We start from the raw sequence: 57,671 nt of genomic DNA, 5'->3' as shown, positions 1-57,671 counted from the left end.
TCTTGATCAACATCATTCAAAATTTCACGCGTTGTATTGAGCAATTTACCCAACATCTCTTCTCGTTCTTGAAGCTTCAAATTCATCATTAAACCTTCAATACGAGCATCCGCCGCTTCAGCCAATAGACCAATGTTATCTTTCATGCGGCCATATTTATCCGCATCTTCTACAGGCATATTTTTTATTAACAATGATATATATTTGTAATGAACAACCGTTCGTTTACCGAAGTCTACAAAGCGCCCTTGATCATGTTGATTTAATACTTTTTGCTCTAATGAACTGACTTCAGGTTCACCTGAAAAAAATAGTTCTTCATTCCCCGATCTCATACGCAGACTCGCCTTCAAACCATACTGGTCACACGTTTCAAGGAGTTGCTTTGCCAGGCTGCTATAGTTATCACACTGAAAGCTCTTTCGAGTAAACTGTAAAACCGCACCCACCTCACCCGCTGTGGACATTGCGGTCATCGCCATACTCATCGCATCATTTGAACTTTTTTCCAGCTCATCTTTAGTCGTTTTACTACTCAAGGCGAGCTCAATTTTCACCAATAACTCTTGCTCATCAAAAGGCTTGGAAATGTAATCATCTGCTCCCGCAGCATAACCTGCCATACGCTCTTCTACACGCGACAGGGCGGAAAGAAAAACAACAGGAATATGAGAGGTTTCTGCGTCCGCCTTGAGTCGCCTGCATGTTTCAAGACCATCCATAACCGGCATATTGACATCAAGCAGAATCAGGTCAGGTTTAAAGTGCCCTGCAGTCATAATTCCTTCTGCACCATCGTTGGCTTGCGCGATTTCAAAACGCTCTTCAAGAATTTCTTCTATAATGTCCAGATTTAATGGTTCGTCATCAATCGCGAGTACTTTGAGCTTATTCCCAGATTCCATTACCGTGCTTTCCTTGTATTAATTAAACTGTTACATGCCCGTATTGTTATGTGTCATAAGTACGACCTAAAGAAGAGCAAGCTTTAATTTATCTGTCCTGAGTTCAGGTGTAACTATTATTAATACAATTATTTAATCATGCTGAATATTTATCACAGTAATCGCCTTGAGCCACTTCTGGATCATCTTGCAACAACATTTGATACGCCACTGAATCATCCGTTATCCCCAGAGATTATTGTCATACAAAATCAGGGTATGGCACGATGGCTTATCATTGAACTGGCTAAAAAGCGCTCTTTAGCAGCTCACTTTGAATTTCCCTTTCCGGCATCATTTATCTGGAAAATTTTTCAAAGCCAACTGAAAGAGACCCCAGACACCTCCTCTTTTGATAAAGAAGTTCTGGTATGGAAAATTCAAGGGTTGCTACCACTGCTGATTCAAAAGCCAGGTTTTGAACCACTGAATCACTATTTATCGACTCGAAGCGCTTCGCTCAAACTCTACCAACTGGCTCGCAATATTGCTGATATATTTGATCAATACATGGTCTATAGACCTGACTGGATCATGGCATGGGAAACTGGAAAAGAGAGACACTGGCAAGCACAACTCTGGCGTGCATTGATAAAAGAGCAAGCCACACCACATCGCTGCAAACTCATCCAGAAATTTATTAGCCTCCATGAAAAAGGGCAATTAAATCCCTCGGCACTGCCAGAGCGAATCACTGTTTTTGGTGCATCGGCCATGCCGCCCGCTTATCTTGATGTCATTGCGCGGCTTGCTGATATCACCGAAGTGAATTGTTACTTGCTCAACCCCTGCTTATCTTATTGGGGAGACATTATTCCGCAGCGTGACCTCAGCCGTTTACGTGCGCTTTGGCAAAAACACGGAAAAACTGATGCCACAGAGTATTACACCGTGGGTAACAGTTTATTAGCATCACTGGGAAAATCAGGGCGAGATTTTCAAGAGCTATTGCATCAATACCCAAGCATCGACCACGATCTATTTATCGCCCCCAAAGGCAATACGCTGCTTGCAAATATTCAAACTGATATTTTACTGCTGAATGAAGCAGTAAAAGAGCACGCCACTGAACTCTCTGACCATGATAACTCATTCCAGCTTCACATATGCCACAGCCCCATGAGAGAAATTGAGGTGCTGCACGATCAACTCCTTCACTGTTTCGAGCAAGACTCCACACTCATGCCACACGACATTATTGTGATGGCACCAGACATTGATATTTACGCCCCTTATATTGAAGCTGTATTCAAGACGGCCAAAAAACAGCTTTTTATTCCATGGTCAATCGCTGATCGCTCAGTCACAAAAGAGCAGCCGCTCATTCAAACTTTTCTACAGCTTATCCAACTGCCTGACAATCGTTTTACTGCCACAGAAATACTCTCTTTACTGGAGACACCTGAAATATCAAAACATTTTGATATTGATGAAAATAACCTTGAAAATATCCGGCAGTGGATTCAAGAAAGCGGGATACGCTGGGGAGAGAGTGACAACCCCAACTCATGGCATTTCGGTATGCAAAGAATGCTACTGGGCTACGCCATGTCTCCCGAAAAAACAGTTTTCAACGATATTTTTCCATACAGCGGTATTGAGGGGAAAAATTCGATACTGCTGGGCCAGCTACAGTTTTTCATCTCTCAACTATCAATATTTAAAAGCAAATTAAATAAGCCGTATAAACCCAAAGAGTGGGTTCAGCTACTTCATCAAATTCTCGACACTTTTTTTGAAGCGGACGAAGAGTCAAATGCTGTATTACAAATTATTCGCGATGCACTCAGCCAGTTCATAGAGCATACAGAGATGGCTCAATTTGAAGAGCCTTTAGCGCGCTCCGTTCTGCAAGACTATCTCAAAGCTCATCTTGACAATGAAAGCCAGAGCCAACGCTTTATTACAGGGCAGACTACTTTTTGCACGATGCAACCCATGCGCAGCATTCCTTTTAAAATAGTCTGCCTGCTTGGTATGAATGATTCAGACTATCCACGGCATCAGCGCCCCCTCGGTTTTGACCTAATGGATCAATCACCCCGCAAAGGTGACCGATCCCGCCGACAAGATGATCGTTATCTATTTTTAGAGGCGCTGCTCTCTGCACGTCACACTTTTTATATCAGTTACATCGGCCGCAGCATGCATGATAACTCTGTAAAAATTCCATCCGTATTGGTGAGTGAGCTGATTGAGTATATTGAAGAGGGCTATACTGAAACAGAGCCATTTATCACAGAGCATCCACTGCAAGCTTTTAGCAAGCGCTATTATAAAAATGATTCAAAGTTATTCAGTTATAACGATGTTTGGATTGGAACCAAGCAAAATGAAGACAGTAAACCCACCCCTTTTATTTCGGCCCCTCTTTCAGAGCCTGAGGTCAGTTACAAAACAGTTCAACTCACACAGCTCATCAATTTTTTCAAAAATCCCAGCCGCTTTTTTCTTAAAGAACGACTAGGTGTGCATCTTGAAGAGTACGATGAAGCCTTAGAAGAGTCCGAACCTTTTGAGTTAGACCCATTGCAACGCTACCAGTTAAAACAAACCATGCTGAACAGCGAACTGGATGAGAACGACCCTTACCATGACTACTCACTCTATAACGCAAGCGGGATACTGCCCTATGGTGGATTTGGGGAGATCATCTATAAAGAACAACAAGAGGCCGTTGAAAATTTCAAGGATAAATTATCACCTCATATTAAGGCCTCAAAGCTTGAGGATTTAGAGGTTGATTTAAAAATAGGTGACTTCACATTGCAAGGCTGGTTAAGTAATATCACCTCGGAAGGTCGTATACGTTATCGCCTTGCAAAATACAAAGCAAATAGTGATCACATTCCATTATCAATCGAACACCTTATTTTTAATGCACTCTCCCCAGCTCACTGTAAGCATAGTAGTACCCATATTGCTGAAAATAAAACGGTCACACTGCCGCCTATTAATTTAGCTAAAGCGAAACTGGAAAAGCTTTTGAATTATTACTGGCAAGGGCTCTCCATGCCCCTTAAATTCTTCCCAAACAGTGGATATGAATATATAGAAGCCCTGAATAAAAATAAGTCTCCCGAAGAAGCTTTAAAAAAGGCTCAAGGAATATGGGAAGGCAATAGCAGAGTAGCAGGTGAATCAAACGACGCTTACCACCAAATACTCTATCCCACTTCATCCACCACTTTAGATGATAATTTTGTTGAAATATCAGAAGCTGTTTATCACCTGTTAAGCTCTAGGAACACGAATTAAGGTATATAGGGAGTTTATGAAGGCCGTAACTCAAGGGTTGATGGATATTACGAATTAGAGATGAACGAAGAAGCAGGTGTTCCTCATGTAGGCAAGCAGTTTGTGTCATCTATTATCGACCATATTCAAACATTGCGTGAAAATCCTGACATTGGAAAAATGGTTCCAGAGTTTGATGAGCCTAAAATAAGAAAGCTTATTCATTCACCATTTCGTATTATTTATTTGAGAGAGAAAAGCTCAATTCATGTGGTTAGGTTAGGGTATGGCGCAGTGAAAGAAAACTTGTTTTGGAAAAGACCGAAACATAACGAATGAAATTAGATCCAGTGTAAAGCTCAGCCGAATCACGACCTGAATCGTAAAGAAATTAGCCACTGACCCATTATTTAAGCTGCTCACTAAAATGGTAGCTGGCGATAATAAACCCCTGTTTAAAATAAAATTTATGCGCTTGATCTCTATGAGTTCCTGAATCAAGATGATAAAAATTACAACTGTTATTTTTTGCGATATCTCGCAGCCATTTAACAAGCGTCTCCCCAAAGCCCTTTGACCGTGCACTCCTGGATGTCACAAGGTCATCAACATAAAGATGTTTTCCCATAAATAAATTCGTGGAGATACGATATCCAGCAACAGCAGCAATCGCGCCCTGATTTTTGATAAAAGCGAGCCGATAGCCTTCTATTTCCATAGAACGGATTGTGCTCAAAAAATGATCTTTTACCAGATGTGTACGTAGCTCTGACATCACATCAAAACAATCAATAATTTCTTGATCTGTTACAGCTTGTTTTGGCATCTTAACTTCCCACTATGTAAGAACTAAAAATATATTAGCGAATTGCTTTTTTACTCAAGGCATAAAATATACTACCAGCATCTTCCATCAACTTTTAAAATTTCTTCCATGGCAATTTATGATGAACTCAGCCCTACTGTGTATTAACGCTTAAGTCGGCTTCCTGATTTGGGAAAAGACGAATAGCATAGTGCTCAAGATTTATGATTTTCACTCTGACTTTTTGATGGCGAAAACCACATTCAACCCGTCAAACGCGCATAAAGCCCTAACAGTTTTTGCGGAAGCTCTTTCGGATCACGCACCACCACATAGCCATTTTTGCCAAAAATATGTGGTAAATAATCATCCGCTTTGTGGTCAATCGTAATACAAAAAGGAATCAATCCTTGTTGTTTGACCTCTATAATCGCCTTGCGAGTATCTTCCACACCATAGCGACCTTCATATTTATCCAGATCATTCGGTTTACCATCGGTCAGAATCAGCATCAATTGTTTGGTTGCCGCTTGCTTGCTTAGAATATTTCCAGAGTGACGGATAGCAGCCCCCATTCGAGTGTAATAACCAGGACGAATCGCTTGAATATGTCCTCGTACTTGATCGTTATATTTGTCTTCAAATTGTTTGAGATGAAAAAAGCGCACTTGCTCCCGTTTGCGAGATGAAAAACCATATAAGGCATAACGATCTCCACACGCGGAGAGGGCTTCTGAAAACAGTAACAAAGTATCACGGATCACATCAATCACACGCTGCTCATTATTCACTGCGGCATCAGTAGAGAGTGACAGATCAGCCAACATCAAGGTGGCAATATCGCGCTGATTTTGGCGTAGATCACGATAGAGCCCTAACTCTTCTGTCACCGCCGCTGTTTTACGAGAAATATAGTGATCCAGATAGGCATCCATATCCAGCTCACTACCATCCTTTTGGTTACGCAACCAAATTCGATTTTGCACCAGCGCTGAGAACTGTCCGCGCAATCGACGTGCCACACGCTTCAGTTCATCTGGCAACGGTTTTGGCTTGGCATCTCGCGGTAACATCGGACGAATAATGCACTGCTCCGGGATCATTTTTTCTTTACGCCAATCCCACTCAGGCAGAGTCACTTCACCCACCAAGGGAATATCATCGTACTCAGCAGAGGGCAGATCCAGATCAAGCCGTAAGCGTGATGCACTTGATTTTTGCTCTCGTGCAACGGATAAAACATCCATATCCGCAGCTTTTTGGGCCGCATCTTCATCTTCGTCATCATCGGTGGCACGATTGACTTTGATATATTCAGCCCAGCTGAAAATATTCTCCCAGCGAATAGTAATCAGACCATCATCACCATTAGGCATCTCCACCTGTTCAGCCTGGTATCGATGCTTTTGCTTGCTCTCTTTCGCTTCGCCTTCAGGGCTGGATTCATCTTCATCACTTTCAGCCGGATCGTGTCGCCGTTGGATCACTTCACTTAAATCGGGATATAACCAGAGATAAACAGGTTGGGGGGGATGCTTCGATTCAGGCAAGTATTCTCGACTGCCTGGCTCGACTAATGCGGCCCAAATCGCACGCTCTTGTTCTAAATTTTCTTTTGATTGATACTCGGGGGAAACTCTTCGCTTTAACTCGGCTTCGGCCAAGCGAAGGTAGCGCTGGCGCATACCGGGGTATTGCTGCAATACTTTCAGGCTGCGTTGTTGATTATCAATAAACCAATCTTTTTTTTCGACAATATCGACGGCTGCCAGCACTACCAGCCAGAAATAGAGGTCACGATTCAGCTCTGAAGAAGGGTATAAACTCAGCTTCTCTGACAGACGCAAAGTTTCTTGATCTCGCCACGCCAGTGCCGCTTTTTTATGACTGCCAGCGATACGTTGCAACCAATGACGCTGAGCGCCATGCTCTCTTGGCGTTGCGGCTTCGATTTTAAGCCCGCCATCACCACCCAGTGCCCGAAACATAATAGAGATTGGTTTCGTGACACTCGACAGACAAACAACAGCTTCAGGGTAACTATTCTCGGCATGGCGAGTAATAAGGCGATGCCAATATTTCCCAACGGCTTCTTCCATACAATACTCCCGTTTTAACCTGTTATTTAAAGCGAGCCGGTGACTGCTTACTGCTTTCATCACCTGGCCGCCAATGCAATAAACTTTCACTTGGCGCTTGTACTTTCTCACAAGCATCAATACAGCGAGTGCATTGTGTGCAAGTAAACATATGGCGTTTATTCTTGCGGGGTTGCAGCCGCATGGGGCAGGTGTTGTCACACGCTTGAGTGCACGTTTTACACGCTTCCCCCCGATCTCGATCAAAAGTCACCACCAAGGCACGATCATTAATCATCCACGCCAAGCTCTGAAACAGTCCCACGGCACAGCCATAACTACAAAACAAGTGCCTGGCCAATAGAAACTCCAGACAGAACAACAGTGTTGCCACACCAATAAAAAGCCCTTGGTTACGTGTAAGTTCACCCGTAAAAAGGTTTGAATAGATCATTGCTGGGGGCAATAAATAGGTCAATAAAACCACCGCCCAGAGAAACGAAAAACCAATAATGGCCAAACCCGTCCAGCCCCAATAAAGTTTTTTTTGTGGATAAATGGTTCCATCTGACTCGGTTTCTGGCAGTGTTTTTTCTTCCCACAAACTGGGACGACCGCTGGCTCGGCGCATTAGTGAGTTGATCATCTCCACCACAGAAAAATGAGGGCATAACCATCCGCAATAGAGCCGCCCATATTTCCATGATATCCAAATTCCTCCACCGACAAAAAGTACCAGAGGTAAAAACCCTAGCGTAATAATTTTTAATACGGTGGCAGTTGCAGTCAGCTCACCTTGCGTCAACACGGCTAATCCAAACTCCCAGTTCATGCCAAAAAAAATAAAGTGCCCCTTGAGCAAATCCAGTCGAAAAAGATCCAGTGGTGGTGCTAATAAAAAAAGTAAAAAGAAACCACTCCGAGTCCATAACCTAATGCGCTGAAGTTCCATCAATAATGAGCCTTATTCGCCCAAACAAGCATCCACCACTTCCATCAAACCCGAAATAGTCTCCAGGTCATCGGTCAATGGCTCAACAATTGCAGCCCTGCAAGCCTCTTTTAAATCCATACCGGATTGAATCAAACTGCCACAATAAACCAGCAATCGGGTCGAGACACCCTCTTCCAGATCATAACCATCCAGGGCACGCAATGCTTTTGCCAGCCTCACTAACTGCCCTACTTTCTCTTCTGGAAGCCCCGATTCCTGGTGAACAATTCGTACTTCCAATTCGGCTTCAGGGTAATCAAAACTGACAGCCAAAAAACGTTGTCGAGTGCTGGGTTTTAAACCCTTCAATAGATGTTGATAACCTGGATTATACGAAACCACCAACATGAATTCGTCGGGCGCATGAAGCAGTTCACCAGTACGTTCAAGTGGTAAAATCCGGCGATCATCGGTTAACGGGTGAAGTATGACCGTGGTATCTTTTCGTGCTTCAACCACCTCGTCGAGATAACAGATCGCCCCTTCTCTGACCGCCCGCGTTAAGGGGCCATCACACCAGATGGTTTCACCATCACCGATCAAATGCCGCCCCACTAGATCAGCCGCCGTTAAATCATCATGGCAAGCCACGGTATAAAGCCGCCGTCCTAGTTTTGCCGCCATATGCTCGATAAAACGAGTTTTACCACATCCCGTGGGGCCTTTGATCAAAAGTGGCAACTTGTTTTTATAGGCATGCTCAAACAGGGTCACTTCGTTCGCTTGAGCTTGATAAAATGGAATATCTTTAACATCAACACTATTTAATGTGCTCACTTCACTCAACATTTCATACCCTCCATGTATGAAAGAAAAAAGGGGCGTAAGGTACGCCCCTCTTTCTTCCATACTAAACTTTGCTACTTGGTTGCCATCGATGTTTTATCGTCCTTGGCAAAAAAACTGGCAATATAAACAAACAAGCCGACTAGAAAAACAACACCCGCCACTGCACGCAGCCAATAAAAGGACGTCAAGCTGTCTTGCACTGCCATAAAGCTCATGGGATCTTCGGCCATTCGCTGAGTCATGATCTGCATGATGCCCGCACCGGTTAATAGCAGAGTAATAGCAAACATTGAGATCGTCATCAGCCAGAACGAAAGTTTCTCCAGTTTCTGTGCTTTCGCTGGAGCAGCTTCACCCTGATTACGAATCAGCGGCATCGCATAGGAGATGATCGTCAAAACAATCAGCACGTAAGCCCCATAGAAAGCCAAATGTCCATGAGCGGCAGTCAACTGCGTACCATGAGTGTAATAGTTGACCGGAGCCAAGGTATGCATAAAACCCCAGACACCGGCACCTAAAAAGGCGGTCACAGCCGTACCAAGCGCCCACAGCACTGCGGCCTGGTTCGGATGATCTTTGCGGCGACGGTTCACCATGGTGAATGCGAACAGCATCATCATAAAGAATGGAATCGGCTCCAGTGCGGAGAAGATTGAACCAATCCATAACCAGTACCCAGGTGTACCGATGTAATAATAGTGGTGACCTGTACCGATCACACCTGTAATCAGCACCATCGCGATAATCACATAGAGCCATTTTTCAATAATCTCTCGATCCACACCCGTCACTTTGATTAATACAAAGGCCAGAATCGCACCGAGAATTAACTCCCAAACACCCTCAACCCAGAGATGAATCACCCACCACCAGAAATATTTATCCAGCACCAGATTGCTAGGGTTATAAAAAGCGAACAGAAAGAATACAGCCAAGCCGACTAAGCCCGTCAACAATACAACGCTCACGACAGTTTTGCGACCGCTCAGTATCGTCATACCGATATTATAAATAAAACCTAAAATGACTATAACGATACCAATCTTGGTAATCGTGGGTTGTTCTAAAAATTCCCGCCCCATCGTAGGCAACAGATCATTTCCAGTGATTTCAGCGAGTGTTGCATAAGGCACTGCCAAGTAACCAACAATCGTCAAAGCACTGGCAATCAAGAAGACCCAAAAAAGTATGAGCGCCAACTTTGTACTATGCAGTTCTCGCTCTGACTCTTCAGGCACCAGAAAATAGGATGCGCCCATAAAACCGAACAGCAGCCAGATAATCAGCAAATTCGTATGCACCATACGTGCAATGTTAAAAGGTATTTCTGGAAACAAAAAATCGCCTATGACATATTGAAGCCCCATCACCAGGCCAAATAAAATTTGTGCCACGAACAGCCCGATAGCAGCTATAAAATAGGGCTTGGCAACAGCTTGTGATTGATACTTAAGCATTGATATCTCTCCTTAACCCTGAATATTGGGTGGCCAGTTATTGGTATTAATCTCAGAAGTCCACTTAAGGAATTGTGCGATTCCCTCTAATTCTTCTTCAGTCAGATTAAATTGTGGCATACTGCGACGACCCGGCACGCCTTCCACGGGGCGACTCTTGATCACCATTTTAATGGCCTCGGTGCTATGCCCCAGACGTTGATAAACATTCCCCAGTTCGGGAGCAAAATAAGCACCTTCACCCAATATGGTATGGCAACCCACACAGTTATTGTCCTCCCATACTTTTTTGCCAAGAACGACTTCGGGGGTAATATTGTGGCGATTATCACGTTCTGGTAAGCGCTCCATGGTGTCAACAGTCAAACCGATGAACAGCAAGAATGAAAACACTCCGCCGCCAATGAAGATGTTGCGAGCCATGGATTTGGTGAAACTCTCACTCATATCCTTCTCCTTTTGTGTATTATTGTGTTGTGCAGATATTTAACTGCATCACTAGGCATTTCACCTTGACCTAGATCAAGTGCCTCACAAAAAGCACATTCATTCTGGAACTCAGAGGTATGGATAAAGATGACCTGGAACACAACTCACATCGACCAGCTTCGCAATGCATCTCTATTCACTGGGTTAGACGAACAGCAGCTAAAACAAGCACTGAAAAATACCCTGATCAAAACGATGAAAAGCGGCGAGCAACTCTTTTCCCAAGGTGAAGATGCCAACCATTTTTTTTGGCTACGAACCGGGTTGTTAAAAATCTACCGCCTCTCGCCCGCAGGAGAAGAGAAAGTGATCAAAGTAGTCAAGCCCGGGCAAACATTCGCAGAAGCCATTATGTTTGCGGGCAAACCTAATCACTATCATGTCAGTGCAGAATTTATAGAGAACGGTGAAATCTGGTGTTTTTCTAATCAGGACTTCAAAGAAATTTTGAGCCATTCAGTTGAAACCTGCTTTCGTTTGATGACAAATATGAGCCAGCGGCTACACAAGCATATTAATGAGATCGACCGATTAACGCTGCAAACAGCCACTGATAGAGTGATCAATTACCTATTGCTGAATACCCCTGACAACGATAATGAAATTCATCTTATAACATCCAAACAGATACTTGCCGCGCAGCTCTCAATAAAACCGGAAACGCTCTCTCGAACACTCCGAAAGCTTAATAAAGAAGGGTTGATAAAAACAGAAGGTAATGTGATCAGGTTATTAGATCTTGAAGCGCTGTATAAAAAAGTAGAGGTATGAAAAAGCCGCAACCTCATTACGAGACTGCGACTCTATAGTATGACAAAAGTGGCTAGAACGTGGCTTGCCCCATCAACCATAATTTATCAGTATCCTTTTTATAAGAAAGAGTACTATTCGTATCAGGAGTATCTGCACTATAGCTTGCGTATTTAGCCATAAGTTTATAGTTTTTACTGAATTTTTTAACCGCGATCAGATCAATTTCAGAGCCATATTTATCACTACCATTATCTGCGCTGAAATTACGATAAACCGCCATCAACTTCACGCCATTAACCTTACCACTGATTGAAAAAGAGAGATCAACCAGGCCATCTTTAGGAGTCACTAAAAACATATCGGCCCAACCATTCTTGCCATGCTTTGTTGCCAATGGTGTACCAAAGGCATAGGTTCCATTACCACCCAGCACCTCATAACCCAGTTTTGCAGTAATACCTGATGTATTAACACCAAATTCACCAAAAAAATAATCTGCCTCAATAGTATTCGCACCCCCTTTGTAAGAGCTTTGAGATGCAAACTCAGCGGTATAAAGAAGTTTGGTTCCTTCTGCAACCTCAGTATCACCGGTAAAGCGCAGACCTAAAGTTGAATTAGAGGTCGCAGGTGCATCAGTGAGCTCAAGAAAGTAACCATAACCTGTGACTTTACCGATCGGCAAACCAGAATATGATGCATTGACTAAGTGGGTTTTTGTATCAGTATCACCACCCGTAATTGTATTTATATTATTAACATAACCATAAATGATCGTTGTATCTGCCAGTGCAGTATTCACGACCGTCAATGCATCAAAAGATTGTGCATTCTGACGCCAGCCTACATTACCCACAAAACGGGCATTATCCAGAACCACTTCTTGCCGACCTAATTTAACTGTGGTGTCAGCCATATTGTAAGCGATATATGCCTGATTAAGGTCTGTCGTTGCTGGGTCATCTATAACAGGATAATCATTTTTTCCATTCGTTTTACTGTTGTAATCCTCTACCAGAGCTTTTACATGCTCTCCTTGCATAAAAAGGCTAAAACCCTGGAAATCACTTGTTTTATAAGATAAGCGTGAACGTAAAGTTGCCGCATTCGCTTTCTTACTTTTTCCCGTTTGATCAACACCCTCGTAGCGCAAACGAAAATCAACAGTCGCTTTACCAGAACTCATCGCATCAGCAATAGAATCAGCTTGTACCGATTGCATATAACCCACTGCTGTCAAACCCATTATTGCACTGCTAACCAGAGCCATGTTTAGTGATTTTTTCATTCTTATTCCCTGCTCATTAAAATCAACACTCAGGGAAAGGCAAAAAATATGCCAAAATATTTTAACTGTTATTTTTCAATGAGTTAGGCGCAAAGAAATAAAATACAACCTGATTTTCATCTATTTATGCACAGACAATACCTTTCAATGCACCTTAATGTGTCAAAAATATGCCATAGCTTTTCCAACGTTGAGATATCAGTGAACTGTTTGAGCAATTCCAGTGTTGACCGATATATTTTATAGTAGTTTTATTTTTAAGTGAAAACTATAATAAGATATAGGTTTGAGCAACGCAGGTAATATCGAATGAATTTTGAAGAGTATATTATAATTAACCCTGATGTTCGTAGTGGAAATCCTTGCATTAAAGGTACACGTATAACGGTATATGACATTCTCGAATATTTTGCTGGAGGAATGTCAGAATCCGAAATTTTAGAGGACTTTCCAAGCCTTAGTCAGAAAGATATACAAATGGTCTTTGCTTTTGCTGCTGCTAGAGAGCGAAGGCTTGCAACTTCATTGGCTGCATGAAACTACTCTTGGATGAAAACATTAGCTCAAAGCTGGTTAAATTTCTCACGAAAGATTTTCCAGAAAGTAGCCATATTGATTTTTTACAGATGCAAGGGACTACAGATACCTGCATTTGGGAGTATGCTCAGGATGAAAATTATATCATCGTTTCTAAAGATAACGATTTTCGGCAAAGATCATTTTTATTCGGTTCACCACCAAAAGTAATTTGGCTTGCTGTTGGGAATGGGGCAAAGCCTGTACCAAAAATAATCCCGGCATCAATCAACACAACTTCTCTGCCCAAGAAATTAATATTTACACTATAAGTTGAGCGCGCTGCTCATTTAACATTTTCAGGTTCTCAAAGATATATTCTTCAGGCAATAACGAAGTTTCTTCCTGATCCCGAAATTCACGCACGATCCGATTCAAGGCAAGACGATTAACAAACCCTTTATCACAAAGTTTTGCAAAATCATCTTGAGAAATACCAGTCATCACCCAAAAAAAATGCGGATTTTTGGTTTTTATGACATCATCAATATTATATTCCCGTTCGTAGGTCATGTAGATAAAATCGGCCATGCAAATAGCCAAGCGCTTGATTTGCGTGGCATACCATTTCTTTCTTGATTTGCGTTCCTTGTCTTTCTCTTTCTCGACAAAATCCTTGTTTTCTTCCTCAGTATCGTCCAGTGTCGTGTTTTCCCGTTTTTTCTTGTTCTTCAGTTCCTCTGCCTCAATCCCGATATGCACAAAATCCTCAATCGTGCCGACTTCCTGAGTACGGTAACCTTTGACCTTTTTCAATACTTCATACAGATAGGGATTATCTTCCAGCAACTTCAATGCACCAAAATTCACCAGCACATCACTGGTAATACGTTTCGCCAGAGAAATTCGGGAGCCTTCCAGATTCAGCGCCTCGAAAATATCTTTTGCAGTTGTCGCATCGCTGTTCAGACTGCCTTCATAAAATCGTTTGATGTCCAGCGTGTCACACAGACCTGTTACCGTATCCGTCAGGTTATCACGATCCAGCCGAACATTTTGCTCATAACTGTCTTGCTGATCCAGTTGGTCAGCCAGTGCGCTGGCGTATTCATAGGTAATGCGCAAGCAGCGGGAAATAGCAAAATCAAACACCCAGGCGCGGGGTTTGAGGACTTTTCGGCTCTTTTTATCCACCCACGCCGATTGTACCCTGAAGATAGCTTGATAATATGATTCTGCCGACTTGACATCATTCAGCACCAGAATGCTGTCCCACTCCTTGATGGTCACGCCGGTTAGAAAGCGGCGACATGTCAACGTAATCGTGCCCAGTTTATTCGGATTGCCATGAACCGCCTGAATTTTTTTCTCGATATCTGTCTTGTCGCGCGCGATCACACTGTTTTCATCACCATCGCTGGCTTCGCAACCCGAAGCATTGATGATCTCGAATCTGGAAAAACAGGGGTGCTTTCTCAACTTTTTTGCCAGTGCCGCCACCGAATCAACTCGGTTCAGCCACCAGACAGAGTGACGCACAGGCGGTGCGCCCAACTGGCTACCCAGTTTGCCAAAAACGCTGATGGCTCTGGCATCATGTCCGGCTTTGGTTAAACCGTCCAAAAAATGATCGACAGCATCATTATAAACAAAGCCACTTTTGGTCGCCTTGAACAGCTCATTCAAGGAAAAATCCAGATCGTCAGTTAAAAACGTCTCTCGTTGTTCGGCAATATCCTGTTGAGTGATTTCGATGGTTGAAATGTCCAGATCGGGCATTTCCCGATACACATAAGGCTTGTCGCCACCGGGATCATTATCAATTTCCTGTTGCTTGTTTTTTTTCTCATCCAGATAGCTATAGGTAAAGACCTGTTGTGAGCAAAAATCATCTTCCTGAATCAGCCGAAACGGCGTACCGGAAAGATCAAGTCGGAAATCAGACTCCAAACTGTCGATAATATGTTTGGCTCGCTCTGTTCGGCTACCAAAATGCACTTCGTCAAATATCACCAAATCCCAATGCGTTGCCACCACTTGTTCCAGTCTTATTTTAGTTTTTCCATCGGTATCAATAGCTAAATCCTGCAAAGAAATACCCAGCACTTTAGAGCCATCAAAAGGAGGAAATTCACCATTATCAGACAAGCAAGCTTCTATGCTATTACCATTCCGTTTTTTAGCTCGAATACCCAGCCAACCGGAAAAATCGACATGCCCATTCGCAGCTTCCATCCATTCGCTAATCACCTCGGGTTTATAGGTCATAATCAGGGTGTTTTTTGCCCCAATTTCCTTGGCGACATGAAGACCGGTAAAGCATTTACCAAACCGCATCTTGGCATTTAGCAAAAAACGATCCTTATGCGTTGCCGACCTGACCGTGCCCGAGGAATAATCGCCAGAAAACCACTTGCATGCCTTGTCAACAGCGGCTTGCTGTTCTTTTCTGAGTTGATAGTTCTCGACTCTTGATTCCCCGAAAACCACTTCATTAAACGCTTGTTTAACCTGATCTGTAGAAGCATAAAACCACTCCTGCCCAGCACTATCAGATTTTTTCTTGATGCCATTTTTTTCCATTCTTCCATGAATGTGTTTATCTGTTATCTCTTGAGGCAGTGAATGATTCCACAGAATAATTGGAAGCTCAGGGTTGCTGGTGCCAAATTGTTCTTTGATTCTTTGCTTATAACGTCCTTGCAGACAATGACCGACTTTAACCAACCCCTCTTTTAAGTAGGTTTCAGTTGAGTAGACGTAAAGTTCCCGCTCTTCCATCAAGACCACTCCTTGACCTTGTTTTTGATGTGTTTTTGTTCTTCTGGTGTGATTTTAAAATATTCGAAAAGATCACAGTCGATCCATTCCTTCTCAACTCCAATGTGTGGAACCCACTTCCACGAATCTCTGGAAACATTCTGAGTAATTTTTCGTATCCCAACAAGATATCTAGCAAAATCAGTTTTTAGAAATGCACAAAATCGTTCTGCATCTGTGACTGTAGAAAAAACATCAACAATACTGTACGTCTCACTACAAACCTCACCAGGATTTAAAATAAAAAACACGCTTACTGGTATCGTCGATCTTCTTTTTCCTTTTGAACCACCAGCTGCTTTAGATACAACTACTTTGTATTTTTTAATCAAGTCAGCGTTATTGGTGATTAAGCTGGGGTTTAAAAATCTAACTCGCTTGCCCATGAAAAAACATTGTATTTTCTCACCAGAAGATCTGGTTTTTTCTGTATTGTTTTTGAATAAATTAGATGGTATCCCAAAAGCATTTCTTGCCATAGCAGTATCACTAACCCATTTTCCTTTCCATAAGGACTTAATGTGTTTATATATAATCGTTGCGCGAGGGTCATCTGGAATAATGTCCAGACCATCCAAGTTGATTGAATGACTGGTTTCGTTATCAAGGAACTTTATGTTTTTCGATTTTTCGCCTTTATTATAATGCAGAAAACAAACACCACCATTAATATCAACTGTCGGAAAAACCGTGCTGCTATTAGAGTAATTTGCAATTGTCGATATTTTCTTTGATTTAATAAGATTTTCTCTAAAAGAGTTTAGACCTTTTCCCCCAGCAAACCACCTTGATGGGATGACAATAACAAATTCTCTAACGTCTGCCGTTCCAATTAATTTTTCAACAAAAATATTATAAATCGGGATAGCGCTTTTCCCTGTCCCGCCCCCATCCGACTCCTGATAAGGTGGATTCCCCACCGCAATAATTTTCTTTTTCCCTGACGTGTTTTTTATATACTCCAGCATGGATAAAAACTCCCGTTCAAATTTTTCTCGATCAAGCCGCCCATCAATCTCGGAAACATAATTGCCATTGCGGATGATATGGTTAAACTCTTTCTTATGTGAATTTTCGTTGCCCAAAAAGGTTCTCAGGCTGAGACGGTGGTGTCGTTCATCCGGGGACAGGGCAAAGTAGCGGTTGGAGTGATATAATTCATTCTTGACTGCTATTTCAACTTTTTCTGACCCTATGTCCATTACATCTGTTTTAAACTTGGCACAGCAGCTTGCATAGGCGCATGCCAGAAGAATCTCTCCAGCTTTACAAAATGGATCGAAGAACACCACATCCTGGCTATGGAAAACATCTTCATCCAGCGTAGTGACCAGCTCTATCGCTTTTGCCATCAGCATGATAGGCTGATCCCTGCCCACCACGTTACCCAGAATATCAACCACATGTGTCCTGACGCCCAAATCAACCGCAGTCTTCATGCGGCTCCTCCCGCATAAATGACGTTATTTTGGGGAAAATTATTAACCGGATTTTTTTCTGACCAGTCAAAAAGTCTGCAAATTGAAAAATTGAATCACTGCATTGTTTTCCCGCAATCAGGTTTTTAACCCATCGATCTGCTTGCCTGTGACTAATACGGATGATCTTGTCTGCCGGGTTCGATTTGAAATGGTCTGTCCAGCTGGTCTGGAAATTCAGTGGCCGATGTCCATATTTTCTAAACCAGCGATGACCTGCCTGTGTTTTACCGGCTGCGGTCTCGGCATCTTTTGCCCCGGACAGACTTGAAAGGGTTTCATTTTCATGAATGTGCCAGTTAATCGCGCACAGGAGGTGGCCGAAGAATGAGGTCTCTTTTGCAATGATTTTCCTGGCGCTGGATGTACCAGTTTTTTCTTTTATGAACTCCATGGTTGTCGCAAGCACCCTGGCTCTGCAATGAGTAATGTTAAGTGGGTCGATATCAATCGCCCACAGACTGTTAATCGCGTTGGCGACCGCATAATAGGCCGGTTTTTTCTCACCTCTTTGCAGCGCTTTTTTATACAAACCCTGCAAACGCTTTCTGTAGATGACGACAACCATATTGCCGTGGCCACAGCAAGGTTCGAAAAAAGTAATGTTTTCGTTCCCCCATATTCCTCTGCGGCTTCGGTCAAGCAGTTTCAGCATGTCCACGATGCTGGCTTCAGGGGTAAAGACCTCGCCCAGTTCCTTTATACGCTTTCTGCTGCGGTGAGATAATGTGCAGTCGAAATGCGCGCTCCCTTGCGGCCTTTCGATGGCGTTGTTGCTTGCATCAATGGAATTTTTTACAACAACAGACATAAGTTTTCCTTAACTTTGATTGATAACTATCAGACTCAAAGCAAGACCTGTGCCATTCAAAACAATATAGATAAAATAACGAGTAACGAATATATTGCCTCTATATTTTTGAGTCATCTTATTGACTAAAAAGGAGTTTTTGACAGTGTGGTGTCAATTATTTGTAGAGTTAGATCGTGTGGTAAATATTATGGCGTGGGCTCCTGTGTGAAGACAGCCTATGGAAAACAGAAAACTGCGTTGTAACTTATCGAAACAGGTAAGCTATGGTAAGTGTTGCTGTACATCCATTTTCTGATGGATGACACTGATAATTTCTATATGGTTTGTCGCAACTCAGTAAAAGATGATATGGATTCCTGCTGGAAAGCTGCGATAGGATTTTTTAACGTTATCTCGCTTAATTCCAATTAATGGGTTATTTATTGACAAGCCCTAATTGAAGAGAAAATCATTATATCTATGCATATTTGAGCAGTTCCGGTGTTGACCAATATATTTTACCGCCTTTTCTTACCCAAATTATCTCAGTTATGACGTTGTTGAGTATAAAATATTGGCCCGCCACGGAATGGAGCGAACCCTGTACCAAAAATAATCCCCGCATCTAGCTGATCAGCGTCTTTTACAATACCTTCTTGTAAACAGATGTGTGCTTCATCAAGCAAGCGTTTTATCAAACGGTCTTGTACTTCTTTGATTGTGACGTCATTTGCTTTAAAGTGTTTTTTCTGAACTTTTCCTTTTTTATATTGATAAAATCCTTGACCTGTTTTTCGACCAAGATGACCCGCTTTTACCAATTCCGCAAGCCGGTTTGGAACTTCTAGTTGCAGTTGTTTAGACAGAATTCCAGCGACGCTATAACAGATGTCCAAGCCCACCGTATCGGCCAGTTCGACAGGCCCCATAGGCATTCCAAAATCAAGTGCTGCTTCATCAATCACTTCTGGAGCGACTCCTTCTGACTCCAAAACAACCGCCTCCAGCAGATAAGGCATCAATACACGATTCACTAAAAATCCTGGAGAACTTTTTACAGGCAGGGGCAAACGGTTGATATGACGGGTTAATGCCGCCGCTTGCGCAGCCACCTCGGGATCAGTCAACTCACCACTCACAATTTCAACCAGCTGCATTTTGGCCACAGGATTAAAAAAGTGTAAACCAACCAAACGCTCAGGCTTTGCCAATGCCTCACCCAGCACTTCGAGCGGAATACTGGAAGTGTTCGTCGCCAGCAGTGCGCCCTCTTTCAGTTGCGGTTCTATTTCACGAAACAGTAATTGTTTGGCTTCAACATCTTCAAAGATCGCTTCGATCACAACATCTGCACGAGACAGTCCAAGCCCTTCTTTATCGGGTCTCAATCGTTCCAGTGCTTCGGTTATTAAACGGGGTTGTTTCAAGCGCTTTCTAAACAGCCGGTGTGCTCGCTGAATCACACGCGCCAGTGATTCATGCTGCCGATCCTGTATCGTCACACGCAAACCACAGAGTGCGCACCACGCAGCAATATCTCCCCCCATCACACCGCCGCCAATGATGTGAATATATTTAGGGGTAAACAGTGATTTTTTACCTTGCGATTTAAGTTGCTCTTGCAGAAAAAAAACACGCACTAAATTTTGGGCGGTCTTACCAATAATCAAGCGTGCCACTGAAGCAGCCTCTTCACGCATCATCAGCCTTTTATCGCAACCATACTGTTCCCATAAATCAATCAATGCATAAGGTGCAGGATAATGCTCTGGACGCGCACGCTTTGCGACTTTTCGACGTAATACTGACGCTAATAACTGCCTTACGGGTGAGTAGTTTGTCAACATTTTCCAGCCACTCGCATGGCTGACTTTAGGCGATTTCATGATAAATTGATGAGCCGCTCTCTGTAGCTGGCGCTGTGGCACCGCCGCATCAAGCAATCCCATTTTTTTGGCCGCACGCGCACGAACTGCTCGGCCACTCAGCATCATACTCATCGCCGCAGGTGCGCCCACCAAGCGGGTCAAACGCACAGAACCACCAAACCCTGGGTGAATTCCCAACAGAACTTCAGGTAAACCCAGTTTTGTTTTAGGATTTTCATCGGCAATGCGATAGTCACATGCTAATGCCAGTTCCAGCCCGCCGCCCAGGCAAAACCCATGAATCAATGCCAAAGTTGGAATATTTAACCGTTCCAGACGATTAAATACTGCTTGCCCATGCTGGATCAGCTCCAATGCTTCATCATAAGTTTTAAGCTCTTTGAACGCGTTAACATCAGCCCCCGCAATAAAGCCATTCTCTTTTTTTGACTGAATAACCAAACCCTGTGGTGACTCAGTTTGTAACTGCTTGAGCAGCGCTTCAAACTCGTTTAACACTTCATAACTCAAAACATTGGTCGTCGCATCCGCTTTATCCAGACTCAGCCAGACGATGCCATAATCGTCATCAATACGCTGCCAGTGATGATTTTTAACCTTCTCTTTTTCTGACATGATTTGGCCTCCAGTTAAACACGTTCGAGCAACATCGCTCCACCCTGCCCTCCTCCTATACAGAGGCTGGCAATACCACGTTTAGCTTGTTTGCGTTTCAAGACATGCAACAGATGCAATACGATACGTGCGCCACTCGCTCCTACAGGATGCCCAAGACTGATACCACCGCCATCCACATTCAGCCGCGCCTCATCAATCTCACCCACAACGCTACGCCGCCCTAATGCTTCACGGCAAAAAACCGGATCTTGCCAAGCTTTTACACAGGCGATCACTTGCGTCGCAAATGCTTCATTAATTTCCCAACAATCTATTTTTTTAGGAGTAAATCGGTGGTTTTTGAGAATTTTTGCCATCGCATAAGCAGGGCCTAGGCCCATCTGCGCCGGATCTAGCCCTGACCACTGGCATTCAACAATTCGACCTAAAACTGGCAATTGATATTTTTCAATAGCATCTTCACTCGCCAGAATCAGCCACGCCGCGCCATCCGTAACCTGGGCACTATTACCGGCGGTCACCATTCCAAATTTACGATCAAATACCGGTTTCAGTTTCGCTAAACGCTCCATTGATGAATCACGGCGCAGGCCATCATCTTCACTGTAATAATGGCCTTTTGTATCGTAAATTGTTTCGATCTCTTGCAGATAACCGGCATCCTGTGCAGCCGCTAAGCGCTGATGGCTACGCATCGCATAAGCATCCATCGTTTCACGATCAATATTAAAGCGCTCGGCAAGAATCTCCGCCGTTTGCCCCATCGACAACCCAACCACATGATCAGTCAAACCTTTTAAAATACCAATCACGGGTACTAAATGTGCGGGTCGCAATGCTGCGAGCATCTTCAGTTTTGCAGAAAATGTACGAGCACGGTTCCAATCACCTAACCAAGCCACCATTGAGTTATTCAACATGACCGGCGCGTAACTCATCGCTTCAACGCCCCCCGCCAACACCAGATCAGAGCGACCCGTAGCAATATTCAATGCGGCACTGTCCAGTGCTTGCAAACCTGATGCGCAGTTGCGTTGCACCGTCCACGCGGGCACATGGTGGCCACACTGCAAACGTAGCGCTACCACGCGTGCGATATTGACCTCTTCAGGCCCCGACATCACGCAACCCAAAATAACTTCATCAAATGCATCCGGCTCAAAGGGCTGACGCGCCAGCAGTGAGCTTCCTGCCGCAACAGCCAGTGATGAAGCTGTGAAAGCACCGGGTTTGCCTTGTGCTTTCAGGAATGGAGTACGAGCGCCATCCACAATGTAAACAGCTCGACCGGGGTAACTGCCTTTTTTCAGTGCCATCGTCTACCTCACCTTTTCAACTCATCTGCAGAAAAATCATCGACCTGAATCACCAAATTACGCGCCGCTGTTGCAGCTTCTATCAGCTCTGCTTCGTCTTCACTTATCACTTTCAACTCAACACATTGTGCGATTAAATTTTCAGCGCTAGAAACCACTTTTCCATCTTTGATTGCCGCACGTAATTTTTTCTCTGCCGGTTCTGCTGCAATCACTTTTTGTAAAGCATCTTCAATCAATCCTGTGGGTTCATCCAGTTCACTGGCGATAAAAATTCCATGGGTGAGACGGTCGCGTGTTTCGGAAGGCGAGAGCAGCAATCTTGCCACTTGATGACCGAGCTTGTCGCTGGCCTTGGCATATCGTCTGCCCAGAGGAAATATCACAATACGCAAAAACCATGCAGCAGGTCGATTGGGAAGATTTTTAATCACACCATCAAAACTCTGTTGAATGGTGTAAAAAGCGTTTTCACATATCCAGCGGACAATCGGCAAATCCTGCTCTGGACTGCCATCATCTTTAAAACGCTTTAAAGTACAAGAGATCAGATAGAGCTGGCTCAACACATCGGCAAAACGAGCCGACAGCTTTTCATGACGCTTTAAAGCCCCGCCCAGAGTCAACATTGCAATATCGACACTGATCGCAAGCGCAGAACTCATTCGAGTCAATCGTTGAAAATAGCGTTTTGTTTTACTTTTTACAGGGGATTTAACCCCATAACCATCACTGATTCCCAGTAAAAATGAGCGTACCGTACTGCTTAAACTAAAACCCACATGCCCCCATAAGGCTTGATCAAATACTTCAAGCGCACGTTTTTCATCAGGGTCTGCCGCTGCATGGATTTCGGTTAAAACATAAGGATGGCAACGAATCGCGCCTTGGCCAAAAATAATCATGCTGCGCGTCAGAATGTTCGCACCTTCCACGGTAATTCCCACAGGCACAATCTGATACACACGTCCCATCAAATTACGCGGCCCCATGCAAATTGCACTGCCACCTTGAATGTCCATCGCATCATTCACCACCTGACGCATACCTTCGGTCAGGTGGTATTTAACGATGGCCGAAATTACTGAAGGTTTTTCGCCCTGATCGACCATGCTTGCTGTGGTCATACGTGCTGAATCCATCATGTAAGTCAGCCCTGCAATACGAGCAAGCACTTCTTCCACGCCTTCAAAGTAGCCGATCGGCATATTGAACTGTTTGCGTATCCGTGCATACGCGCCCGTCATACGACTGGCCAGCTTGCCCGCACCGGTGCTCATCGCGGGCAGTGAAATAGAACGCCCTGCGGCCAAACACTCCATCAGCATACGCCAACCCTGCCCTGCGCCTTCTGCACCACCGATGATCCAGTCCACCGGAATAAAAACATCTTTGCCACTATTGGGGCCATTTTGAAAAACAGCATTCAGTGGAATATGGCGACGACCAATTTCAATGCCAGGGAGGTCGGTACGAATCAATGCACAGGTAATACCTAACTCTTCCTGCTCACCCAATAGATGCTCGGGATCGTACAGTTTGAAAGCTAAGCCCAACAATGTGGCTACAGGCCCTAACGTGATATAGCGCTTTTGCCAGTTGAGACGAATTCCAAGGACTTCTTTGCCTTCAAATTCACCACGGCAAATGATTCCAGAATCGGGCATGGCTCCAGCATCACTACCCGCTTCAGGCCCAGTCAACGCAAAACAGGGAATCTCTTCTCCCCGAGCTAAACGGGGGAGGTAATAGTTTTGCTGCTCTTCACTGCCGTAATTGAGTAGTAATTCGGCAGGTCCCAGAGAGTTGGGAACCATCACTGTCACAGAGGCACTTACGGAACGTGTCGCTATTTTCATCACCACAGAGGAGTGCGCCAATGCTGAGAATTCCAAACCACCGAAGCGTTTGGGAATAATCATTCCGAAAAAACCATTTTTCTTGATGAACTCCCATACCTCTGGAGGCAAATCACGAAGTTCTTCTGTGGCTTTCCAGTCGTCGATTATTTTGCATAACTCTTCGACTGGCCCATCAATAAAGGCCTGCTCTTCTATCGTTAGCCTAGGCAAGGGGATATTCAGAAGTTCCCCCCATTTTGGATTTCCACTGACTAATTCAGCATCCCAACCCACGGTGCCCGCTTCCAGAGCTTCACGTTCCGTTTGAGATAAGCGAGGTAATATTTTACGAAACAGCCCTAAAGCCCGACCACTGATCAGCGATCGACGAAGAGAGGTAATATTCAGTGAAGCAATGAACAGGAAGGGAATCCATAACGAAAATGGCACACAACCAGTCACAATCGAAACTGCGATTAAAACAAGCCCAACCGATAGACTCCAGGTGCGCAGCGACGTGCGCCAAAAGAGCAGAGCAATAGAAAAAATAACAACCACTAACCACAACACACTTGTCATGACAATCCTCCGACAATCCTAATCAACCGGAACTCTTATTTCGCACCTTCAACCCCATTGTTGTCAAGTTTTTTACTGTTTTTTTTGATTGGTGCTCTATTTTTATGACTGGCATCAGCTTCAGATGGCGTAAAACAATCGCCGACATCATTGCAAATAGTACCATCCTGATCCCATGGTAATTGACGATAATAGGTCAATTCATCGAACCCCATAAAGGGATATTTGATAATGTCAAAATAAGGGGAGTAATCAAAATCACATGGTTTTGCCAGACGAGAGTTGCGCTGATACATATGCATTTGCCCCTGACCTGACCTCTGTATCACTGGCAAAATAGGAAAATGAACACTTGAAAAAGCTTCCGCAATCATGGAAGAGCACACTGTGCGCGTCTGCTGTCCAGCATTATGTTCAAACAGGGTGGAGCGCCAACGGCGGGGTAAAATTGAATACGGGAAAATAAATCGGGCAAGGTCAAGAAGCTGCCTTAAATCATATTTCGTACCAAGGCGCTCAGCAGCATATTTCACCACTCTGCTAGCATCGTCAAAAGAGATCGCTTTGGGGCGACAAATGCGAAGATGCTCTGAAGCGTATTTATTTAAGGGTCTAACAACCGTATCTTCACCTAATAAAGCTTCGATAATGAGTTGGTCACCTGGACTGCCAAAATAGTATTTTTCAATTTGCCTTCTCACAGCCTCATCTTCAATATCATGTAGGCGACCAATATAGAGCGCCGAATGTGTCCACGGGCTGCGCGTGATATTTTTAATGACTTCGCTGACACGGCTGTGACCTTCCACTAACAAGACATCAGCGGGACGCAGTTCGTGGCCAATACGTTTAAAATCTGACATCGGTACGCCACCGACCTCTATACTTTTATTCAGCCACTGGGTTGCCCAACCAACCAGCCACCGCTTAAGCCCCATTCGATACACCGCGCATTCAGCCACCTCACAGATTTAATATGGACGCATAACGGATTAGAGTCCAAACTATCATTAAAGTTGCCTCTGTCTGTTTGACCCTTCTGAGGGGGCTGCGTATAGTTCGAAATTATAACCGTTTAGAGTAACAAGGATCTCCTTTTTGAAAATAAAACGCTTAGTCATGACCCCTGGTGAACCGGCAGGTATTGGCCCTGACTTATGCATTCAGGCAGCACAAAATAATTTTGACGTTGAGCTGATTGCAATAGCTGACCCTGACATGCTCGCGGCTCGCGCTGCATTGCTGAAGCTGCCTTTAAAGATCACTCCATTTGACCCAGACAAACCCGCCGAGTCACACTGCCCTGGAACGTTGAAAGTATTGCCTATACCACTTTATGAAAAAAGCGTATGTGGCTTACTCAATTCTAATAACTCTAAATATGTGCTGGAATCTATATATCGCGCTGCACAAGGCTGTATGGGTGGCATGTTTGATGCAATGGTCACGGGACCCGTACATAAGGGAATTATCAATGAAGCGGGCATTACATTCAGTGGCCATACTGAGTTTTTGGCAGAGCAATCAAATACCAAGCAAGTTGTCATGATGCTCGCCACGACTGGCCTACGTGTCACACTGGCCACCACCCATTTGCCATTAAACAAAGTCAGCCAGGCCATTACTCAGAGCAGTTTAGAGAAAACCATTAGAATTATTTATCATGATCTAAAACAATATTTCGGCTTAAATCAACCTAACATTCTAGTCTGTGGCTTAAACCCTCATGCAGGTGAAAATGGCCATATGGGTATGGAAGAGATTGAAGTCATTACACCTGTTTTAGAAAAATTACGCCTAGAAGGTTTCAACCTTGAAGGCCCACTGCCTGCGGACAGTCTGTTTACACCCCACTATATGCAACGCGCTGATAGCGTACTCGCGATGTATCATGATCAAGGGCTGCCGGTGCTCAAGCACATGGGCTTTGGTCATGCCGTGAATGTGACACTCGGCTTGCCTTTTATTCGAACCTCTGTGGATCACGGAACCGCGCTTGATTTAGCAGGAAAAGGCACAGCCAGTACAGGAAGTTTAAAGGTCGCAATTCAAACAGCCATTGAAATGATCAACCATTCGAAAACCTAAAAACAGGGCAATCCATTCACACCATGCAACACCGCGCACGCAAACGATTTGGACAAAACTTCCTTCGCGACCCGATGGTGATTCAAAAAATCATCACAGCAATCGCCCCTCAAAAAGGCCAGCATCTTGTCGAAATTGGCCCTGGTCAAGGCGCTATAACAGAGCCTCTGTTAGAGGCGATCAAGCAACTTGATGTTATAGAACTTGATCGTGACTTAATTCCTATCTTGCAGAAAAAATTCACACAATTTTCGGGCTTAAATATTCACCAAGCCGATGCCCTTGGTTTTGATTTCCGTACATTGGTTCACAATGATCAGCGGCTGCGCATTGTCGGAAATTTACCTTACAATATTTCAACACCTTTGATTTTTCATCTTTTGGAGCAGATTAATATCATTCAGGATATGCACTTTATGCTGCAAAAAGAGGTCGTTAATCGTATGGCCTCTGCACCTGGAAGTAAAAGCTATGGCCGATTAAGTGTCATGATTCAATATCACTGCCAGGTACAAGCTCTGTTTAACGTACCACCCACCTCGTTCACCCCCACTCCCAAAGTTGATTCTGCCATTGTGCGATTAGTGCCGCATAAAGTGCCACCCGTTGAAGTTGATGACAAAAGCATGTTCAAACAAGTGGTTACCCAATCTTTTGGACAACGACGAAAAACATTACGGAATAATTTAAAGACGGTATTAAGCGCTCAGCAAATCGAAGCACTTGGAATTAACCCCAGATTACGCCCAGAAGTGCTCACACTGCAACAATATGCTCAATTAAGCAATGCCGTCAGTGCTTTAGAAAGCGCCCAAAAATAATTTATTCATAAAAAAAAGCGCAACAAAATTAACTTGTTGCGCTTGTTATTTTTTACACGTTCCGATTTGAATTTAACGTTTGTAACCACGCTTTAACGTTCTTCCATCATTTTTAAAAATACGATCTTTCAAACCCACATTAACATCAACATCTTTTACTGTAAAAATGGATGCGTGGCCATTCTGGACATTTTGAACATCCACTTTTTCCCAAACCCAAGCCTTATCGATTTGTTGCCACTCGATAAACTGTTTTTTTAGCAAGTCACCTTTTACATCATAATAATCAATTCTATTTTTAACACAGCCATCAGAGCTTTCTGCTTTTTTAAACCATGAGACTCGTTTGCTATAGAGTGGTTTGCTCTCTTTAGGCGTACTTTCTACAACATAATATTCCTCACCGTTCCGCTTATCCATTCGTAGAAATGTATGCTGATCTTCATCCAGCTTTCTTAAGCTAATATCACTATAAGTCAGGTCTGACCCCATAAATGCATCACCAGGATCACGAATCGAAACTCGACGAATTTTGCGCAGTGCTGGCAAGTAAATCCATTGATCTGCATTTTTACCTGCATCCGAGTCATATGCCCAGCGCATAAAAGCAGCACCTTTGGCATCGGCTGGATACTCTGTAAAAAGTATCATTTTTTCCAGGATATTATCTTCGCCGTGGTAATCTTTCCACAACCTTAAAAATACTTTCTTTTTTTCATTACCATTTTTATTTTTCAAGATAATGGTCAATTGAGTGCGTTGATCCGCACCCGGGTATTTATAATTACATTGCTCTACGATCTGTTCGCCACTCAGCACTTTATTATCAACAACCTCTTCTGCCTGTGCAGCGACATTGCCTCCCAATAAAGCCAATAGTAAAAAAGATGAACAATATTTTATGCTATCCATACACCAAACCTCCTGAAAATTTAACAATCAAAATAACTACTTTTCTGTAAGAGACTGAAAGTCAGTAAAAAGTTTCATTAATAATAAATTAATACAAAAAACAGGACAAAAAAAAGAGAAGGTGAACCTTCTCTTTTTCAAACAAAAAACCTGATACTAGCTGGTTTTAATTAACTTCCAGCATTACCATGAGGCGCAGATGCACCTGGCAACTGAGGCGCTGCACCAAACTCAGTATTCAGATCACTCGTTGGACTCCAGTCCCATGTTTGGACAGTGAAGCTGTAATCATCAACTTTGGCATTACTTGCATCAATCACAGATTCATATGAAAAATCAGCCGCTGCAGTGCCTAATGTGCCACCCAGATCAACTGTTTGACCAATCCATACCACCGTTAATTCATCACCTGCATTCCACGTGATACCGGCATCCATCGTAGCTGCAGATCCACCTGCACTCGCTGCTGGCTTTTGTTTATAGATAAAAGACTGCTCAAATTCTGAACCTACAGTGTTATCATCAATATCCTGGACAATATCAATCTCAATACCAGAGCCACCTGCTGCACCCCAACCAGTATTTACATCTACTGTTGAAGTAAAGTCACCCTGAGCCACACTGGAGCTATTTGTAACTTGACGACTCGCAATTCCGTTAGGGCCGCCGTCTTTTACAAAATTTTCCATCCAAAAGTCTTGTGATCCCGATGCACCAGAGGCAGTTTGAGACAACTCATCGGTGATAATAGTCCAGAAATAAGTATCTGCACCAGCATTAGCTGTCATCTGAATAAACCCATCACCTGATACGATCACGGCACATGATGAAAATGTAGTCGGGCAAGGTGCGAGACCTGTTGCATTACCTGAACCATCGACACCTTGAATAATACCGTTACCATTACCATCATCGGTAAGGTACCACTGTCCATAAGTAGTGGGTGGTGCGGCCATAACCGAGTATGGCAATATAAGAGCAACCGAGCCTAATATAGACAGTGCTTTGATTTTCTTAATAAACATTATAGTAAACCTCCTACAACCTTAAATTACAAAACATTAACAAATTGGAGTTTTCCGTAACCTAAATTGGTAAATACTACGGATGTCTACATTGAGAAACTGACACCGAGCTAAGAAAATACCATACAAGAACCAAAAAAGTCAAAACTCACATTGATACAAAAATTTAATTAACAACAACCATAACAGCTTCATATTTTTATCGGCCAACACCAAAAAAGTCTTAATATCGACTGCCTACAAATACAGCGCCCAGCAATCCAACGTGGGTATTTAATACCAATCTAACCGGAATATTTTCTAATAAACCTGTCATTTTATTTTTATTATTAAACGCTTGCATAAATATATCCTGGCGCATCCAGTCAATAATTTTGGGGGCAATTCCACCTGCAATATAAAGCCCTCCCAGCGGCAATATTGTTAATGCAAAATTACCTGCTACAGCGCCATAAACCTCAACAAACAGTTTCAGTGATTTTTCAGCCAAAATATCCTGATACTCCTTTGCAAAATAAGTAATTGCGGCTGCAGGATCACTATTTTTTATTTTTTCACGTAACTCCGCACTCTCTTTTTCAGGCTCCAAATCACGTATGAAACAATAAATATTCAATAGACCCCGACCAGAACATACTGACTCAATAGAAACGCGCCCTCCTTTGTGTAGCAAATAATTAAGTAACTCGGACTGAATCAAACTGCCTGGTGCAAAGTCAGCGTGTCCGCCTTCCGCTGGCAATATACAATCTCTATTTTCATATGAGACAATCTGCCCCATTCCCAATCCAGTTCCGGCGCCGATCACGGCTTGGTGGGCACCTGGAAGTGATTTTCCTGGCTGAAGCACAAATATATCTTTCTCTTCCAGAAGAGCAACTCCATGACAAACCGCGACAAAATCATTCACTAAACAGACGGACGCGCCATTAAAAAACTGACTCAGATCAATACTATTTAAATTCCAGGGTAAATTTGTGACCTGAGCGACTTGCCCTTTAACGCCATCATAAACAGGACCTGCCACAGCAAAGCACACCGACTTAATAGACTCACGAACACCACAATCAAGTGATTTAAGAAAGGTTGCCAACAAAACATCAAAAGTGGCATAACAGGACGACTCAAAGTTTTGAGTATTAATTTCCTGACCTTGAGCAGCATCATAAATCTGCAATAATGTTTTAGTGCCTCCAATATCCCCTGCAAGAACAATCACTTTAGTTACAACCGTTCTGCTGCGGCCTGATCAATCAACCACAGTTGCCGTTGGCTCTTAATCTGCTGTACTGGGTAAACCGTTTTATTCATCGCCCCCCCCAATATTTGACCGATAATTTCAGCTTTATTGTGGCCTGCCACCAGAAACAGTAGTTGCCTGGCCTGATTTAATACAGGAAACGTCAAACTCACTCTCCACGTTTGTTTCTCTTTCACATACACAGCCCCAACCAGCGCCTTGGTTTCATGTAAAATATCTGTTTTTGGAAACAGTGAAGCCGTATGTCCATCAGGCCCAATTCCCAGTAAAATCAAGTCAAACTCAACCTGACCATGCTCATCTGAAGGCAGACAGGTACGGAGCAACTCCTCATAAGCCGCCGCCGCATGGTGCACATCACTGCACTCTGCTTCAATACGATGAATGTGTGCCTCAGGAATTGGCACATGGTTTAATAATGCCTCACATGCCATCCCATAGTTACTCTCATCATCGTCAGGTAACACACTACGCTCATCCCCGAAATAGATATATACATTATCCCATGGAATCACTTCAGCATACTCGGGCATTGCTAGAAGCTCATAGAGTGCTTGAGGCGTAGAGCCTCCCGCAAGAGCCACATGAAAAGCACCCTGCCTGGCAACTGCTTGACGCGCTAAGCTTAAAAAGAGATCCGCCGCCGCCTGATTAAGAGCCTGCAATTCTGAATATTTTTTTATTTCCATTTCTGTTTTTCCCTGGCAATAATTTCAAACTTCGATAAAACCCACCAAGCTTTTATCGTATTACAAAATAAAAAAGTTTATAAGCTTATCGCATGGCATGTCGATATTAATCATTATAAGCAAAAAAACTTGATCAGGAAAACTGTTAACGATGGAGATATTGGCGGCCAAAAAACGCTTTATGGCATTAAACCGTGCGCGTTTGGTACGTGCCAATGCCTGCCTGAGCCGCAAACAACAATCTTTTCTCGATATTTTACCTTTACTTTTCCACACCAACCATCCAGCCTTTCCTGGTTTTATATCGAAATCCACACCCAAAGGCATTTCTGATTATAATCCCACAAAAAAAACGCTTGATATCGCAAAAAATATAGCTCGAAGTTTTGACTATAAAAAAAGAGCGTTGTCCCATTATGAAATCCATTCACTTTTTCTGATGGGTAGCAGTGGCACAGTCGCCTATTCAAAAAAAAGTGATTTCGATATCTGGATTTGCCACAGCCACGAAATCAAAGCCGACAAACTGGATGAGTTACAAAAAAAAGCCAAAGCACTCGAAGAATGGGCCATTACATTTGACCTTGATGTACACTTTTTTCTGGTCGAACCTCAAGCTTTTCGCCAAGGTCGCACCGAACAGCTTTCATCCGAGAGCAGTGGCAGCGCCCAATATCACCTATTGTTAGAAGAGTTTTATCGTACTAGCCTGCTCCTGGCAGGTCTCTATCCTATTTGGTGGCTCATCCCACCAAATAAAGAGCATGAATATGACAAGCATGTAGAGCACCTGATAAAGCAAAGATTTATTACCAAAAATGAGTGTATTGACCTAGGGGGCGTTAACAGTATTCCATCGGAAGAATTTTTTGGAGCGACGCTATGGCAACTGTATAAGGGAATTGATTCACCCTACAAGTCCGTCCTCAAAATTTTATTAATGGAAACCTATGCCAGCGAATACCCCAATATTGATCTTCTTTCCGTGCGATTTAAAAACGCAATTTACAACGGAGTGATACAACTTGATGAGCTTGACCCTTATGTCATTTTAATCAACAAAATTGAAGAGTACCTCAGTCAGCGTGGAGAAAAGGAACGATTACAACTTGCCCGTCGCTGCTTTTATTTTAAAGCCAACGAACAGTTAAGTCGCACCACTCCATCCAAACAAGAGAGCTGGCGATACCAACTGCTACATAACCTAGTCACGGCATGGGGCTGGACACCACAAGAGATCAAGACGCTTGATGAACGAAATACCTGGAAAGTCACAAAAGTTCAGGAGGAACGTGAAATCCTTGTAGGCGAACTCACCCATAGCTATCAGTTCCTTTCCGAGTTCGCACGCAAACACGCACAAGAGACCCATATCAGCCAACAGGATATGACTATTCTTGGGCGCAAGCTGTATGCGGCATTTGAGCGTAAAGCGGGGAAAATAGAAATAATCAATCAGGGCATTGCTCCCAATCTAAAGGAGAGCCAATTAAGTTTTTGCCAAACCAGTGGAAAAAACCGGCAATCACAATGGCTGCTTTTCAGAGGTCAAATTACCGCTACAGAAATTGAAATTACCCAACCACTAAAACGAGGGCGAAATCTTTTTGAACTGATAAGTTGGTGTTTTTTCAATCGCTTACTGGATACCCAAACCGATATATCGCTCAACGCCTCTAACAGCTCGCTAACAACTAAAGAGTTACGATTCATTGTCAGCGCATTTGAAGAGCACTATACCAACAATGCATTAACAAGCGCTTCTTTTGAAGAGCTGGCTCAACCCGCAAAAATAACGAAATCACTTTTATTTATCAATCTGGGCATTGACCCAATGGAATCACGCACACGCGAAGGCATTCACCTAACCAGCAATCGAACGGACTCACTGAGTTATGGCGGACTTCATGAAAATTTAGCCCTTCATTTTGATCAAGTCATTCTGACAAGCTGGAAAGAAGTTCTGATCACCTCCCACCGCACAAAAGAGTCAGGTTTGCTGGAGAGCTTATGTCAATATATTAGCCAGGGAGTTCCCTCAAAAAAAGAGACTCCGCCTTCAATCGCAACCTATTGCTTCACACCCACAAGAGGTGTCGCCATCAGTCAGCGAATCAAGAGTTTGTTTGATGATGTCGTTCAATGTTTTTATGGCCCGCAAGCTCAGATTGCACGTTATTTACTCATTATCAGTCAAACCTACTATGTACTCAAACTCAAAAATAACACTCTGCAATATAAAGAATTAGACGAGCCTAAGGCATTACTGCCATTTCTTGAGAAAGAATCCAGTCAATTCAGCCCTGTTGTTTTTGATAGGCACGTACTCTCAAACAGCCCGTTACCTCTCCTATACCGGTTTAACGAACCCGGTACGATACAGCTATTTTTCCAAGAAAATGGGGGTGAAATTACCGTATTTATTCTGGACGAACGAGGCAGCCTATACCAACAGCATGAAAGTTATTACAGCCTTAAAAGTATGTTGTGCCAATATAAACTGTTTATTGACTCTGTTATTGACCGACAACGTTTTCAGTATTCTGAGAATGAAATTGAAGATATCGCAACCACATTAAAATGCTACCAAATAAACAACAAACGCAAAGAAAATAAATTTAAGCTCACCCCACGAAACATCAGCCATTTAAACCGTGCCCAAGGCTATTTCAATATGCAGGTTATTGTTGAAGCGGATGAGCAAAACCAGCCAATATTTACCTTTTATTGTGATGGACAAGAGTTCAGCTCACTGGAATTTGGTCAATCTCTGTATGACAAAGTCGCCGCTTACGTACTTGAAAAGCGCCAAAGTGGCCTTGCCTACCCTATCTATATTACCGATTTAGATGTCCCCAGATCACTGCTCGGTGGACAGGCTGAATATGCCCAGACCATTCACTTTCTAAACTACAAAAAACAGGTTGAAAGCAAACTCAACGAAGCACTGGAGCTGCTTGCCACACCCCCTGACCTTCAGCAACCATAATTTTCAATTTACCTAACAGGAAACCGGAGGCAGGGCGAAGTCGTTTAGAGTGAGGTATATTCCCGCTTGATATATTCCAATGCAATGCGTATATTTGTAGAACGTACTACAAATGGTTATGCGCATGCAACAGATGATAAACATTCGAGAAGTGAACCAGCACCTTTCTGAATATATTCGCTTGCTTGAATCTGGTAACGAAATTGTAATTACCAAACACGGAAAGGCAGTCGCTAAACTTGTTCCTATTGCTGAAACCAAGACGTTAAGTAACAAGCAGCAAGAAGCGTTGCAACGATTGCGTGGACAATTAAAAGATGGCTATCACCTTGGCGGTAAAGGCATCAATCGAAATGCATTGTATGAGCGTTGATCGAATTACGCTGGATGCAAATATCCTTATTTATGCTATTGACAAGGATGCCAATTGCAAACAAGAACAAGCCGTTGAATTAATAGAAAAATGCGCACGAACTTGCGATTGTGTTTTGACATCACAAACTCTGGCCGAGTTTTATTTTGCCGCCACCCGCAAAGGAAAAGTCTCAACTTCTGAGGCAAAGCAACAGATTGCCGATTGGCAGCTATTATTTCCGACAATACTGCCATCAATCCGCACCGTAAACTATGCAATGAATGCAGTAGAAGAACACTCGCTGTCGTTTTGGGATGCGATGCTATGGTCTGTAGCAAATGAAAACGCTGTAAAACGATTATATTCTGAAGATTTTCAACCAGGTGTAGTTCTTAAAGGAGTGGAATTTATAAATCCTTTTTTATGACTGGTGTAAGTTTGTAGGTAATTTCCAATTTGCCTAATGACCGCTCAAATCGTAGCATAAACATTTTTCGAGAAAAATCATAAAGAACTATGTCAACAAATACCATCAAAATCGCCACACGCAAAAGTCCCTTGGCACTCTGGCAAGCAGAGCATGTGAAAGCACACCTTATACAAGCACACCCTGAGCTACAAGTGGAGCTTCTGGCAATGAGCACTCAAGGCGATAAAATTCTTGATAGCCCTTTAGCCAAGATTGGGGGCAAAGGACTTTTCGTTAAAGAGTTAGAGCAAAGCATGCTAGAGGGCCACGCAGACATTGCGGTGCACTCTATGAAAGATGTGCCCGTAGAACTTCCTGATGGCCTGCATCTGCCCGTGGTTTGTGAGCGTGAAGATCCTCATGATGCTTTTGTTTCCAACCATTACGCTAACCTTGATGAACTGCCCCAGGGTTCACGTGTAGGCACATCCAGCCTGCGCCGCCAATGCCAATTACAAGCACGCCGTCCCGACCTGAAAATTCTTGATCTACGTGGCAATGTGAATACACGGCTCGCCAAGCTCGACCGTGGTGATTACGATGCCATTATACTCGCTGCCGCCGGGCTGATCCGCCTGGAGTTTGAAAATAGAATCACTTACCGACTCACCAGCGAAGAGAGTCTGCCTGCCATTGGCCAAGGGGCTGTTGGCATTGAATGCAGAGTGGATGATGTTCGTATCAATCAACTGATCGCTGCACTGAACCATAGTGACACACACACGCGAATTATTGCAGAGCGTGCCATGAACCATCGCCTTGAAGGTGGATGCCAAGTGCCTATTGCAGGGTTTGCAGAGCTGGAAAGTGGGCGACTTAAAATGCGTGGACTTGTCGGCCAACCGGATGGCTCAACCCTATTTCGGGCAATGATCGAAGGCCCAGCCACAGATGCGGCCAGGCTCGGTGTAGCGTTAGCTGATGACCTGCTCTCTCAAGGTGCGGGGGATATTTTAAAATCTCTTTATAATAATGGGTAAAAAACCTGATTTGAAAGGGCTGAAAGTGTTAATCACACGCCCCATCCATCAGGCAGAAACCATGTGTCATTTAATAGAGTTACATGGAGGTGTTGCTCACCGGTTCCCAGTACTGGAGATTTTACCTGTAAAAAATGCTAAAGCTGTTCACAACACAATATCGCATCTTGATGACTTTGATATTGCAATATTTATCAGCCCGAATGCTGTCACTTATACCTGTCAATTGACTCAACATCCGCGACAAGCATTCGAATTTATCCAGTTAGCCGCCGTTGGCAAGGGTACGCAAAGAGCCCTTTTGAAATTTGGCTTAAACACCCATATTTCACCCACTGACGAATATCACAGCGAAGCGCTACTAGCGACTTCAGCACTCCAGTCAGTCACAGGGAGAAAAATTATTATTTTCCGTGGAGAGGGGGGACGAACACTGATCGCAGATACTTTGCGTCAACGCGGCGCATGGGTAGAGTATATGGAAGTTTATCGGCGCAGCCAGCCCACAGGAAATACACATTGCTTGCTTGACCTAAAAATAGATATGATAGTGATCACCAGCAATGAAAGTTTGCATAATATTTTCAATATGACACTAGAGAGTGACAAAGCATGGCTGCTGAATAAGCCGCTTGTTGTTTTCAGTCAAAGAACCGCCAAACTGGTACAGTCACTTGGGTTTACACACCCAGCCAGAGTAACAAGAATTGCGAGTGATGAAGGACTTCTTGAAACATTAAGTCACGAATGACAGAATAAGACACAGGGACAGCAATAAACAAGGCATCATTATGAATAACCATAAAGAAAAAGCAAAAAAACCAAATACACCGCCACAAAAGTCATCCGCCCAAACACCCGAACACACACCCGTACCACCCAACAAATCTGAAACAACGACACCGCAAGAAAAAAAATCGGAAAAAAAACAAGTAAAGTCGAGTCCTCCTAAAGTCGCTGCCAAGGCTGATACAAAAACCAAAAGCCAATCTGAAAGTAAAAGCAGCAATAGTGGGCGCATTATTGGCCTATTGGCACTGCTCGTAGCGCTTGCTGTAGCTGTGATCTGTTACCTTCTATGGCAACAGCTCACAATGGTCAGCACCCAACTAAGTGAAACAAAAGATATTGCCCAAAGTGCCAACAACACGGTAACCCATGCCGCATCTCAATCAATCGAGAGACAAGGTGCCATCACACAAATACAGAGTCAGGTGCAAACGCTGGAAAACAAGCTATCCCAATCTGCGGAAGCTGAGCAGAGACTCAAACAACAGCAAGAAGCACTGAAAAACCAGCAACAAGCCATTCAAACGTCTGTAAACAACTTACAAACAGCTACGAATAACAATAGCAACCCATCGGGCTGGAATGTTTCTGAAGCCCTATATCTGATCAACATTGCTCATCACAGGCTTAATCTGGAAGGTGATATTGATACTGCCATTGCAGCACTCAAAGCGGCTGACTTACGACTTAAACAAACAGGCGACCCAAGTTTGCTTGATGCCCGCCGGATACTCTCCAATGAAATTAATGCGCTTAAATCAGTCGACCTCCCGGATATCAATGGTATTGCTCTATCATTGACGAGCCTGGAGAAAGGTGCCGAATCACTCATCATTCCAGACATAGGGCCCTCAGACACATTTAAACCTCACATTAGCATTGAAAATAATGCCAATAGTGATTGGAAAACAACCATCAGCTCAATCTGGGGCGAAGTTAAAAGCCTGGTTTCGGTGCGCCGTGATGATGAAAGTTCCAGCCCCCCTTCACTGGCACCCGACCAACGTTTTTATCTGCGCCAGAACTTGCGCTTCAAACTGGAGGCTGCACGTATCGCACTCTTACGCAAAGATACTGCCGCTTTTCGTCAAAATTTGAGTGTTGCACGCGACTGGATTCAAAATTACTTTATTAATGATAATGCCGCCGCTAAAAATATTCTGGATTCGCTGGATCAAATGCAAAACATTGAATTAAAACCCGCGCTTCCTGATATTTCAACTTCCCATAAAATGCTGCGTGCCCTGAACAGAAAACAACAAACCACCTCAACCAATAAAAATCACGGGGAGGCTGCGTAAATGAAAATTCTGCTCTACATTGCTATTGCCCTCACTGCGGCAGTTGGTGTGACCTGGATTCTCTCCGATGGCCCTGGATATGTACGTATTGATATCCATTCATGGGTCATTGAAACCTCCTTTGCCGTCTTTTCAGTACTCCTTCTCGCTCTATTCACCACTGGCTATTTACTAATTCGTTTCATCAGCGGCACACTCCATATGCCTGAAAAAATGAACCAATGGTATAAAAAGCGTAAAACCAAAAAATCACAAAAACAGACAACCGAAGGGTTAATTGCATTAACAGAAGGCCAATGGAGCAAAGCTGAAAAATTATTAACCACAGGCGCTCGCAACAGCAAAACACCTCAACTTAATTTTTTAGGTGCCGCGCAAGCCGCAAAAGCCAAAGGCTTATCATCCCGTCAAGAAAGTTATCTGGATAAAGCTCAGGATTGCGATGAAAACAGGGGTGCAGCAGCGGGCATTAGCCAGGCGCAGCTCAATATCCAGCAGCAAGAGTATGAACCTGCCCTGACGACATTACTGGAACTAAAACAATCTTTTCCCAAACATCCACGCGTATTAAAGTTACTGGCAACACTCTATATCGAAACAGGCCAATGGGATAATGCATTAGCACTCGTCCCACAACTCAAAAAACACGAGTCATTTGAACCTAACGAGCTTGCTGTACTGGAAACTGACATTTGGCGCCATTTGCTGGAAAATGCAGCACACCAAGGCCTCAGAAAGCTCCATGATGTATGGAATCAAATACCCTCCCGCCTGCATCAGCAAGAAGATCTTGTTTTTGTTTACTCACATCGCCTCGGTGCGCTTGACGCGGGTCATGAAGCGGAAACACTGTTGCGTAAAAACCTGCGTAACCACTGGAGTATTACACTGATGTATGCCTATGGTTTTGCCGAAGGCGCAAACCCTGAAAAACAGCTTAAATATGCTGAAAGCTGGTTATCCAAACACCCAGACGATGCCACACTGTTTTTAACACTGGGTCGACTGAGCTTGAAAACCAAAGCGCCTGAACAAGCCCTCAATTATTTTTACTCCAGCCTCAAGGTTGATGAACGCCCTGAAACTTATCAGGAGATAGGTAATCTCCTGCTCCAGCAAATGGGCAAAAATGCAGAAGCACTCGAATGCTTCAGAAAAGGCCTGGCACTCACAACTCGTACCGTTGCACAACCTGAAGTATTTACCCCTGAGGAGCCTGTATTACAGAAACCTTATCAGACGCTTCTTCCCCAGGCCTGATTCCACCAAGGAACGGATTAACAAATAAAGTGACAAACAGTGGTCAATGATCAGTTCTTTCGGAGTAAATATGACGCTTTTGAGACATTCCAGTACTATTTTTTTGGCTTTGACTCTTCTGGCCAACTCTCCACTTTGGAGCGCCGAATTCATTGTTAACGACACAATCGATGCCGTTGATTCTGACCTTGAAGATGGCGTGTGCAATAGCAACCCTTGGTCCGGTACCCAATTAAAAACACACAAAGATTCCGCCGAAGAGCTAGTCACATGGAAAAATAATGCAAAGTGCACATTACGGGCAGCCATTCAGGAAGCCAATATTGGTTTTGAAAAAGATACCATCATTATCCCCCCCGGAATATACACCCTGACATTAAAAGCGGCTGAAAATGATGAGGCCGAAAATATAGCAGGGCAACTACTGCCCATACGAATAGCCAATGCAACAGGGGGTGACCTTGATATTGTTTCCAGCCTGGAAGTCAAAAAAAGTGATGAGGCGGGCGAAGTTATTCTCGATGGCGCAGAGAAGTTTCGTTTTTTTGATATACAGTTAAGAATGGAGACCGACAAAGATTTCAGAACGCCTGAAATCACACTATCAGATCTTAAATTTATAAATGGCGCAGCCACCACACATGGGGGTGCAATTCAATGCTCATGCAACTTAACCCTCAGCAACATTCAATTTGAAAACAATAGAAGCAACGGACATGGCGGTGCACTATTCAACTACTCCACTCTAACCAGCTTAACAAATGTTACTTTTACCGATAATGAAGCCGATGGACTTGGAGGTGCTTTATATAGCGAAGGTTTAAATAGAGAGTTCACCATTCAAGATGCAGTTTTCACACAAAACACAAGTAAATCCAGTGGTGGAGCTGTTTATGTGAATGGCAATACACTGCTCATCGAAAACAGTCAATTTAATCGCAATATCGGCAAGGAGGGTGGCGCACTCTTTATTTACCAAGCCAAGAGCACGCTCAGCAACCTGACGATAGAAAACAACTTCAGCCAAACTAATGGCGGCGGTATCTATCAAAAAGAGGGCGAACTTGAGATCAATAAAAAAACGATTATTAGTAACAACAAAAGTGACTTAGCAGGCGCTGGGCTCTATATTAACCTAGGCACACTCACTATAAATAAAGACATTGAAATCGTTCCCGAGCCTGTTTTAATCGAAAACAATGAAAGTAAAACCTCTGGGGGCGCACTCTACCTATATAGCAACAAAACACCTGCCGGTATTTTTATTCAGCCCACAGCGAATATCAATCATGCCGTACTCAATAATAATAGCGCACTGGGCTCAAGTGGTGGAGCGATCCACGCCTCAGCCAGAATCACTCTTAACAGTGTCAATATCACTAACAATGACAGTAAAATAAATGGCGCCGGTATTTTTTTAAATAATGAAAGTACCCTTACTTGGCAAGAAGGCGAACTTAAAAATAATAAAAGCAGCAATAATGGTGGTGGGCTTTATATAGTGACCCGCAGTAGTGCTGATTTAACTGCTGTCACCATTGAAAACAACTGGGCTGACAATGGTGCTGGCATTTATTCTGCTAGCAATGGTCTGTTACGTATCACCGACAGCCAGATACTCGAAAATAAAGGCAACAAAGCAGGTGAAGGTTTCGGTGCGGGTATTTTTCTAGAAAGCGCTATTGCGATGATTTTTGGCACCACATTTGATGGCAACGGTACGAGCACTGATAACAGCGGCACAATTGCAAAAGGGGGAGCCATTATTTCAGCCAGTTCCGACCTCTACATTCGTGACACTCTCTTTGAAAATAACCGTGCCGTCACAGGTGGAGCCATCAATTCACTCAAAACACAAAATAATTTTGATGGGCGAACAACACTCAATAAAGTCACACTGAAACAGAACCGCAGTACATTGTATGGTGGTGCAATCTATCACGAAAGAGACAACCAGCTGACACTCATCAATTCAAGCGTCACAGACAACAGCTCAGTCAAGCATGGCGGTGGTATCAGTGCCTTAGGACCCGTAACAATCACCTATTCCACCATTAATGATAATCACTCTGAAGATGGTGGAGGGCTATACAATCAATCCAGTATTTTAATCGAAAACAGCACCATAAGTGGCAACAGTGCCAACGCATCTGGCGGCGGCATCTATAATGCAGCAAGCGATTTAGCAAACATAACCCTGAACAATACCACTCTGGCATTCAACAGCGCCAGCACAACAGGAAGCAACCTTTTTGCAGATGATACCCCTGCCGGTGAAACACTCAAGCACGGCATAATCAGCATTGAAAACAGCATTATAAGCAACCCGATATCAGGGACTAACTGCACAGGCAACAGTGCAGCAATCATCAGCAAAGGCTATAATTTGAGTGATGATGCCAGCTGTTATTTCACACAAGAGAGTGATCAAAGTGAAACATCACCACTGCTTGAAGCCACTCTGAGCTCTACAGAAAACAGCACTCAGTATCACGCTTTGACCGACAATAGCCCTGCCATCAGCAAAGCTAACAGCACAACCTGCACCATTGCCGATCAACGCTATCACGAACGCTCTGAAAGCACATGTGACATAGGTGCGTATGAATCAAGTAGCAGCCGAATCAACACTGGTGTTATTCAATTTCAACAAAATATTTACCAGCGTAGCGAGCAATCTGAAACGGCTGAAATCACGGTAACACGCACAGGCAGCAGCCAGGGTCAGGTCTCTATTGAGCTTTTTGATATGCGTAATGGCACAGCATCAGAAGCCACCACACTTCCCGCCAACCCAACAGGCTTCAAAGATTACCTGCGCCTGACTACTTCACTGGGTGAGTCAACCGGCACGCAAACAATATTAAGCCAGTTCACTCGTAAACTGGAGTGGCAAGATGGTGATGCTGAACCCATTAGTTTCAAAATCAAGCTGGCCAATGATACTCACAATGAAGGCACTGAAACGATCAACCTGGGTTTGAGAAACCCAACGAATGGCGCTGTATTGGGCGAAAATAGTGAAACAGTTCTCGAGATTCTGGATGATGATACTGACGCGGGCTTATTTGCTTTCGAAAAAAGCAGTTATATCGTAACCGAAGGCTCAGAACTCACCATCAAAGTCATACGCACCAACGGAACTCAAGGTGAAGTCAGTGTTGACTACGAAACTGTTGTAGATGACGGCAAGAACTGCGAAGGAGACAACCGCAAAGGAACACTCATCCCCGCAACAGAAGGCGAAGATTATGAGACCGTCTCCGGAACGTTCACTTTTGCAGAGGGAGAAAAAGAAAAAACATTCACCGTCAAAACACTTGCCGAATCTTTAAGTGAAAAAGATGAAACGATCAAGCTTATCCTTAAAAACCCGACCAATGGCTCCAGCCTTCATGGAATAAACTGCACCTCTGTGATTTTTATTGATGACAGCCACCCTGGCGAGTTCCGATTCGAAAAAACAGAATTCACCATTAAAGAAAATAACAATGATAACGCAAAAATTTTAGTCGAACGCCTAGATAGCTTTAACGGTGAAGTCACCATCGACTACAATTTAACCGCAGGCACTGCAACTGCGGGCGAAGACTATCAAGATATATCAGGAACACTGCACTTTTCAGAGGGTGAAAAGAGTACGTCATTTATTATTCCAATTCTTGATAATTCAACATTTGAAGCCCAAAATGAAACGTTGACAATCAACTTACTCAACCCCAAATCACTCACCATTCCAGACTTTCCAGTACTTTTCACCAACCAAACCACCACAGCAAGCGCAACACTAACCATAGAAGATAATGATATTGAAGGTTACACCCCTGGTATATTCAGCTTCACGGGTGTTTCATCCAGTACTTTTAACACTTCAACCCTAACGGGAAGTATTGATGAGAGGTTTAGTAGTACGTGGGATCCAGTAAAAAAAGAGTGGGCATTAAATGAAGGGTTTGACAAAGAGACCAGTGATATCACATTAACTGTGACCCGAACTGAAGGTAGTGACAGTGAGGTTATCATCAGATATACAGTCCTTGGCGGCACTGCGACCGAGGGCCAGCACTTCAAAGCCTACGATACAACAATAACTTTTGCCAAGGGTGAAACGGGTAGTAAAATTTTCGCCTTCTCCGTATACGACGACCCTTTTTGGTCAGAAGATAAAACAGTTATACTGGGCTTGTATTTAGAATCAGAAGGTGGCCCTGACAGCTTTACAGCCACAAAGGAGAACCCTAAACCACCTCAAACAGCTGCATTAGGCGAACCCATAACACTCACCCTCATAAATAATGATCCCAAACCGGAAGACCCAGGTGAATTTGCCTTCAACGTGGCCTCATACTCAGCATCTGAAGCAAGTGGTAGCGTTGAAGTAAAGGTTTTACGCAGTGGGGGTACTGAAGGGACTGTTCGAGTTGAACTGAGCACCGTATCACTTGATGGTAAAGATAATGAAGGTAACCTCATCGAAAAAAATGCAGCCACTCCACATGTTGATTTTACTCCGCGTGAAAATATTCCCATCGCATTTAAAACGGGAGAAGCTTCTAAAACCATTAATATCACCATTTTGGAAGATGAAAATGAGAAAGAATCAGAAGAAATTTTCCAGCTAGAACTCAAAAACCCACAAGGGGGGGCGACACTGGCACCCCGCCGTACAGTAGCCACTGTAAAAATTAAAGAAGCGACCCAAGAAAATGACAGCGACAGTACAAAAAAACTTCCTGGCGGCTCTGATGCATACAGTGGCACAGGAGCTCTGAACCCTTGGATATTATTCTATTTATTTGCACTATTCAGCATCCGTTTCACAGCCAAAAAATATACCAATAAAATCATCTAATAGTTTATGCTGACTGCTTTAAACCCTATGTGTCGTTATGCTCTGAATACTCCACTTTATGCCACAGCAGTCACACTTTCAGCGATTTCAAGCCTATTAACCATACCTTTTTTGTTTAATTACTTGAGATGAACACCCAATCCCAATAGAATGTTGTTAATATTTCATGGAGATTTAAAGGGAGTTATGTCAGAAAAAAACTTAGGTACTATAATTTCATTATGACGTTAAATTTAAAAGATAAAAAAAACATCACACAACCCGACTCTTCAGGCTATCAAGTCCGGGTCGTCCGAAACGGAAAAGAACACAGTCGATACTTCTCCCATAACCTATGGGGCAGCAAAAACAAAGCACTCGAAGCCGCTCAAAGTTGGCGTGATCAAAAAGTTGCAAATCTGGACTCTGCTCAGAATGGCATCATAGGAAAGCCCGCCTTATCCAATAATACGACAACGGGAGTTCGGGGCGTTACAAAAAGAGTCCATTACGACAAGCGCCGCGATACAAAAAGTCTGGTTTATCAGGTTCACTGGATTGATGATGGAAAAATAAAAAATAAAAAATTTCAGGTCGGGCGTATTGAAACCGTCACAGCCGACCAAGATTTACACACCTTTCGCACAGCCATGCACTTTAGAAAAGAGTATGAATTGTGCAAAAGCTACAATAAAAAATTTGATGCCGCCCGTTATACAACGTGGAAAACCGAACGTATTTATGATGGCCACCGGAACACTGGCTAGAAGGCTGTCCGAGAATGAGCGCGGAGGTAAAGCCTCAATACCCTGATGTAATTGGATAGCGCCGATCCCGCCCGAAAGCACGTTGTGTAATACGGATACCGGGCGGTGCTTGACGGCGTTTATACTCGTTACGATCAACTAACGCCACCACACGCCTCACCACACTTTCATCATAACCTGCTGTAATAATCTCTTCGAGGCAGTGATCCTGCTCAACATACATCAGCAATATCGCATCCAGAATCGAATAAGGCGGCAAACTGTCTTCATCTTTTTGCTCGGGTGCCAATTCAGCCGAAGGTGGACGATCAATCACGCGCTGTGGTATGACTTGTGAAATTGTATTTCGGTAATGAGCCAGCTCATATACCAGACATTTAGGAACATCTTTGATCGGTGCAAAGCCACCTGCCATATCACCATACAACGTAGAATAACCCACAGACATTTCACTTTTATTGCCTGTTGTTAAAACTATTTTATGTTTTTTATTAGAGATTGCCATCAGCAAAGTGCCACGGCAACGTGCTTGAATATTCTCTTCTGTCACATCGACTGGAAGCCCAGAAAAAATCTCGTCCAGGCTCTCAAGAAAAGCGGTGAACGTGGGCTCAATAGGAATCACATCATAATGCACACCTAAAGATTCCGCTTCGGCCTTTGCATCCTCAAGGCTCATATCTGCACTGTAGCGAGAAGGCATCATCACACCTTCAACGCGCTCACTGCCTATAGCATCGACAGCAATGGCAAGTGTCAATGCTGAGTCAATACCCCCTGACAAGCCAATCAGCGCGCCACCAAAACCATTTTTTTCAATATAGTCCCGCACACCCAATACCAACGCCTGATAAACAGATTCCAGATTTGATAGTTCAGGGGGAGGTATAATATTAGATTGCAACTGAATATTTTGAACGTTGATCTCACACGTAACAACTTGAACAGACTCTTTAAAAGCAGGACTTTGCTGAACAATTTTACCATCAGAATTCATGGCAAACGAATGCCCATCGAATACCAACTCATCTTGCCCACCCACCAAATTGGTATAAATAACAGGAACTCTGCTCTCTGATACTCTTTGAGCAATAATCGCTTCACGCTCACCCGCTTTGCCACGATGAAAAGGAGAGGCATTCAAACTTAAAATAATTTTTGCCCCTGCATCGACCATTTTTTTTGAAGGCTCAGGAAACCAGAGATCTTCACAAATAGCGATGCCGACTGAGATGCCTTTGATCGAAACAACACAAAACCCATCACCCGCACCAAAATAGCGATGCTCATCAAACACACTGTAATTAGGCAGATTCTGCTTATAGCACGTCGCAACTATTTTTCCTTCATGAATCAATGACGCAGCGTTATAAAGACCACGCTCACTCTTAGCAGGATGACCAACGATCAAATCAATACCCGTCACTTCATCACATAAGGTTTTCATGCCCTGCTCAACTCGACGCATTAAACCTGGGCGCAACAATAGATCTTCAGGCGGATAGCCCGTCAATGTTAATTCGGGAAAGAGTATGGCATCAGCGCCCAGCTCATCACGCGCATGCCGTGCGGATTCAATAATACGCGCCACATTACCCGAAACATCTCCGACCAAGAGATTAATCTGTGCGGTTGCTATTTTTAACATTGTTTAACTGGATAATTTACCAAGCATTGCAGCACCAATTTCAGCGGGTGAACGTACCACTGTCACGCCCGCCGCTTCCAGTGCTGCTATTTTACCTTGAGCCGTCCCTTTACCACCGCTCACAATCGCACCCGCATGACCCATTCGTTTCCCTGAAGGCGCTGTTACACCCGCAATATAAGCAACGACGGGCTTGGTAACATAGGCTTTGATATATTCAGCCGCATCCTCTTCGGCACCACCACCAATTTCACCCACCATTACGATGCCTCGCGTCTGCTCATCTTTTTCAAACAGATCAATACAATCGATAAAATTCATACCCTGAATAGGGTCGCCGCCGATCCCCACACAAGTGCTTTGCCCCAAACCATTCAGTGTCGTTTGATGTACCGCTTCGTAAGTTAAAGTACCTGAGCGCGAAACAATTCCAACCTGACCTTCCATGTGGATGCTGCCTGGCATGATACCGATTTTGCATTCACCAGGTGTAATCACACCCGGACAGTTTGGACCGACTAATACCGCACCACTGGCGCGCAGTGCCGCTTTGACTTTCACCATATCCAAAACAGGAATGCCTTCGGTAATACAGACAATCAGCTTGATTCCTGCATCTGCCGCTTCCAAAATTGAGTCCGCTGCAAATGGAGCCGGCACATAAATCATCGTAGCATTTGCACTCGTTTCAGCCACTGCATCACGTACTGTATCGAAAACAGGCAGCCCAAGATGAGTCAAACCGCCTTTACCTGGTGTCACGCCACCCACCATTTTTGTACCATAAGCAATCGCTTGCTCAGAGTGAAAAGTCCCTTGTTTGCCTGTAAATCCCTGACAAATCAATCGTGTTGCTTTGTTTATTAAAATTGCCATGATTTATTGGTTCCTTGCAGCTAAAGTAACGGCTTGCTCAGCAGCTTTTGTCAAATTTTCCGCTGTCACAATACTTAAATGACTCTCTTGCAACAATGTTTTGCCTTGCTCAACATTAGTGCCTTCCAGACGTACCACTACTGGAATATTAATTCCAACCTCTTTGACCGCATTAATGATTCCTGTCGCAATAAGATCACAACGCACAATACCACCAAAAATATTGACTAAAATCGCATTGACTTTATGGTCGGCCAGAATCAGCTTAAATGCTTCAGTAACACGTTCAGCTGTCGTTCCGCCGCCTACATCAAGAAAATTAGCAGGCTTTCCGCCATGCAGTTTAATCAAATCCATTGTCGCCATTGCGAGCCCTGCACCGTTAACCATACAAGCGATATCACCCTCCAGAGTAATATAGTTCAAACCCAGTTTTTCGGCTTTATGTTCAGTCTCATCTTCTTGAGATGCATCCGCCATTGCTTTAATCGCAGGCAAACGATAGAGCGCATTATCATCAATCACTAACTTGGCATCCAATGCCACCAAATCACCCGAATCAGTGACCACCATTGGATTGATTTCTGCCAGGCTGCAATCTTTTTCCAAATAGAGGCGATAGAGATTTTGCAGCAGTTTTCCAAACGATCCGAACTGACTTTTATCCAGCTCCAAAGCAAAACCAAGTTGACGACATTGGTAAGATTGCAAACCCACAATTGGATCAATGGCAACGGTATGAATTTTTTCCGGTGTATCCGCCGCAACAGCTTCAATATCCATTCCACCCGCAGCAGAAGCCATCACAATAATGCGTTCACTTTGGCGATCAACCAGTACGCCCAGATATAACTCTCGACTAAAAGGTTGAACTTTTTCGATCAACACAGTGTTTACTGGCAAACCCACTGAGTCAGTTTGAGGAGTCACAAGTTTTGAACCTAATAAAGCACTGACCGCAGTTTCCAGCTCACTTATATTAGAAATTAATTTAATGCCACCGCCTTTACCACGCCCTCCTGCATGCACCTGTGCTTTGACAGCCCATTGATCACCGCCCAACACATGAGCAGCTTCAACTGCTTCAGCCAATGACTCGGCCGCCTTACCCGAAGGTATGGGAATTCCATAATCTGCGAACAGTTGCTTCGCTTGATATTCATGCAGGTTCATCTCTTTATCCCTAAGTCATTTGTGATTAAAAAGGTATATCGTCATCAAAATCATCCATGCCACCTGATTTCTGAGGTTGGCTTTGTTGAGGTTGGTTTTGTTGTTGAGCTGGTTTTGAAGTGGGCGCGCGCTGCTCTCCACCGCCTCCCATAGAGTCACCGCCGTATTGCTGGCCGCCCCCCATATTGCCGCCGCCACCGCCTGCACGCCCTCCAAGCATTTGCATCTCGGATGCGACTATTTCAGTGGTATAACGATCATTGCCATTATTATCTTGCCACTTTTTCGTTTGCAAGCGACCTTCAACATAAACCTGTGAGCCTTTACGCAAATATTCACCCGCGATTTCAGCCAAACGGTTAAAGAAAACCACGCGATGCCATTCAGTACGTTCTTGCTGCTCACCACTCTGTTTATCTTTCCAGGAATCACTGGTCGCAATAGTGATATTTGTCACCGCATTACCATTTGGCATATAGCGAGTTTCAGGATCATTTCCTAGATTTCCGACCAATATAACTTTGTTAATACCTCTTGACATAACTCTCTTCCTCAATCTCTAATTTCTAATATTCAGGCACGTTCATCATCAATAGAATAGAGATAAAGCGAATCCCAATCCACTGTTTCACTATCCACTTTCAGATAAGCGACACCATCTTCACTCACAACAACAACTTCAGCAACACCCGTCACTACTTTGAGCTTTTCTTCCAAAGTATTTGCTTCCAATGAATCAATCTCACCTACATTAATCATGTAGGTTTTCAAGTGTGACGGAACACTCATCCCCACAGCTACGAGCGCCCAGATACCCGCACTTACCGCACAAAATAAGAATACAATTTCAAGACCAAGGTGCTGGTGAATCAAGCCACCGACCACACCACCAACAAATGCACCAAAAAACTGTGAGCTGGAATAAACGCCCATTGCCGTTCCTTTTTTATCCGCCGGTGCTGTTTTGCTGATCCATGAAGGCAATGTCGCTTCCAATGCATTAAAAGCAATAAAAAACATCAGGAGTGTGGCAAACACAGCCCAGAATGAATCAATAGCAAAGACTAAGATAGCCTGAGCCAAGCCGATCAAAATTGTTGCAGCAACAAATACCTGCTTCATTTTACGGTACTTTTCGGCCAGAATCACCAAGGGCACAAAGCCAATAAAGGAGAGCACCATCACACCTAAATAGATCTGCCAGTGATCACTGACATCAATTCCCGTATGGTCTCGCAGTGCCAGTGGCATCACCACAAAGCTGGCCGTCAGGATCATATGAAGAATAAAAATACCGAAATCCAGACGTAATAACTGGCCATTCTTTAAAACATCTTTAAATTGCGAAGGCGATGCTTCAGTATCACGATGAAATCGGTACTTCTCAATCCGCGGCACCCCATATTTCAGTAACACCAAACCAAGTAATGACAACACAGCCGTCAGCCAGAAAATACCATCAACACCAATCCAGTTATTCAGCACGGGCCCCATCGCAAGTGATATGGCAAATGCAGCGCCGATTGTCATACCAATCATAGCCATCGCTTTAGTACGATGCTCTTCACGGGTTAAATCCGCAGTCATCGCCATAATAACCGCAGCAATCGCCCCCCCCCCTTGCAACGCTCGGCCTATAATCACGCCCACGATACTGTCTGACATCGCCGCTACAACACTACCTGCGGCAAAAATTAACAGGCCAATGGCAATCATGGGTTTACGCCCAAAACGGTCAGACAACATGCCAAATGGAATTTGCAATAGCGCCTGGGTCAAGCCATAAATACCAATAGCCAAACCAATCAACAGAGGGGTGGAACCTTCCAGCTCTTCACCATACAAAGCAAAAACGGGCAATATCATAAATAGCCCGATCATGCGCAGTGCAAAAAGCCCTGCTGCCGAAATCGTCGCTCGCCGCTCTAAAGGGGTCATGTCTTGTTGTATCATATAGATATCAAATGCAATTCGGTTATTATTCTTTATAAAGTCCGCTGCATTCTATCAGGTTAATTTATTGAGACACAGCTCTTGATATTGAAAAATACCTCCAGCCCTATCATTGATGCGAACACTCAATATAATATGGATCCGTAAAATGGATTGATAACATACAGTAAAAAAACTGATACCCTATATCCCCTTTCAATCCATCAAAAACAATAATTTTCTTATGGATACAATTCTCATTCGTGGTGCACGCACACACAATTTAAAAAATATTGATGTTGATCTGCCGCGCGATAAACTCATTGTAATTACCGGTCTATCTGGCTCGGGCAAATCCTCACTGGCCTTTGATACAATTTATGCCGAAGGACAGCGTCGCTATGTAGAATCACTCTCGGCCTACGCTCGGCAATTTCTTTCGGTGATGGAAAAACCCGATATTGATCATATCGAAGGGCTTTCGCCCGCGATCTCTATTGAACAGAAATCAACCTCTCACAACCCACGATCCACCGTAGGCACTGTGACTGAGATCTATGACTACCTGCGACTGCTGTTTGCGCGTGTTGGCGAACCTCAATGTCCCGAGCATAAAATCACACTGGAAGCTCAAACGGTCAGCCAAATGGTAGACCATATTCTTGAGCAGCCGGAAGGTACAAAGCTGATGCTGCTCTCACCCGTCATACGTGACCGAAAAGGTGAGCATCAACAAGTTTTCAATCAACTGTTGAGCCAAGGGTATGTACGAGCTCGTGTGAATGGAGAAGTGGTTGAAATTGACCAAACCCCAGTATTAGATCGCTATAAAAAACACAATATTGAAGTCGTTATTGATCGCTTTAAAGTACGTGATGATATCAAACAACGCTTGGCAGACTCCGTTGAATCTGCACTTACACTCAGTGATGGACTGCTTTACATCGCTTTTATGGATGATGATAAAAAAGCTAACCTGGTCTTTTCTGCTCGTTTTTCTTGCCCTCATTGCGGCTACAACATTCCAGAATTGGAACCACGGCTTTTTTCGTTCAACAATCCAGTCGGTGCCTGCCCCACTTGCGACGGCTTGGGTACGATGCAGGTATTTGACTCTGCACGCGTTGTTCAAAATACAGAATTAAGCCTCGCCGGAGGCGCTGTGCGAGGCTGGGATCGACGCAACAACTATTATTTCCAGCTTCTCAAGGCACTTTCCGCACACTATCAATTTGATATTGAAACACCATTTGATGACTTGCCGGAAAATATCAAGCAAGTGGTATTGTATGGAAGTGGTGATGAAAAGATTAAATTCACGTATCAAAGTGACAACAAATCCACCAGCCGCATCCATGCTTTTGAAGGTGTTATTCCTAATATGGAGCGCCGTTATCGTGAGACGGAGTCCAATGTTGTGCGTGACGAATTAGCCAAATACATCAGCCACCAATCATGTACTGACTGTAACGCTACTCGTCTGCGCAGAGAAGCACGCCATGTATTTATTAACGAATACACATTGCCAGTGGTTTCAGCAATGTCGGTGGGCGATGCATATGCACTATTCACCACACTGAAGCTGCCTGGGAGTCGTGGTCAAATTGCAGACAAAATCGTCAAGGAAATTGCTCAACGCCTGAGTTTTCTAGTCAATGTCGGGCTGGACTATCTGAGCCTGAATCGCAGTGCTGACACTCTTTCCGGCGGTGAAGCGCAACGTATTCGCCTTGCCAGCCAGATTGGCGCAGGTTTAGTCGGTGTGATGTATGTGCTTGATGAACCCTCAATTGGACTGCATCAACGGGATAATGAACGACTGCTAAAAACGCTGACTTATCTACGTGATCTTGGTAATACTGTGATCGTCGTTGAGCATGATGAAGATGCTATTCGCATGGCCGATTACGTACTCGACATTGGCCCAGGTGCTGGTGTGCATGGTGGCAATATCATTGCTCAAGGTACGCCCGATGAAGTGATTAATAATCCAGCTTCGCTCACCGGCCAATACCTCTTGGGCACTAAAAGTATTACAGGGCCAAGTACTTTGGCTGAATTTGATCCAACGCGTGTTTTAAAAATTATTGGTGCAACGGGGAATAACCTTAAAAAAGTGAATGCTGAAATTCCAGTCGGTTTAATCACCTGTATTACTGGCGTTTCGGGCTCAGGAAAGTCAACACTGATTAATGATACGCTCTACCGAGCCGCCGCCATCGCTATCAACAAAGGCGGTGAAGCACCTGCACCTCATGAAAAAATTACTGGTTTAGAGCAGTTCGATAAAATTGTTGATATCGACCAAAGCCCAATCGGCCGTACACCACGCTCTAATCCCGCGACCTATACAGGACTTTTTTCACCCGTACGTGAAATTTTTGCGGGCACAAAAGAGGCACGCTCCCGGGGTTATATGCCCGGGCGGTTTAGTTTCAACGTCAAAGGTGGGCGCTGCGAAGCCTGCCGTGGTGACGGCGTGATAAAAGTTGAAATGCACTTTTTGCCGGATATTTATGTGCCTTGTGATGTATGCAAAAGCCAGCGTTACAATCGTGAAACGCTGGAGATTAAATACAAAGGCAAAAATATACATCAAATTCTTGAAATGACCGTTGAAGATGCTGCCGAATTTTTTGATGCTATTCCAGTTGTAAAACGTAAATTACAAACCCTTCTGGATGTCGGCCTCTCGTACATCACGTTGGGACAAAACGCGACTACTCTTTCGGGGGGCGAAGCGCAACGCATCAAACTGGCGCGCGAACTATCCAAGCGTGATACTGGAAAAACACTCTATATTCTCGACGAACCTACAACAGGCCTGCACTTTCACGACATACAGCAACTGCTCAATGTGTTGTACCGTCTGCGTGAACATGGCAACACCATTGTTATCATCGAACATAATCTGGATGTCATTAAAACAGCTGACTGGATTATCGATTTAGGCCCTGAAGGCGGCAATGGCGGCGGTATGATTCTCGCAGCAGGCACTGTTGAAACGCTGTGCAATCATGCAGAGTCTTACACAGGACAATTTTTAGCCAAGCATATTAAAAAAGCAGCCGCTACAGCACCGCCATTAAGTTAACAAATAGCGACATACCGTAGGTTGGCGGTGAGCTTGCGAACCCCAACCTACATAAGCAGAATTATTTACGGTAAATTTTTAACAATTTTTGGCCCAAGCCAGTTAGCGACCCCTATAGGTAAGCGCTGCCACGCATTAATCGCCATCTTATATTTTGGATTATCAGGGTTCAGCTGAGGCACAGCGCCGCCCTCTTTGAGCCAATAGTGCCAATAGAGCTGTTTCGGCTCTGCGCCCCACTGCTTTTTAAAACGATACGTGCCACAGCCAACGGTAGAACGCCCAAAATCAAATACTTTATAATCATTAGCTATTGCGAGCTTAAGTACATTCCAGTAGAGCGCCATATTGACACCAATACGATTATGTTTTCGTAATGACGAAGCCCACGGAATTTCCAGTCGTCCATTAAAACCCAGTAAAAAACCAGCGGCGACAGGGCCACCATCATGATTAATTAATACGATATAACTATTATCAGGAAACGCTTTTAATATTTCTGAAAAAAGTGACTTTGAATAGACAGGCGTTCCCAAATCACGCATATTTTCAGAAAAGACGCGATAAAAATCATCCACTAACTCCAAACCACCGCTGCGTATTTCCACGCCTTCACGCTGCGGGCGTTTTACCTGCGCCCTTACTTTAGTACCGATGTTTGACCATAATTCATCTTCTGAATCAGGCAATGCCAGCTCCATAACAACTTTATCTTCACGTACGGGCCACGGCTCACCTCGTGCCACTGTATCGCGGAACTCAATGTGCTGCACGCCTAACTCGGCAGCAAGCTCACCGGCTCGATTCATCAAAGCCAGCTCTATCTCCAGTGAATTCGCCAACGCCCCGCCATAGTTAAAAAATGGCATGGAGACAATATAATCACCAAACAACATACTTTTTAAGCGGACGAGCGGTAAAACACCAACAACCTCTTCCTCATCAGACATCGCCTGCAGATAATAAGATGAATGGCCAAAAAGCTGTTTAATCAGCTTTTTCCATACGGATAGGTGGTAAATTGATGCGTTGCTTTTAGATTGAACAAACTCATCCCATGCATTTGTATCAGAATCAATCTGTATAATTTGACATGCCGCCGTCATATTTAACCCTAATTTATATTAAAATACCGTGCAAGCCTAGCAGGCTCCCTGTTTGAACCTACTTCATACTCTTTTAGTGAGTTCAATTCAACATAAATATATTTATGTTATGGTGAAAATTTAAGATATCCATTGGATAACCGTAGAATGGTTGTAAGAGGTTAAGAATGCAATATCATATTCAGAGTAAAATTTTAATCATCATAGTGGCTTTATTGTTATCTAGCTGTGATGGCGGTGGCACGCCCAAAGCATATACGTATGTACTTACAAACACGCCACTTGCAGATATTAAAGAGGGTGAAACATATGTTTACACACCTAAATTTTACCCCGCTATTTTAGGGGAAATAAACTTCACAATACCAAAAAACCAACCTGACTGGATATCCCTTGATCCTGATACAGGAACAATAAGTGGCACCCCCTCTCAGGCTAATGTTGGAACATACCCCAATATCGAAATTCAAACCACTATTGGCGATAAAAAATTAACGACTGGAGCGTTTTCAATCACGGTGGAAGATGTAAATTTCTCACCAACAATCACAATTAAAGAAGGCAGCGGAATACCAAAAACAACAGATTTCTATGCGACACGAACGTATACCTTTGAACTCGATGCATCCGACCAAGAAAAAACCCCTTTAGAATTTTTTATAGAGCTTCCTGACCTGAGCCCCCTCCCCGACTGGATCAGTTTTGATAAAGACGAGCGTGTGGTATCTGTTCAGCCGGAAGTTGAACATATTGGTGAGAAATATGAAATTACAATCTCTGTTTCAGATGGTACAAACCAAACATACCTGCAACCTTTCACTTTTTCGGTCATACCTGGCATAGAAACAGCAACCATTAGCTGGACCGCTCCCACAAAAAATGAAGATGGAACGGAGCTAGAAGATCTGGCAGGTTATTACATCTATTATGGTACGAAAGAGGGGGAATATGATAAAGACAAGAGAGTTAGACTCGACTTTACAGAGCCAGAACCCCACCCCATTGAAAATTTACTCTTGCCTGAATATTTTTTTGTAATGACGGCTTTTGATGTTTATGGTAACGAGAGTCAATACTCAAACCCTGCACACATAAAAATTGATTAACATAAAAATAGTGTAAATTGAGAGATCCATCAAAAAAAAACAAGCATTTTTGCAATAGACTGACGATAACAACTCAAGTTATTTTTATTGTCATAAGGGTCATGCACAGATGCGTAACACATGGAATAGATATCTAATAGTCATAGCAATCTTACTGCTTTCAGGTTGCGGCGGCACGGACAGACTTACAAATACGCCTCCTGCCACTATTAAAGTAGGAGAGGCCTATACTTATACCCCTGAATTTTCACTCACTGCTGAAGAAGAGGCTCTTTTTACAATATCAAACCAACCTGAATGGATACTCTTTGATCCTGATACAGGGACAATCAGTGGCACACCCTCTAATACTGACACTGGCTTCTATCCCGATATCGAGATTCAGACTGTTGTTGAACTTACAATATTAACGACTCAACCATTTTCTATCACTGTAGAAGAAAAAGGGCTTTCACCACAATATACCCTTTTAAATACACCTCCCGCCCTTGTTAAAGAAAATGAAACTTACACTTACACTCCCGAATTCTCTTCTATTGAAGGAGAGATAGTTTTCACGATTACAAACAAACCTGAATGGATACTTTTTGATACTGACACTGGAAAAATCAGTGGCACACCCGCTGACATTGATATTGGAACCTATTCTGACATCACAATACAGGCTGACACTGGAAACACGACACTCACAACAGAACCGTTTTCTATCACAGTTGAAGCAATAAACCCTCAACCACAAACTAGTCAAGTAGTAGATATTCCACCTACTACCGATGAGCCACCAACAAATAGTGAACCACCAACAGAAACTCCAGTAAATAAACCACCTACCAGTGAAAAACCAATACCAGCAAATAAACCACCCACCAGTGAAAAACCAACAAACATTGAGCCGCCTGCAAAAGCACCGGAAAATAATCCCCCCACTTTCACTACAGTTCCAAAAGATACAACGATTTTTATTGGAGACACTTACGTATTTGAATCCAAAGCTTCCGACCCTGATAAAGATGATTCGTTAACATTCTCTATCTCGGGAGCTCCAAAAGGGATCACTGTCAATCCAGAAATAGGAAAAATATCTGGAAAACCTACTGATGCTGGCACCTATGCAATGACCCTTTCTGTATCAGATGGAAAACTCAAAGCGTCTACATCTTTCTCTATTACGGTAAATAAGAAAAATAGCCCACCCACTTTCATCAAAGTCCCAGAAGATACAACGATTTTTATCGGAGACACTTACGCATTCGAGCCCAAAGCTTCCGACCCTGATAAAGATGATTCGTTAACATTCTCTATCTCGGGAGCTCCAAAAGGGATCACTGTCAATCAAAAAAACGGAACAATATCTGGAAAACCTACTGATGCTGGCACCTATAAAGTGACCCTTTCTGTATCAGACAACAGCAAACTCACAGCATCTACACCTTTTTCTATTATGGTAAATAAGAAAAACCTTCCACCAACAATCGGTGGAACACCGAGTAAAACTACTTTTTATGCCACACG

Annotated in this window: 44 protein-coding genes (1 of these 44 running past the window's edge); 19 read left to right on the top strand and 25 right to left on the bottom strand. The window is 43.6% G+C overall.

Annotated elements, in window-relative coordinates; all coding sequences use genetic code 11:
- On the bottom strand, positions 1 to 905 hold the 5' portion of the coding sequence (locus L3J70_09335) for a response regulator (GenBank protein MCF6236554.1). Its footprint begins 271 nt before the window's first position; the window shows 905 of its 1,176 coding nt (coding positions 1-905); the start codon lies at positions 903 to 905; its stop codon lies off the left edge, out of view.
- A gap of 138 nt (positions 906 to 1,043) precedes the next feature.
- Here L3J70_09335 and recC point away from each other — a divergent pair, with 138 nt between their 5' ends.
- Together recC and L3J70_09325 are read left to right on the top strand one after the other, a co-directional pair.
- The gene (gene recC / locus L3J70_09330; protein ID MCF6236553.1) at positions 1,044 to 4,202 is read left to right on the top strand and encodes an exodeoxyribonuclease V subunit gamma; all 3,159 of its coding nucleotides are present in this window, start codon (positions 1,044 to 1,046) and stop codon (positions 4,200 to 4,202) included.
- 60 nt (positions 4,203 to 4,262) lie between these two features.
- On the top strand, positions 4,263 to 4,520 hold the full coding sequence (locus tag L3J70_09325; GenBank protein MCF6236552.1) for a type II toxin-antitoxin system RelE/ParE family toxin: 258 nt from the start codon (positions 4,263 to 4,265) through the stop codon (positions 4,518 to 4,520).
- Positions 4,521 to 4,587: 67 nt separating this feature from the next.
- Here the strand turns inward: L3J70_09325 and L3J70_09320 are convergent, their stop codons facing one another.
- The 6 genes from L3J70_09320 to L3J70_09295 all read right to left on the bottom strand — a co-directional run bounded on the left by L3J70_09320 (position 4,588) and on the right by L3J70_09295 (position 10,754).
- Positions 4,588 to 5,007, bottom strand: a complete 420-nt coding sequence (locus tag L3J70_09320; protein ID MCF6236551.1) for a GNAT family N-acetyltransferase — start codon at positions 5,005 to 5,007, stop codon at positions 4,588 to 4,590.
- A gap of 242 nt (positions 5,008 to 5,249) precedes the next feature.
- Positions 5,250 to 7,085: a VWA domain-containing protein gene (locus L3J70_09315; GenBank protein ID MCF6236550.1), complete on the bottom strand. Its 1,836-nt coding sequence runs from the start codon at positions 7,083 to 7,085 to the stop codon at positions 5,250 to 5,252.
- Positions 7,086 to 7,107: 22 nt separating this feature from the next.
- Entirely contained in the window at positions 7,108 to 8,016 is a 909-nt protein-coding gene (locus L3J70_09310; GenBank protein ID MCF6236549.1) for a 4Fe-4S binding protein, read from the bottom strand.
- 12 nt (positions 8,017 to 8,028) lie between these two features.
- Complete coding sequence (locus tag L3J70_09305) at positions 8,029 to 8,847, bottom strand: CbbQ/NirQ/NorQ/GpvN family protein (protein ID MCF6236548.1); 819 nt, start codon at positions 8,845 to 8,847, stop codon at positions 8,029 to 8,031.
- A gap of 71 nt (positions 8,848 to 8,918) precedes the next feature.
- Positions 8,919 to 10,307: a cbb3-type cytochrome c oxidase subunit I gene (locus tag L3J70_09300; protein ID MCF6236547.1), complete on the bottom strand. Its 1,389-nt coding sequence runs from the start codon at positions 10,305 to 10,307 to the stop codon at positions 8,919 to 8,921.
- Between the two features lie 12 nt (positions 10,308 to 10,319).
- Entirely contained in the window at positions 10,320 to 10,754 is a 435-nt protein-coding gene (locus L3J70_09295; GenBank protein ID MCF6236546.1) for a cytochrome c, read from the bottom strand.
- Between the two features lie 129 nt (positions 10,755 to 10,883).
- Between L3J70_09295 and L3J70_09290 the strand changes: the two genes are divergently transcribed.
- Entirely contained in the window at positions 10,884 to 11,567 is a 684-nt protein-coding gene (locus L3J70_09290; GenBank protein ID MCF6236545.1) for a Crp/Fnr family transcriptional regulator, read from the top strand.
- A 52-nt stretch (positions 11,568 to 11,619) separates the two neighbouring features.
- Here L3J70_09290 and L3J70_09285 read toward each other — a convergent pair whose 3' ends face one another.
- Positions 11,620 to 12,837 (bottom strand): alginate export family protein, encoded by a 1,218-nt coding sequence (locus L3J70_09285; GenBank protein ID MCF6236544.1) that lies wholly within the window; start codon positions 12,835 to 12,837, stop codon positions 11,620 to 11,622.
- A gap of 309 nt (positions 12,838 to 13,146) precedes the next feature.
- Here L3J70_09285 and L3J70_09280 point away from each other — a divergent pair, with 309 nt between their 5' ends.
- Together L3J70_09280 and L3J70_09275 are read left to right on the top strand one after the other, a co-directional pair.
- A complete protein-coding gene (locus tag L3J70_09280; protein MCF6236543.1) occupies positions 13,147 to 13,374 on the top strand; it encodes a DUF433 domain-containing protein in 228 nt (75 codons plus the stop codon).
- An 8-nt stretch (positions 13,375 to 13,382) separates the two neighbouring features.
- Positions 13,383 to 13,685 (top strand): DUF5615 family PIN-like protein, encoded by a 303-nt coding sequence (locus tag L3J70_09275; protein MCF6236542.1) that lies wholly within the window; start codon positions 13,383 to 13,385, stop codon positions 13,683 to 13,685.
- Here L3J70_09275 and L3J70_09270 read toward each other — a convergent pair.
- The 7 genes from L3J70_09270 to L3J70_09240 all read right to left on the bottom strand — a co-directional run bounded on the left by L3J70_09270 (position 13,675) and on the right by L3J70_09240 (position 25,625).
- Positions 13,675 to 16,134: a DEAD/DEAH box helicase family protein gene (locus tag L3J70_09270; protein MCF6236541.1), complete on the bottom strand. Its 2,460-nt coding sequence runs from the start codon at positions 16,132 to 16,134 to the stop codon at positions 13,675 to 13,677. The genes L3J70_09275 and L3J70_09270 overlap by 11 nt on opposite strands.
- On the bottom strand, positions 16,134 to 17,612 hold the full coding sequence (locus L3J70_09265; protein MCF6236540.1) for an Eco57I restriction-modification methylase domain-containing protein: 1,479 nt from the start codon (positions 17,610 to 17,612) through the stop codon (positions 16,134 to 16,136). The genes L3J70_09270 and L3J70_09265 overlap by 1 nt, the downstream gene beginning before the upstream one ends.
- A complete protein-coding gene (locus tag L3J70_09260; protein ID MCF6236539.1) occupies positions 17,596 to 18,462 on the bottom strand; it encodes a hypothetical protein in 867 nt (288 codons plus the stop codon). Before L3J70_09260 ends, L3J70_09265 begins: the two co-directional genes overlap by 17 nt.
- Before the next feature lie 527 nt (positions 18,463 to 18,989).
- Positions 18,990 to 20,948: a 3-hydroxyacyl-CoA dehydrogenase NAD-binding domain-containing protein gene (locus L3J70_09255; GenBank protein ID MCF6236538.1), complete on the bottom strand. Its 1,959-nt coding sequence runs from the start codon at positions 20,946 to 20,948 to the stop codon at positions 18,990 to 18,992.
- Between the two features lie 14 nt (positions 20,949 to 20,962).
- Positions 20,963 to 22,267: an acetyl-CoA C-acetyltransferase gene (locus L3J70_09250; GenBank protein ID MCF6236537.1), complete on the bottom strand. Its 1,305-nt coding sequence runs from the start codon at positions 22,265 to 22,267 to the stop codon at positions 20,963 to 20,965.
- A gap of 8 nt (positions 22,268 to 22,275) precedes the next feature.
- Positions 22,276 to 24,687, bottom strand: a complete 2,412-nt coding sequence (locus L3J70_09245) for an acyl-CoA dehydrogenase (GenBank protein MCF6236536.1) — start codon at positions 24,685 to 24,687, stop codon at positions 22,276 to 22,278.
- Between the two features lie 35 nt (positions 24,688 to 24,722).
- Positions 24,723 to 25,625: a hypothetical protein gene (locus L3J70_09240; protein ID MCF6236535.1), complete on the bottom strand. Its 903-nt coding sequence runs from the start codon at positions 25,623 to 25,625 to the stop codon at positions 24,723 to 24,725.
- A gap of 181 nt (positions 25,626 to 25,806) precedes the next feature.
- Here L3J70_09240 and pdxA point away from each other — a divergent pair, with 181 nt between their 5' ends.
- Both pdxA and rsmA read left to right on the top strand, forming a co-directional pair.
- Positions 25,807 to 26,775 carry a 4-hydroxythreonine-4-phosphate dehydrogenase PdxA gene (pdxA, locus tag L3J70_09235; protein ID MCF6236534.1) on the top strand — a complete coding sequence of 323 codons (969 nt, stop codon included), beginning with the start codon at positions 25,807 to 25,809 and terminating at the stop codon, positions 26,773 to 26,775.
- A gap of 23 nt (positions 26,776 to 26,798) precedes the next feature.
- The gene (rsmA, locus tag L3J70_09230; GenBank protein ID MCF6236533.1) at positions 26,799 to 27,596 is read left to right on the top strand and encodes a 16S rRNA (adenine(1518)-N(6)/adenine(1519)-N(6))-dimethyltransferase RsmA; all 798 of its coding nucleotides are present in this window, start codon (positions 26,799 to 26,801) and stop codon (positions 27,594 to 27,596) included.
- A gap of 72 nt (positions 27,597 to 27,668) precedes the next feature.
- Here rsmA and L3J70_09225 read toward each other — a convergent pair whose 3' ends face one another.
- The 4 genes from L3J70_09225 to pgl form a co-directional block, all read right to left on the bottom strand.
- A complete protein-coding gene (locus tag L3J70_09225; protein ID MCF6236532.1) occupies positions 27,669 to 28,508 on the bottom strand; it encodes an outer membrane lipoprotein-sorting protein in 840 nt (279 codons plus the stop codon).
- A 170-nt stretch (positions 28,509 to 28,678) separates the two neighbouring features.
- Positions 28,679 to 29,533, bottom strand: coding sequence for a hypothetical protein (locus L3J70_09220; GenBank protein MCF6236531.1), 855 nt, complete (start codon positions 29,531 to 29,533; stop codon positions 28,679 to 28,681).
- Between the two features lie 223 nt (positions 29,534 to 29,756).
- Positions 29,757 to 30,752 (bottom strand): glucokinase, encoded by a 996-nt coding sequence (gene glk / locus L3J70_09215; protein MCF6236530.1) that lies wholly within the window; start codon positions 30,750 to 30,752, stop codon positions 29,757 to 29,759.
- 5 nt (positions 30,753 to 30,757) lie between these two features.
- Positions 30,758 to 31,483 (bottom strand): 6-phosphogluconolactonase, encoded by a 726-nt coding sequence (gene pgl / locus L3J70_09210; protein ID MCF6236529.1) that lies wholly within the window; start codon positions 31,481 to 31,483, stop codon positions 30,758 to 30,760.
- A gap of 151 nt (positions 31,484 to 31,634) precedes the next feature.
- Between pgl and L3J70_09205 the strand changes: the two genes are divergently transcribed.
- From L3J70_09205 to L3J70_09165, 9 genes are all read left to right on the top strand, one after another.
- Entirely contained in the window at positions 31,635 to 34,472 is a 2,838-nt protein-coding gene (locus L3J70_09205) for a class I adenylate cyclase (GenBank protein MCF6236528.1), read from the top strand.
- A gap of 124 nt (positions 34,473 to 34,596) precedes the next feature.
- A complete protein-coding gene (locus tag L3J70_09200) occupies positions 34,597 to 34,845 on the top strand; it encodes a type II toxin-antitoxin system prevent-host-death family antitoxin (GenBank protein ID MCF6236527.1) in 249 nt (82 codons plus the stop codon).
- Positions 34,835 to 35,254 carry a PIN domain-containing protein gene (locus L3J70_09195; protein MCF6236526.1) on the top strand — a complete coding sequence of 140 codons (420 nt, stop codon included), beginning with the start codon at positions 34,835 to 34,837 and terminating at the stop codon, positions 35,252 to 35,254. Before L3J70_09200 ends, L3J70_09195 begins: the two co-directional genes overlap by 11 nt.
- Positions 35,255 to 35,343: 89 nt before the next feature.
- Complete coding sequence (hemC, locus tag L3J70_09190; GenBank protein MCF6236525.1) at positions 35,344 to 36,276, top strand: hydroxymethylbilane synthase; 933 nt, start codon at positions 35,344 to 35,346, stop codon at positions 36,274 to 36,276.
- Positions 36,269 to 37,027: a uroporphyrinogen-III synthase gene (locus tag L3J70_09185; GenBank protein MCF6236524.1), complete on the top strand. Its 759-nt coding sequence runs from the start codon at positions 36,269 to 36,271 to the stop codon at positions 37,025 to 37,027. Before hemC ends, L3J70_09185 begins: the two co-directional genes overlap by 8 nt.
- A 40-nt stretch (positions 37,028 to 37,067) precedes the next feature.
- Positions 37,068 to 38,366 (top strand): uroporphyrinogen-III C-methyltransferase, encoded by a 1,299-nt coding sequence (locus L3J70_09180; protein ID MCF6236523.1) that lies wholly within the window; start codon positions 37,068 to 37,070, stop codon positions 38,364 to 38,366.
- The gene (locus L3J70_09175) at positions 38,367 to 39,626 is read left to right on the top strand and encodes a hypothetical protein (GenBank protein MCF6236522.1); all 1,260 of its coding nucleotides are present in this window, start codon (positions 38,367 to 38,369) and stop codon (positions 39,624 to 39,626) included.
- Positions 39,627 to 39,696: 70 nt separating this feature from the next.
- The gene (locus tag L3J70_09170; protein MCF6236521.1) at positions 39,697 to 44,478 is read left to right on the top strand and encodes a hypothetical protein; all 4,782 of its coding nucleotides are present in this window, start codon (positions 39,697 to 39,699) and stop codon (positions 44,476 to 44,478) included.
- 221 nt (positions 44,479 to 44,699) lie between these two features.
- Positions 44,700 to 45,224, top strand: a complete 525-nt coding sequence (locus L3J70_09165; GenBank protein ID MCF6236520.1) for a hypothetical protein — start codon at positions 44,700 to 44,702, stop codon at positions 45,222 to 45,224.
- Between the two features lie 34 nt (positions 45,225 to 45,258).
- On the opposite strand, the gene L3J70_09160 is transcribed toward L3J70_09165, so the two are convergent.
- Genes L3J70_09160 through L3J70_09140 form a run of 5 tightly spaced genes read right to left on the bottom strand, consistent with a single transcriptional unit; the run spans position 45,259 to position 50,874 of the window.
- Positions 45,259 to 46,872, bottom strand: a complete 1,614-nt coding sequence (locus L3J70_09160) for an NAD+ synthase (protein ID MCF6236519.1) — start codon at positions 46,870 to 46,872, stop codon at positions 45,259 to 45,261.
- 3 nt (positions 46,873 to 46,875) lie between these two features.
- Positions 46,876 to 47,748: a succinate--CoA ligase subunit alpha gene (gene sucD, locus L3J70_09155; protein MCF6236518.1), complete on the bottom strand. Its 873-nt coding sequence runs from the start codon at positions 47,746 to 47,748 to the stop codon at positions 46,876 to 46,878.
- Positions 47,749 to 47,751: 3 nt separating this feature from the next.
- Positions 47,752 to 48,921 carry an ADP-forming succinate--CoA ligase subunit beta gene (gene sucC / locus L3J70_09150; protein MCF6236517.1) on the bottom strand — a complete coding sequence of 390 codons (1,170 nt, stop codon included), beginning with the start codon at positions 48,919 to 48,921 and terminating at the stop codon, positions 47,752 to 47,754.
- Positions 48,922 to 48,946: 25 nt separating this feature from the next.
- Complete coding sequence (ssb, locus tag L3J70_09145) at positions 48,947 to 49,462, bottom strand: single-stranded DNA-binding protein (protein ID MCF6236516.1); 516 nt, start codon at positions 49,460 to 49,462, stop codon at positions 48,947 to 48,949.
- A 32-nt stretch (positions 49,463 to 49,494) separates the two neighbouring features.
- Positions 49,495 to 50,874 carry an MFS transporter gene (locus L3J70_09140; protein MCF6236515.1) on the bottom strand — a complete coding sequence of 460 codons (1,380 nt, stop codon included), beginning with the start codon at positions 50,872 to 50,874 and terminating at the stop codon, positions 49,495 to 49,497.
- A gap of 223 nt (positions 50,875 to 51,097) precedes the next feature.
- On the opposite strand from L3J70_09140, the gene uvrA reads away from it, so the two are divergent.
- Entirely contained in the window at positions 51,098 to 53,947 is a 2,850-nt protein-coding gene (uvrA, locus tag L3J70_09135) for an excinuclease ABC subunit UvrA (GenBank protein MCF6236514.1), read from the top strand.
- A 65-nt stretch (positions 53,948 to 54,012) separates the two neighbouring features.
- On the opposite strand, the gene L3J70_09130 is transcribed toward uvrA, so the two are convergent.
- Positions 54,013 to 55,053, bottom strand: coding sequence for a FemAB family PEP-CTERM system-associated protein (locus L3J70_09130; GenBank protein ID MCF6236513.1), 1,041 nt, complete (start codon positions 55,051 to 55,053; stop codon positions 54,013 to 54,015).
- Between the two features lie 167 nt (positions 55,054 to 55,220).
- Here L3J70_09130 and L3J70_09125 point away from each other — a divergent pair, with 167 nt between their 5' ends.
- Together L3J70_09125 and L3J70_09120 are read left to right on the top strand one after the other, a co-directional pair.
- Complete coding sequence (locus L3J70_09125; protein MCF6236512.1) at positions 55,221 to 56,159, top strand: putative Ig domain-containing protein; 939 nt, start codon at positions 55,221 to 55,223, stop codon at positions 56,157 to 56,159.
- A 109-nt stretch (positions 56,160 to 56,268) separates the two neighbouring features.
- A partial coding sequence (locus L3J70_09120; GenBank protein MCF6236511.1) for a putative Ig domain-containing protein occupies positions 56,269 to 57,671 on the top strand: 1,403 nt, incomplete at its 3' end.

It is taken from the genome of Gammaproteobacteria bacterium, from assembly GCA_021648145.1.
Classification (GTDB): domain Bacteria; phylum Pseudomonadota; class Gammaproteobacteria; order JAADGQ01; family JAADGQ01; genus S141-38.
The sequence above is the reverse complement of the archived record's forward strand: the minus strand, read 5'-3'. Positions and strand labels throughout refer to the sequence as shown.

What these genes read in the sequence shown, in the direction of transcription:
- recC (MCF6236553.1), top strand. Translation starts at nt 1,044, where the DNA reads ATGCTGAATATTTATCACAGTAATCGCCTTGAGCCACTTCTGGATCAT.
- L3J70_09325 (MCF6236552.1), top strand. Translation starts at nt 4,263, where the DNA reads ATGAACGAAGAAGCAGGTGTTCCTCATGTAGGCAAGCAGTTTGTGTCA.
- L3J70_09320 (MCF6236551.1), bottom strand. Translation starts at nt 5,007, where the DNA reads ATGCCAAAACAAGCTGTAACAGATCAAGAAATTATTGATTGTTTTGAT.
- L3J70_09315 (MCF6236550.1), bottom strand. Translation starts at nt 7,085, where the DNA reads ATGGAAGAAGCCGTTGGGAAATATTGGCATCGCCTTATTACTCGCCAT.
- L3J70_09310 (MCF6236549.1), bottom strand. Translation starts at nt 8,016, where the DNA reads ATGGAACTTCAGCGCATTAGGTTATGGACTCGGAGTGGTTTCTTTTTA.
- L3J70_09305 (MCF6236548.1), bottom strand. Translation starts at nt 8,847, where the DNA reads ATGTTGAGTGAAGTGAGCACATTAAATAGTGTTGATGTTAAAGATATT.
- L3J70_09300 (MCF6236547.1), bottom strand. Translation starts at nt 10,307, where the DNA reads ATGCTTAAGTATCAATCACAAGCTGTTGCCAAGCCCTATTTTATAGCT.
- L3J70_09295 (MCF6236546.1), bottom strand. Translation starts at nt 10,754, where the DNA reads ATGAGTGAGAGTTTCACCAAATCCATGGCTCGCAACATCTTCATTGGC.
- L3J70_09290 (MCF6236545.1), top strand. Translation starts at nt 10,884, where the DNA reads ATGACCTGGAACACAACTCACATCGACCAGCTTCGCAATGCATCTCTA.
- L3J70_09285 (MCF6236544.1), bottom strand. Translation starts at nt 12,837, where the DNA reads ATGAAAAAATCACTAAACATGGCTCTGGTTAGCAGTGCAATAATGGGT.
- L3J70_09280 (MCF6236543.1), top strand. Translation starts at nt 13,147, where the DNA reads ATGAATTTTGAAGAGTATATTATAATTAACCCTGATGTTCGTAGTGGA.
- L3J70_09270 (MCF6236541.1), bottom strand. Translation starts at nt 16,134, where the DNA reads ATGGAAGAGCGGGAACTTTACGTCTACTCAACTGAAACCTACTTAAAA.
- L3J70_09265 (MCF6236540.1), bottom strand. Translation starts at nt 17,612, where the DNA reads ATGAAGACTGCGGTTGATTTGGGCGTCAGGACACATGTGGTTGATATT.
- L3J70_09260 (MCF6236539.1), bottom strand. Translation starts at nt 18,462, where the DNA reads ATGTCTGTTGTTGTAAAAAATTCCATTGATGCAAGCAACAACGCCATC.
- L3J70_09255 (MCF6236538.1), bottom strand. Translation starts at nt 20,948, where the DNA reads ATGTCAGAAAAAGAGAAGGTTAAAAATCATCACTGGCAGCGTATTGAT.
- L3J70_09250 (MCF6236537.1), bottom strand. Translation starts at nt 22,267, where the DNA reads ATGGCACTGAAAAAAGGCAGTTACCCCGGTCGAGCTGTTTACATTGTG.
- L3J70_09245 (MCF6236536.1), bottom strand. Translation starts at nt 24,687, where the DNA reads ATGACAAGTGTGTTGTGGTTAGTGGTTGTTATTTTTTCTATTGCTCTG.
- L3J70_09240 (MCF6236535.1), bottom strand. Translation starts at nt 25,625, where the DNA reads ATGGGGCTTAAGCGGTGGCTGGTTGGTTGGGCAACCCAGTGGCTGAAT.
- pdxA (MCF6236534.1), top strand. Translation starts at nt 25,807, where the DNA reads ATGACCCCTGGTGAACCGGCAGGTATTGGCCCTGACTTATGCATTCAG.
- rsmA (MCF6236533.1), top strand. Translation starts at nt 26,799, where the DNA reads ATGCAACACCGCGCACGCAAACGATTTGGACAAAACTTCCTTCGCGAC.
- L3J70_09225 (MCF6236532.1), bottom strand. Translation starts at nt 28,508, where the DNA reads ATGGATAGCATAAAATATTGTTCATCTTTTTTACTATTGGCTTTATTG.
- L3J70_09220 (MCF6236531.1), bottom strand. Translation starts at nt 29,533, where the DNA reads ATGTTTATTAAGAAAATCAAAGCACTGTCTATATTAGGCTCGGTTGCT.
- pgl (MCF6236529.1), bottom strand. Translation starts at nt 31,483, where the DNA reads ATGGAAATAAAAAAATATTCAGAATTGCAGGCTCTTAATCAGGCGGCG.
- L3J70_09205 (MCF6236528.1), top strand. Translation starts at nt 31,635, where the DNA reads ATGGAGATATTGGCGGCCAAAAAACGCTTTATGGCATTAAACCGTGCG.
- L3J70_09200 (MCF6236527.1), top strand. Translation starts at nt 34,597, where the DNA reads ATGCAACAGATGATAAACATTCGAGAAGTGAACCAGCACCTTTCTGAA.
- L3J70_09195 (MCF6236526.1), top strand. Translation starts at nt 34,835, where the DNA reads ATGAGCGTTGATCGAATTACGCTGGATGCAAATATCCTTATTTATGCT.
- hemC (MCF6236525.1), top strand. Translation starts at nt 35,344, where the DNA reads ATGTCAACAAATACCATCAAAATCGCCACACGCAAAAGTCCCTTGGCA.
- L3J70_09185 (MCF6236524.1), top strand. Translation starts at nt 36,269, where the DNA reads ATGGGTAAAAAACCTGATTTGAAAGGGCTGAAAGTGTTAATCACACGC.
- L3J70_09180 (MCF6236523.1), top strand. Translation starts at nt 37,068, where the DNA reads ATGAATAACCATAAAGAAAAAGCAAAAAAACCAAATACACCGCCACAA.
- L3J70_09175 (MCF6236522.1), top strand. Translation starts at nt 38,367, where the DNA reads ATGAAAATTCTGCTCTACATTGCTATTGCCCTCACTGCGGCAGTTGGT.
- L3J70_09170 (MCF6236521.1), top strand. Translation starts at nt 39,697, where the DNA reads ATGACGCTTTTGAGACATTCCAGTACTATTTTTTTGGCTTTGACTCTT.
- L3J70_09165 (MCF6236520.1), top strand. Translation starts at nt 44,700, where the DNA reads ATGACGTTAAATTTAAAAGATAAAAAAAACATCACACAACCCGACTCT.
- L3J70_09160 (MCF6236519.1), bottom strand. Translation starts at nt 46,872, where the DNA reads ATGTTAAAAATAGCAACCGCACAGATTAATCTCTTGGTCGGAGATGTT.
- sucD (MCF6236518.1), bottom strand. Translation starts at nt 47,748, where the DNA reads ATGGCAATTTTAATAAACAAAGCAACACGATTGATTTGTCAGGGATTT.
- sucC (MCF6236517.1), bottom strand. Translation starts at nt 48,921, where the DNA reads ATGAACCTGCATGAATATCAAGCGAAGCAACTGTTCGCAGATTATGGA.
- ssb (MCF6236516.1), bottom strand. Translation starts at nt 49,462, where the DNA reads ATGTCAAGAGGTATTAACAAAGTTATATTGGTCGGAAATCTAGGAAAT.
- L3J70_09140 (MCF6236515.1), bottom strand. Translation starts at nt 50,874, where the DNA reads ATGATACAACAAGACATGACCCCTTTAGAGCGGCGAGCGACGATTTCG.
- uvrA (MCF6236514.1), top strand. Translation starts at nt 51,098, where the DNA reads ATGGATACAATTCTCATTCGTGGTGCACGCACACACAATTTAAAAAAT.
- L3J70_09130 (MCF6236513.1), bottom strand. Translation starts at nt 55,053, where the DNA reads ATGACGGCGGCATGTCAAATTATACAGATTGATTCTGATACAAATGCA.
- L3J70_09125 (MCF6236512.1), top strand. Translation starts at nt 55,221, where the DNA reads ATGCAATATCATATTCAGAGTAAAATTTTAATCATCATAGTGGCTTTA.